The following is a 57671-nucleotide window of genomic DNA, read 5'->3' as shown; positions in this document are numbered from 1 at the left end:
CCAAGGCTGAGCCCAATTTTTTGAGCCGTCTAGCGCTTTTGGTATGCTAGAAACACCACCAAGATTGATGCTAGGACGAGTCTCTTTAAGTTTATTATCTTGCCAGCCCAAATCTGCTGATAATCGGTATTGCTCGCCTTTATAATCTAGCCCAAGCGCTGCCAATCCTAACGTTGAAGATTCATCATCGATGGCACTATCGCCATCTTGATAAGCGGCGTTAAAGCGCACGCCAAATGCATCCTCAGTGCCAAAACGGTCACTAACATCTACCGCCACTTTACCTTGGTCACCTTGACCATAACCAAGCGTTAGTTGACGTAGCGGATCATTACTAGCGCGTTTGGGTAATAAGTTAATTGTGCCGCCTGCATTACCACCACTGGGTGCAGCACCATTTAGCATAGCAGAAGCACCGCGTTGAACTTCCACACGCTCGAATAGTTCGGTGGCGATATACTGTCTAGGCAGTATACCGTATAGACCGTTAAACATCGTATCATCTGATGTGGTGATGAAACCACGCATGAAATAAGCTTCTTGAAAGTTACCAAAACCTCTGGCCACGCGTACCGTTGGGTCTTTTTTGAGGAGGTCGCCCACACTCTGTGCTTGTTGATTGGCGATATATTCGTTGGTGTATGACGTGGTGGAGAATGGCATATCCATGATATCTTGATTGCCTAAAATTCCCACACGGCTTCCCGTCGCGACTTGGCCACCTTCGTAAGCATCTGGCAATCCATCCGCTGACGCATCAGCACTACTGGTCACCAAAATAGTATCAAGCACCACGCTCGGAGTATCAGATTGAGCGTTGACACTTAAATCCGTTTGTGCCAATGCTGCTTGGTTTGCACCCAGTATGATGGCTGAGGTAGACAAACAAGAGTAACATACGGATTTTAATGACAGAGGATGATGAGACAAATTTGATGGGTTAAGGCGAAATAAAGCGGAGTATAAGCGAGACAGTTGCATCAATATTTCCAGCGCATAAGTTAAATGCTTATTATAATGATAATCATTTTCATTGCAATATATTGCTGCATTAATACTAAATATAGTTGTAAGATTAAATGGGGTTGTCCATCAATCTTAAATAGTTATCAATAGCACTGATGAATCTCAGTCCTATAATATTGTTTGAGAGTTAGCTAGTATTCTTAAAAATCTAGGCGCATTAAGCCTTAATACGCCGCATCAAATATAGGAAATATGCCCCCCCAATAATGGCAGCGATGGTGCCAGCAGGTATCTCATAGGGAAATATAAGATAGCGTCCAATCCAATCTGCTATGACCATTAAGCCCGCGCCTAAGATAGCAGACAATTGAATTTGACGTTTGAGCTTCACCGCGCCTAATGTGCTGGCAAGATGAGGAATCATCAGACCCACAAAACTGAGCGGACCCACTGCCAACGTTGATATCGTACTAAGTAATGCTACAAGAATGAGTACCAAGCTTTGATACAATCTCAAAGATACCCCAAGCTCACGGGCAATCCCACTACCTAGGCTCAATATCTCTAATGGTTTTATGACTATAAAGCTTAATAGGAAAAGTATAAAAGCCAACCCTACTAAAATCCATGCCGTTTCTGGACTGGCTAGATACGTAGAACCTGATAGCCAACTTAGCACCGCTTGTAGCCGTTGATCGCCAGATATTTTTACCAGACTTAATAAACCGCCCATCAATGCGGCAATGGCTACACCAACTAATAATAAATAAGCCGGATTGATACGACGGGCAAGCCATAAGATCAAACTGAGCACGATAAAAGCGCCCAACAATCCTGATAATATAATGCCTGTGTAGCCAAAACTGGGTAGGAAAACAAAGGCCAGCACCACGCCTATCGCTGAGCCTGAGCTAATACCAAGCACTTCAGGACTGGCCATCGGGTTGCGCGTCAAGGTTTGTAGCAGCACGCCGGCAGTTGCTAGCATTATGCCAGTGGCGGCTGCGCTTAAAGTACGAGGCAATCTAAAATCAACAATTAAATGTCTTAGCGTACTAAGCTGCCAGCCATTTGAAGTAGCCGTAAAGATAAGTACGCCTACTATCAACAGTATTAAGGCGATTCCCCAACCCATTAAGTGAATGTCACGGCGTTCTGAAACCAAGGTTGGAATAACCTCATCGGTATGTTGACGACTTTGGCTCACGATTAACCATATTACCAATGGCGCACCAAGTATGGCTGTCATTGCATCAGCAGGAATATTTAGGTTCAGAGAATGTTGTAATAGCGTCGTGGCATTACTGGTAATCCATAATAAAAGCGCTCCAAATCCATAACCCAATAGCAAACGGTAACCAATACGCCGTACCGAAAACACATTAACCAGTGTAGCAGCCCCTAAGCCAATAAAACCAATAGGGCCTACGCGACTGACGACAAGGGCGGTCAGTAGTGCCACCAATCCCACTACCAAACCACGAATGAGGTTGATAGGAACGCCCAAGCTTTTGGCTTGCCTATCATCTAAGCTCATTATTTCTAATGGTTTTAATAAAGGCATTAAGCTAATAAAAGCGACCACACTAGCGATGATTAATACGGCAGATACTTGCCAGTTATTCTGCGTGAGACTACCCGCCGCCCACACCATGACGTTTAAGGATTCTTCAGCATAATAGATCAATAATAAAGCGGTAATAGCACCCAATAAAATATTAGTGACAAGTCCACCAAGTACTAATACCAAAGGATTCATGCGGCTAGGCGCAGCTAGAAGAAAAACAATCGTCATACTACCAAGCGCGCCAACAAAGGCGACCCAAAAACTGCCCCCTAACGCTAAACTAGGCAGGAATAACGTGACAATGAGCAGTGCCATGTTTGCACCGCTACCGACTGCCAATGTCGTGTCTGAGGCCAGTGTATTCTTCACCAGCTGTTGTAATAAAACACTGACCAATCCTAAAAGACCACCAGAAGTCAATGCTACCAACATGGTCGGTAGGATTTGTAGCTGGATACTCATGTCTGAAAGCGATAGGTCAAAGGAGGGTGTGAACAATTCTAAAAAAGCGAGAGGCCATAGCTGATGTACGACTGCATAACTGCCTACTACTGCTATCAGTATTAAAAAAACGACCATCATATAAATGCGGTTAGCAGACAGAAAATTATTTTTATTCATCATAAATCGGTATTGCCTACAAAAATGACATTCGTTAAGCGATCGGCCAAGACATTCATAGAAGCCACGCCACTATTGTTCCATGTCGCAGGCAGTAAGGTAATGCAGCGACCTTTTTTGCTAGATGCATGTTCGTGATCAAAGGAATAACCCAAGCGCTGCCAGACTAAGCTGTCTTCTAGTTCAAGTTTGAGAAGATCACTAAGAGGTTCAACGACCACAAGGCAAGTATCGTCATCAAGCTGTGCTAAGTCTCCTAGCATAATGGGCATAAACCCCCATTCATTGCCATCTGCCAACGCCACTAGCTGTAGTCCCATCGTCTCTAAAGCAGGTTGAAACAAACTATTATACGAAAACATACGTAAATTATTGGTGTCGGCAAATTGCACGACAGCCAATTTTTTGATATGAGGATAACGCGCATGAAAAGTCTGTCCCGCTTTCATGATTTGTTTCTTACTGATGTCTAAATAATCTTGTGCGGCTTGCGGTTTATTGATAGATCGGCCCAATTCTAACGTGGGTTCTATAAAGTCCTCCCACTTTGCAATTTTGTTAGGACTGGTCAACTCAATAGAGTGGATAGGCAAATCGCCGTACATAGGACGCAGATGCGCATAAAAAGCGTTGTCTATTACCAAATCCAAGTCTAGCTGAGAGAACATTTCAGGGTTGGGTTGATAGCGTGTTCCTACGTCGAGAGTCGTATCGGGTATAAGAGGCTTACCGACCCATCCTCTATAGAAAGGTTTATCGCCCATAGCAACCGGTGGGTATCCCATGGCAGTCAGCGTCGCCGCAATGCCCCAATCGGGTGTCATGACTTTAGGCGTTTTTTGATTTTCTTGAGGCGACACTGCTTGTGGTGCTTGTGAGGTGGCGTCAGACGACTGGCAACTGCTTAATAATAAACTTGAGCATAATGCCACACATAGCCCGAACAAAAGGGTGAGCGCTTTCATATAACTGCGACTTTATGAGTAGTGGTAGGATGGGTTAGTAGGGTAAAATCGACACCAAATATCGAGCGCAGTACATCCTTTTCCATGGTGTGTTTGACATCACTCATATGGCACAGCTTGCCTTGTTTTAAGGCGATAAATTCATCACAAAATCTTGCCGCTAGATTTAGGTCGTGTAGGATAATGACAACACCTAGGCCTTGCTCATCGACCAATTTACGAATCAATTTTAACACTTCTATTTGATAGACCACATCGAGCGCCGCTAGTGGCTCATCTAATAGCAGATACTTCGTCTGCTGGGCAAGGCACATCGCCAACCATACGCGCGCACGCTCACCACCTGACAACGTAGATACTTGACGATCTCTAAAGGCGTCAACTTGAGTAAGTGCAATGGCTTTTTCTACGTGTTGACGGTCATCAGCAGTCGGTTTTTGCAGCCATTTTTGATGAGGGTATCTGCCTAACATCACAAGCTCATAGACTGTAAAAGCGCCCGCATCAGGTAGGTTTTGCGGTAAATAGGCAAGATGCGTGGCCAGTCTTTTAGCAGAAAAACTTCGCAAATCTTTACTTTCTATTTCAATGCCACCTTGCGTAGGTTTCATTTCTCCTGCCATGGCTTTTATAAGGCTGGATTTACCTGAACCATTATGCCCAATGAGCGCATAAAGTTTATTTGGTTCGATAATAAAAGAAGTAGGATGAAGCAAAACTTTTTTTTGACGTATTAAGCTTAAATTATTGATGTGCATCATAGTGAGCAGTCGAAAGTAAATGGGGGATTTTAAAGAAAAGCAGATGGTTAATGCAAATGATTTTCATTTTATTTATGAATATGCAGCAATTATTAAGCACGCCAATAGACTTTTATGACCATATCTTGACGGGATAGCTCAAGGGTTGCTTTTAATTGTTGTCTTAATGATTTGATGTTCGCCGCTTCAAGAGCACCCCATACCTTGCCAATCTTAAGAGGCAAGGTTGTTAATCTTGCATGTAATAAGCTTATGATTTGTTCAGGAATTTCGGTTGTCGGCGTCTTAATGATGTGAAGTAGATTGTCTTGTAGAAAATGCTCATCATGACCTAAGTGCTGACAAAGATTTAGAGTATGTAAATAACTGATGTCTTTTGGATCTTCAGTAATAGCAATGACAAGGGGCGGCAACGGATTCTGCCAGTTTTCTAATAGGTTAGCGATTGTAGGCAGAGAGGTTTCATCGCAAATTAATAAGCATTGACCCTCAAAGAGGTGTTCTATTTTCTCTGGATAGTCGCGCACTGTTTTTATTGGCATACCGCAGCTCAGAGAACGGGCCCAATTGCTACCTGGCGTGTCGCCATGGATATAAACATCTATCCAAGCTTGAACAGACGAGCTGATTGGATCTCGCCATGCTTTTCGCAGGGTATAGTAGCGCTGTAAAGGCTTATCCTTATTGAGGGTAGATAAAATATCAGAATTTAACTCAAATAAATAAGCGTAGCCGGGATGATTGAGTGGGATGTTATCGGGTGCTGTGACCACCAGTCGATACATATTAGGACTGACATAATAACCGTCAATCACGCTAAAGTGCTGTTCATGAAGTTTGATCGTACGTTTACCAAGCTTAGTAGCGGATGACTGCAATAACGCTATATATTGTTCATGTAGTGTCTCAGCGTCGCTAATAGGCACAAAAAAGTTGATAAAGTATTGATGATTAATGCTAGAAATGTTTTCAGCGAGGCTGTCATCTGTAGAACTGCTATCTTTTAACGCATTAGAGTTATTTTGATAGCGATTCATCGTCATAACATCTAACAGAAGACCGTCAGGATACAGTTCTGTTATTGATACTATATCGTACTCGCCGACTGAGGCAGAGGTAAAGGTATTGATAAACATCGCAAGTTCATCTTGATGCTCTTCATTAAGATGATGAATGAAGATAGCTTTATCAGCAATGGCTAATGGGGTTTTGTCGGTATGATAACGAGTAAGCGTTTCAGCCATAAAGGGTCATCCAAGCCAAAAAATCATATAACAGTTACTTCATATAACCGTCAAATAGATGGCATCTGAAAATATAAACAAAAATAGCAAAGGTTTAATTGATGAGTATCAGTAGTTGAGTAAGATGATAGAAATATATAAATCAGTATACAAATTGAAAATATAAGGATGTTACTGATAATCATTAACATCTAGATTATTATTACGTTAATTTGATTGTATGTCAATGTATTTATAATCATAAGCGGACTATTGTCATAGGATTCTTGGTATTTTCCTTTCGATGATATAGTCAATCTTAGATAAAATCGATACAATATTTATAACTAATTCATTTAGTGAAATAAACGATGACCTATTCAATCGACTTTCGCAAACAAGTACTGCGTAGCATTAAAGACGGTATGACCATTCGAGAAGCTGCTAAATTTTATCAGCTTAGCACAAGCTCGATTCACAGCTGGCAGCAGAGCTTAACTCCTAAAAAAACTAGAAATAAAGCACCGACTAAAATATCAAATGAAGCCTTACTGAAAGATGTTGAGCAGCATCCAGACGATTATATGTACGAGCGAGCACAGCGTTTAGGGTGCAGCAAGTCAGGCATAGAAGCCGCATTAAAACGCCTTAGCATCAGTCAAAAAAAAGATCTTAGAGCATCCAAAAGCCTGTCCGATCAAAATAGCGATATATCAGAATAGACTTGATGATTTTAAGCAACAGGGCTATACCATTGTGTATATGGATGAAAGTGGCTTTGAGGCTGAGACTATGCGCCCTTATGGCTATGCGCCGATAGGTAAACCTTGTATCGATCGCTACAACTGGCAAGCAAAAAAGCGAACCAATGTTATTGGCGCTTTGTATAAAAAGATGCTTTTTGCGCTTGATTACTTTGATAAAAACATTAATGGCGATATATTCTACGACTGGTGTAAATACACCCTAATCCCAAGTCTTAAAACCAAATGCGTGATTGTCATGGATAATGCCAGCTTTCACAAATGCGTTCAAAGATTGCTTAATAGGCATGGTCACCGTTTGTTATTTCTACCACCCTATAGCCCTGATCTGAACCCTATCGAAAAGAAGTGGGCACAAGCAAAGTTTCTACGCCAAGGATGGATGGAGAATAATCTATCTAAACTGTTTCATGATATAGGCTGTTCCAGTTTTATTGTGGATTGACTATATTTGATTTGAGAGAAATGCGCAAAATAGCAAAGCTACTAATTGATCGAGGTGCAAATCCTAGCGCTAGATATGATTGGAGTGGCATCGACGGATACACTCCATTCTTACTAGCCTGCGAGCTTAATGAGGATAAACTGGTCACTTATATGTTAAATAACGCTACTGAAGACTCAAAAGATGACATTATTAATACGGTATATAGGAATCGTAGAAATGGTCAAGCTGTGAGCTATGAAAAAATCTGTCAGCACTTTAAAACTGATGATGTAATGGGTATTGTAGACAGGAGTTTAACTTTAGTGAGTAGCGAGTAGTGATAGTATAAGTTAAACAGCTTTTTAGCCTCAGGTTTTCGATTTACTTGAGGCTTCTTACGTATATAGTCTAACTACATTAATAAGAAATATCACTGATTCACAATAACAGTCAGGTCTATGTTGCCAGTTTCTTTCAAATATTTTTCAGTGACTGCTAATAATCTTAGAGTGTCCTCAGGTGGATTAACAACAGACAGACTAGGTTGTACAATAAAAATCTCAAACCTTATGGGCTTTCTATTAGCCATACTCATTAAACTTTCAAGCTTTTCAATACTGCCTTTTTCAATCCTACTTCTCGATTGACCTAGACGTACTTTTGTCTGCCTGCGTAATAAATGATTAAAAAAGTCGCTACCCTTTTTTTGTTTCCAAATAACTGACTTCTGTACTTGCCCGCAAACCTCATAAAAATTATCAATACGTGCGCTAATACGACCATCTTTAGCATATTTCAAATGATGTAGCTGAATATAAATTCTTGACTCCTCATCTCTAATAGCAACAACATCCGCAATTTCACCTGACCCGTCATCGTCGTAAATAATATCAAAATCCTGAGCCTTCAAATCATTGATCACTTTATATTGAATAGAATCAATTATTAGTGGCTCAACGTGTTGCGACTCTTTGCCTATATCTACACCTGCCCAGTCTCGCGCTATTAACTTTTCGACTGGATATGGTGTCATAATTTGTTCTATGGTCGTGTACTCATTACCAGTTAGACGTGATCCGTCAGCGTACCAAACTGAAGGTGGACTATCATTGAAATAAAACTCTAAATCTACTTTTTTTGTTTTGAGCTTAAAATGTGCTTGATTAGTAGATATCTTAGTAATCAGATATCTTGATTGCGCTTGTCCGTCTACTTCCTCAACTATAATAGCTTGTTTGAACTCAACTTTATGGCTAGGTGTCTCAATTTCAAAAAGTATCTCGTTATTGCTACAATTGCCTAAATTAATTGAGCATTCAGATAAGTTAATACTTTGATTATCAATCTCTAAGTAAACATGCGACTCAGAGTAATCCGTATAAATTTCTTCATCCCAATCAATCATGATTGGTACATTATCAGGTAAGCTATTAATCTCTTTGGGTTGTAACGTGGCTTTTAGAACCTGATTCGGATCAATGCTTTCGTCGTTTAAGCTGTTACTCATTTTTTCACACCATGTGACGAAATTTTTTATATTACCTCGGCGTTTACTCCATATTCTGCCTTTAAATGAACAACCGATAGTTACCTTATCACCTTCCTTATAACCAGTACCTGATACGAATGACTTTTCAGTGCTTCTTAGTGTTGAATCAGCTATCGCTTCTTCAATGTCTGAGCCGGAACGCATTGTAAACCTGATGCTTTTGCTTAAAAATTCTTTTAACCCTACGTTTTGTAATTGTAATCTATTGATACCATCTAACACTCTAAAGACATCTATCTTCTTTATATGAAGTGGTGCGACTAAGATTGCTTCAGCCAATTTATCAAAGTTGTCGTCTCTATTTGAATCATGTATAAACAAAAGCTTTTCTTCTACGTTGTAGTGCAATACCATTAAACGCCAATTTAAACCATAGATTTCTTTGTAGTTCACCCAGTCAATATTAACTTTATCAGCAGTGATGATTACTAAAGTTTGATTTGCTTCATTGTAGTCGCTAAAGTGATATTCACATTCTTCGAAACTTTGTAAACCTTGTTCAAACCTATCAAAATAAGCTATGCTATTTTCACTTATATTTCGATATACCATAGCGCTCATAGCAAAGCGGATATTTTGGAATGGTATTTGACTGTTGGCTAAATCTCTAAACTCATGTATAAATTCGTAAAACTCCATCTCCTCTGATGTGGCATCTGTACTATAAGCAGCAAGCAGACTGTTCCAATTTGCATCTCTAGCATACAAATCGCTTAATTCCTCTTCAACAGTCACATCAGCGATATTCGCTACAAAGCTAGCGGTTCCTAGCTGATTGTCTAAAGAACTTCTTGTAAACCTGCCCGCAAACTGTAATGTAATAGGTAAACTTTTTCTAATATCATGAAATGCTGCTATTTTAAGATGAGGTAAGTCAAACCCTTCTCCTAGCATATTGACAGCAACTATTACCTTATGTTTAAGATTGATGATAGCGTTTAAAATAGCTTTTTTATCTCGTATTGATGAATGAACTAAAATGGGGTTTAAATCAGTGAATTCAGCATAGATTCTAAACACCTCTTCAGCTTTGCTTTTAGTCGCACACCTTGCCATTAAAATATGATTATGACCATTGGCTATATCTTGACGTAATCTTGCCATAGCCGTGTGTGCAATAACTTTATCAGCTTTTTTAAGGTCGTATTCTCGAATAGGTAAAAAGTCGATAGGCTTAAAATAACCTTGGTCTTGAGCCATTTTTAGGCTGAAATTAAAGATGACTTTGCCATTAAGCGCTTTGCCATCCTGTCGAAAAGGGGTCGCCGTAAATTGTACAACTTTGGCTTTATTAAATTTACTTAATACTCGCTCCCACGAGGTTGCTTTGGCATGATGTGCTTCATCCACGAATACATGTGTAAAACGCTCAGCAATTTGTAATAAATCATCTGAATTATAGCCATCCATGATACTCATGGTAGTGACAATCACATTAGAGTTATCAATAATATCGAATAAGTCATTAAGCACTGATACGCCCTGATTGATAATGCCTACTATAGGATTTAATACATCCTTATCAAGAATGCCAAATGCTTTCAGCAAACCGAACGTTATAAACTTCTCTGTTAATTGATTGCGCAGTGCGTCCGATGGCACGATAACCAGTAACTTTTCACATCTTTCGACAGCCAATACAGACAGCATGGTTTCTGTTTTGCCTGTACCCGTTGGCATAACAACGGTAGCCATCTGACTTGATACTTTTATATGACTTAAAATGGCATATAAGGCTGATATTTGCGGTATTCTTAGGCCCAAAACTTCATTTGACGTATCTTCTTCTTTAAAGTGGAATTTATTTCGCCAAGACTCTCTTACTTCCGCTGGCGTGTGATAGATTTTATTGGGGTGCTTTAGCCACTCTTTTAATTTAACACTATCGAAAGAGTTAACCGTTAACTGTTTATCGCAATGGATAACGTATTCAAAGCCTTCAGGAACTCTGTTGTTATCTCTAACGAAACAATATTGAACTTCACCATCATGTATAAGGCTATAACCTTTGTTCTCAATAATCTCGTCAAAATTTATAATTTTTCTCGGCTCAATGGACAAGTGGTAACTATTCTTACTTCCGACTTGTTTTGTGGATAGACTTAATTCTGGTAAGGTTAGTTCCATCAGTATAATTCCGCTTGGATAGAGTTGACGTTGATCTATCTTCTTAAGTGATCTATGTTTTTTGATATATACATTCCAACTCAAATATACCAACACCCAACAAAAATTGATATATACAAAGCATCTATATACGACAATTAATGTCGCAACGACTCAATTCAACCCTGAAAAAAATCCAACAATAGATTAAAGTAGCTCTGCTAAAGCAAATGCCCAAGATATTGTATTACAGGTCAATATGTGGTGAGAGCAAGCGGGTTATATGATAAATTACCACTCAGAATATTAAGCATTAAACATGCCAGCCATTTATGGCTGAAAATAAAGAAGGAAGTGAGGCGATATGCCTATATTGAATTGGTTGAATAAAGAGCAAGCGTTGACCACAGCGCGTGACTGTCCTTATCGTCTATTAGAGTCGGTTCCCGAATTATCGTATGGCGAGTCAAATACTGACAATATGCTCATCCAAGGCGATAACCTCGATGCATTGAAAGCACTCATTCCTACGCATTCAGGAAAGGTAAAGTGCATCTTTATTGACCCACCTTACAATACCAAAAGTGCCTTTGAACACTATGACGATAATTTAGAACACAGCAAATGGCTATCGATGATGTATCCACGCTTAGAGCTATTGCATCATCTACTATCTGAAGATGGCTGCATTTGGATTACACTCGATGATTCAGAAGCTCATTATTTTAAAATAATAGCAGATGAAATTTTCGGAAGAAGAAATTTTGTCACAACTTTTATATGGAGAAAAGTTGATAGTCCTAACGATAATAAGGTTGCTATTACACCCGACCACGATTATGTCATTTGTTATGCTAAAAATATCCAACAATTAGAGTTTAAGAAAAAATCTGATAGTTCGATATTGGTTGCATATAACGAACCAGATGAAAATTCAGATCGTCCTTATAGGGATAGACTTCTCAAAAAAAATGGTAAAAGCAGTCTAAGAACGGATAGACCTTCAATGTATTTTCCAATTAAAGATCCTGATGGTAATGATGTTTATCCTATTCACGACGATGGACGAGAAGCACGTTGGGCAAAAGGTTTAATAACTGTAGGGAACCTCATAAAAAAAGAAGAACTGGTTTGGAAAAAAAGAAAAGATAAGTGGATTCCTTATACAAGAGAATACGCTCCAGAAGACCCGACTAGACCTTGGCCTACAATCTGGAATGACCTTGATACAACAAGACAGACTAAATCTCATTTAAATAAATTACTGGGTTATGAATCAATTTTTGATACACCTAAACCTGAAGACTTAGTTGCAAGAACGATCAGTATGACAACAAAACCTGATGATCTTATTTTAGATTCATTCTTAGGCTCTGGAACAACTGCAGCTGTGGCTATGAAGATGAACCGTAAATTTATCGGTATCGAGCTTGGCGATCATGCGGTCACTCATTGCCAGCCAAGGCTAACAGAAGTAGTCGATGGCGAGCAAGGTGGTATTTCAGAAGACGTCAACTGGACAGGTGGTAGTGGCTTTAAGTTTTATCGCTTAGGTGAAGTCATCTTCAATGAAAACGGCTCTTTAAGAGAAGGTATCAGCTTTGATTCGCTTGCGGCGCACATTTGGTATGGCGATACTCGGCAAGCGCTACAGCAGTCTACCAAGTCACCGTTACTTGGTGTGCATAATGGTATTGCTTACTACCTACTTTATAACGGTATTTTAGGTGATAAACGTTCTAACGGTGGCAACGTACTCACATCGAAAGTGCTGTCAATACTACCACCACACCCTGAGGACCCCGAAAAAGGTAAAAAAGTCATCTATGGTGAGACGAGCCGAATGGGAGAAGCCCGTCTCAAGAGTGAAAATATTATATTTAAGCAAATACCATATGATGTGAAAGGAAGATAAGCGATGTTTGAATTAAAGAGCTATCAGCAAGGCGCACTTGACACACTTACGAGTTTTTTTCAGCGTTGCCGTATGGATGGCGATATTGACACAGCATTTCAGCAGACACTACAGGATAATAATTTTGTAGAAACCCCTTATCGCGCTTACTCTTTTGATGATACGCCTTATGTCTGTATTCGTATTCCGACAGGTGGCGGCAAGACTGTACTAGGTGCTTATACGGTCTCTATAGCGGCGACCCATTATTTATCGCAAGATTTCCCCATTGTATTATGGCTAGTACCTACTACTACCATTCAGCAGCAGACCGTTTCGGCGCTCAAGAGCAACCCAGACTATACCGAACATTTAAACCGAGCTTTTGCCAATCAAGTCAGTGTCTACGATATTGCTGATGTCAATCAAATCCGTGCGCAGGATATTGGCAACAGAACAATTATAGTTGTTTCTACTATTGCCAATTTGCGAGTAGCTAAGACGTCTGATCGCAAGGTCTATCAGTATCATGAAGACTTTGAACCGCATTTTGCCAAACTAAGTCGTCAACATCCCTTTTATGACAAGCTTGAGACAGTCAGTGAAGATGATGTCTCTGAAAATGGTTTGACCGTCAATGATATAGGCAAGATAAAGTATTCTTTTGCCAACTTATTAGCGCTATATAACCCCTTAATAATCGTCGATGAAGCCCATAATGCTAGGACGTCATTAACCTTTGACACTCTGAAACGTGTGCATCCTGCGGCTATTATTGAGTTTACTGCTACTCCTAATACATCAACGACCAATGGTAGTAACATCTTATATCATGTCTCAGCGGCGCAACTAAAAGCTGAAGAGATGATCAAGCTACCTATCATTTTGACCGAGCATATTAATGGCTGGGAAGAAGCGGTACGTGATGCGGTATTAACACGCGATAGATTAGCGATTAGAGCACAAAAAGATATCGACTATATACGTCCCATCGTCCTACTACAGGCAGAGAATAAGAACGGCAAGGTAACGGTTGAAGTACTCAAAAAGTGTCTAATTGAAGATCATGGCATTACTGAGGATAAAATTGCGGTAGCTACAGGGACACAGCGAGAGCTAGATGGCATTGATCTTTTTGATCCTAACTGTCCTATCGAGTACATCATTACTATAGAAGCTTTAAAAGAAGGCTGGGATTGCTCATTTGCCTACGTATTCTGTTCAGTCAAACAGGTGTCTTCTAGCAAAGATGCTGAGCAGTTATTAGGGCGAGTATTGCGGATGCCTTATGCAAAGCGCCGCGTGATAGAAGACTTAAATAGAGCTTATGCCCATTTGGCCACCACAAGTCTGGCACAGGCAGCAAAGGAGCTGACAGATAAACTTATCTCAATGGGTTTCGAGGAGTTGGAGGTAGCAACGTTCCTTCGACAGCAAGATGCCAATCAAGGTGATTTATTTGGTCAGATAGATAAAGATGAAGCGGTAAATTCGAAACCTAAATTTACGCCACCTTCTCTGATGGTTGAGGTGCAGGAGACGATAGATACTACCGAGTTATCAGAAGAAGAACGCAGTAGCATTAAGATCTCTGAGGTAGATGGTCGCCAAGTGGTCACGGTTACGGGTAAAGTCTCAGAGCCGTTGAAAAAAGCCATTACCAAAGTGGCCGTTGAAGATAAAAAAGAGATTGAGACTTCAATTGATAGGCATAACCTCAGTGTACATGCCGCTTTGTCACCAGCAGAGAATGGAGTGAAATTTGCTCCGCTACCAAGATTGTGTGTCATGGTTCAGGGTGAGCTTGAACTGGTTGAGAAAGAAGTATTCTTGGATATATCAGGTTGGAATCTATTAGATTATCCAGCTAAGCTCGACTATCAGCCTCACGAGGAAACGAAAAGCTTCCTAGTCGATGTAGAAGGCAAAAAAGTTAAATACAATCTTGCTCATGAGTCACAAACTTTAAATCTAAACCTGGCTAATACCGAAGTGACCCAAGATGAACTTATAGGCTGGCTAGACCATGAATGTCGTCAAAGTGATGTCACTCAGCGTGAAATGACGAGTTTCTTAACTAAGGTAATCAACCAATTATTGCAAATACCGTCACTAACACTCACTACTCTCATACGTAATAAGTATCCACTTTCTCGTTCTATACAGGAGCTAGTATCTGCATATAGACAGCAAGCAATGACTAAAGGATATCAGCAAACCTTATTCGCAAATGATGCTGACGTGCTTACGACTTATGATTTTAGTTACGAATTCAAAGCAGATAATTACCCAACACGACCACCTTACTATTCAGGTAGTTATGCATTTGACAAACATTATTATCCGCAAATCGAAGACATGAAATCTTCAGGTGAAGAGTTTGATTGTGCTCAGACTATTGATCTACTACCTCAAGTGAAGCATTGGGTGAGAAATCTAGTCAGACGTGGGGAAGCTTCGTTTAGCTTGCCACTGGCACATACCCACTTTTATCCTGATTTTATAGTTGAATTGCAGGACGGTCGTATCTTGGTGGTGGAATATAAAGGCAAGCCTTACGAAACCAATGACGATTCAGCAGAAAAACGTATGGTAGGCGAACTTTGGGCGAGTCATAGCCAGGGTCAATGCTTGTTTTTAATGGCGGTTAAAAAAGATGATAAAGGTCAAGACGTGCGGCATCAGATACTTAATGTTATTGGGCAAAGTAGCTAACCTATGTATAGTATGCTAACGGACCTAGATAACCTACCTAATCCTGAAGATCTAGCCATTAATATTATCGATAATATTGAGGCTGGACTAGCAAGCTTTAGTGCTGTGTTAGATGAAATTGAGGGTTAGTTCCTTACTCCTCATTAATGAAATTGATGTAAAAAAGACGCCTATATATTTTATAGACGTCTTTTTATTCGCTTGAATATATTTGGGTTACATACAGAATTTTCGTGCGAGATTATTTACTACCTGTTGAGGTATTATGTAATCAGCTACTGCTTCGTCTAAACTTTTAGAGTCTTTGTCACCCTCTATTCTCGAATATCGAGGATTGTCACAATTCACGTTAATAATTCCTCTGAATTCGCTCATTTTACCGTTAGCTGTCAATGCTACTAGCATAGTTGAAGGTATGTTTTGTTTAGCGCCAATATAACTCTCAACAGCCATGGGATAGGCTGTCCAAAGCGTTGAATACACACCTTCGTGTTGGTCATCTAGTATGGTAATACCTTTAGGAAAACTAGGCGCTGCTATAGCAACAGTAGAAATAAGTGATGAAAGTGTTAAAACAGTTATAGACAGTAAAAAAGGTGATTTCATAGTCACTCCAATAGTAAAATTAATGTTACGCAATTATTGCTTAGTAAATATAGCACAACAATTGTGTTTTTTTATAATGAACTATAAATAAGCGACAGTACATGTCGCGAGCCAGCTAGCTAACTATTGTAAAGATCTCCGAACGTAGTAGATTAAGTGTATTGAAACCAATATTACTAATAAGGAGATCCAGATGACATTATCTATAAAAAGGCAACGTGCCCATCCATTTGAGAATTTCAATAGTGCTCAGCTATTACAAGAGCCAAAGTATTTCGACAATCCGATATCTCAGTTATTGGCTCAGCACCTCATATTCGAAGATAGAAACGATGGGAAATTTCTGCCGATTCCTTTTCCGACAGGCATAGGTAAAACTCATAATTTAATTGCCGTAGTTCACGAAGCCATATTGCATAGAGTCGTAAGACAATTGTCATTGAAAAATGAACAGAGTATAGATGAAGAACCTAACAAATTACCTCTGTTCGTCTTTATAACCAACTCTGTGAACAACGTCAAGGAGGCCTATGACAAGTTATGCGGATTCATAGATAAAGATAATCGTCTAGACTCGGAACAGAAAAAATGGCTGAAATCCCACCTTGTATACTCTCCAAAAGCAGCTACTTCTCTTCAGTCTTGTATCGAAGATGACTCCATCAGTGAAATATTAGAGATTTTTGATATTAGCAATCCTATTATTCATGACAACTTAGCTAAACTCCGCATTCAGTTAGAAACTCTCGAGCAAACTAAAACCGAAAATTATTTAATAAAACAAGCATTTGAAGATAATGTCGAACAGGTGCTAGTTGAAACCTTTGGAGTGATATTTAGCAGTATTGTTAAGAAGCAAGGAGACGCAACGTCTGCCAAATTGACTGCATATGAAATAGAGAAAGTCTCTACATTAATTCCCGCTATAAAGATGGAGTATAACCAAGCGCAAGCCGTGTTTTTAACAACCAGTAAGTTTCTATTTGGCGTACATCAAACCAAAGGCAAGTATCATTTTGTCAATGATATGGGTAAGCACACCTTGGTTATTGATGAAATAGACCGTCAGAATGATGAGATTTTAGGACATTTAGTAAAATCAGTGCAGAATGATTTACTTTCAAAAGCCAAGACTATCCATAGTAATCTACAATTTAGTGATTTATGTCGTAAACCTCAATACCACGGAATTACGGATCTCATTGCTGACTATACTGAAGGGTTAACAGGCTTTATCACCAAGCATCGATTGCACCTTAGTTTTAATATGGCTGATGACTTAAGCAATACAAAGCCTAATCCTCTACTTTTCTCGGATAAACTGGCAACCCACTTTACTAATATTAATAAGCCCTTATATTTCTCAGAAGACAGTCCTAACTATCAAAACCTCATATTTACTAAAGATGGAGTGACTGAGCAAACTGATGAGAACGATGATAGTAATTTGCTATTATTTAGTCCTTTCTTAAACGAACTCGATCAATGGGCGAATAAGCGCTTTAACTATCTAATAATGAATGCTGTAGAGCATTTTAAAAAAAATACTCGCGGTCTTAATGAGGAAGCTGACGATGCAAGTAGCCAAGTAGCTATTGCTAGCATTTTGCATCAGCTTAACCTGTATGAGCTACAAGGTGATATTCTTCAGCAACTGCGCGTACTTTCTGGTCGCAAACATGCATATCAGGGTCATGACGGAACCTATCACACGCGCGGTATCAGCTTAATTGAAATAGATCGTCCACCTAATACTAAAGATAGTGTTGTTTTTTATCATCATGGATTTGAAGTTTCTCCCACTGGAATGATAGCAAACTATGTAGAGCAAGGAGCAACTGTAATTGGTGTTAGCGCTACTGCAACCTGTAAAAGCGTCATTCATAATTTCGATATAGATTATCTTTCATATAGATTGGGAGAGCACTTTATCGCTCTAAGCGAAAGTGAAAATCAGTCTATTGCTGATTACTATCATATGAAGCGTAATTATAAAGATAATAGCGTTATATTACATACGCCAATAATTGAAAACAACGTAACGTTCTTGCTCGAAGCCTATTGTTCAGTCAAATACGCTAATCAAATATCTAATATTGATGAACCTAACACCTTCGAGAGAACTAAAAAAAACCTCTTACTTGATTTGAACTTAATTGATGACAGCAATAAAGACAGTAGTAAGTCTGGGTACAAATTAATTTGGTTGAATAAACTGTGTCAAGCTATAGAGCAGTTTTACCATAGTATAGAGCATGGTAATCGCTACATGATGGCAATGCTAAATCGTTTCCTAAATAAAGAAACTAGAGAGTTTTTAGATAAATATATCAAAACTTTAGATAAGCAATACTCTATAGGTAATGGCAACATACAAACTAAACTCTTTTCTAGAGTAAATGCTCACTACCTTAAGACTAATAAGTTTGAGAATGAAGTACGAGCGACACTAAGCGAGAGCCATAATCGAGTCATTGTATTAACGACTTATCAAACACTAGCATCAGGCGCTAATCCTGATTATGAATTTGCAGAATGGGAATCAGATAACTTAAAACTAGTAGCACCCACGTCATACGGTAATCGAACTGATATTGACACCATGTACTTAGAAAAGTGTACTCACATTATCTCAGCAGATGATAAGCCACAAAGAGCACTAGAGTCTAGATTAACGTTACTGGCTCAAGGGATGGCACTGAAAGAGGCTGGTCAATTATCAGAAAAGGCGCTTTATAATTGGACTCATAGCCTAATTGAATCTGGCAGTGTTACGAATGCCTGTAAAGATCTCAAGAATAAGATATACAACCTCAAAAACTCTGACTACATATCTGCTTGTTGTCGTGATATTGAGCAGGCTATTGGACGTAGTAATCGTACAGCCCATAAACGCCCACACATATACTTAATGTACGATGAAGATCTGATACCTATCTTAGCGCAAGATAATCGTCCTAATGCAATTGTATCGCACGAATATCGTGCTCTCGTTGATGATGCAAAAGAACAATACAAGTTAAACGGAGACAACATATCATCAGACGATAGGGTTACGAAAGACAAACGTTTGCAGAGTATGGCAACAAAGGTTTCTGCACGTACCAATAAACATATCAATACGCTACTAAAAAATATCAATGAGCTCTCATTAGCCAATAATAAAAAGCGTCAAACTACTATTGAGAATTGGAAACAGATGCGAGATATCATCGCCGTTAACCCAAATCATAATAATAAGCCTATGCATCCGAATGGACGTTACTATCTAGAGCTGCCAGAGCCTAAAAGCGGTTATCAATATAGTTATGAGAATGAGACTAATTTTGGTAGTTATCGATTCTTTGATCAAAGGTGCAACCGTGAGGTATCAGAGCGAGATTGCCGACTTGATGTAATAAGAAAAAACCCAGTTATCGCAAACTATTTCAAACAGAAGGGATATGCCACTCATTGGTCCGTCAATGCTAACTACGTTATGACACCGCCTATGTTCACCAATATTTATAAAGGGTTTTTAGGAGAAGCTTGTGGTACTGCTATCTTAGAACACTACGATTTTAGGCTGTCTGAATTGTCAGTAGAAAATTATGAGGTTTTTGATAATATCATTAGCTATGGAAATCAATCCGCTTGGATCGATTTTAAGCATTGGGATAAAACAGCTTGGGGCCAAGTACCAGAGGATGTAAAACGAGCCGCAATGAATAAGTTTGTAAAAAAGATAGATCAGTTAAGTCAGTGCCGTACAGTTAATCAGCCCATTGAATCTGAGAAGGGCCAGTATACTGATATAGAAAACCAACCTATTAATAAACTCGTTATATGCAACCTTATGGATGATCTGCAAGAGACTGATCAAGAGGAAAGTATCAGATACTACGATGCCGACTTTTTAGAAGCTAGTCCTAGAAATGCAAAAATTATGACGATTTCAGGAATAATAGATTCGAAAGATGCTGGAACAAATCTATTTGCAGTTAATGCTTTGAAACAATGGTTAAGCGAATAATAAAAGGAATAAAAACATGAGCATCCCTACTAATAAAGTCGATTTTGAGCTTAACTACGAACAAATAAATAAAGACTTCTTCATTTATCAAATCAACGCAGACAGTCTAAAGGGCGAAAACTATAAATTAGTAGTAACAGGAGTATATGAGCTAATCAGGCCACTGTCATTAATTAGATCTGACTTAGGTCGCTATTTAGTGTTGTGTCTTCATAAGATAGATGATAGAGCAAGTTATCCCAGTTTTACCATAGACCAGGTTCATGACCTTTACGATATCAAAGATCGTGATATTGCTAGAATGTTGATTCAAGCAATACCTGTTCTCAAGCAGCTAAAATTAGTTTCAGCTGATGACACAAAGAACGATGAGTCATCTAGCCAAACTGATAATAGTATAGTTAATGATATTCCAGCCTCTGAAGGTGTTGGATTATACTATTTTCAGGATATAGAAAATATACTTAATAATAAGGTAGTTCGCGCTTTTGAGATAGATATCAAGCCTTATAAGTTTGATTATAATGAGTCAGTTATCACTATAAAAGGGGCAACTTTTACCCCTAGAGATATGCATAAAAGTAAAAGTGATGATTACCCTGCCAAGATTTTAAAGCACCCAAGCTTTAATGTGACACCGTTTTTGGAGCATATAAAGAAAGGAAAATCTAAGTCATTATCTAATAATGATATTGATTACATCAAGCGAGGGGTTCAGCTAGGTGCCAAACAAGTACGTATGTCTAGTGATATGATCATCGTTGATAGCAAAAGACCAGATAAATTCTTCAAATCCAAAGCTGGCGTGTTAGCACAATTTCAACGTGATATTAACCATCTGCTAAACCCCTACATTAAGCTTAACTGGAAGGCCTTACCTACTTCGTATCGTCGCTTTTCTACAGATACTAATACCGACCAAAACTACAATCGCATTTATAAACTACTTGCTGCTCAACAGTTTTATATATGTGATGTAGATTCAGGTAATCCTGACTATGCAAATCAAGTAAAACAGTATTTAGAGTCAAAGGGCATTACAGCTACAATCGAAAATGATAACTTGCCAGAGTTTCAAGTCGAGAATGCAGAGTATAATCAGCCTATCCACTTCATCATTCATCATGACAAAAACTATTACGACAGTAGAGAGATAACAGATCCTTATCAACAGTTTGCTCAGGCAATCAAAAATAAGCGTTTGATAAAACAAAGTTTGACGATAGAGAGTCTCTTCGGTGATAAAGGTAAGCTTAATAAGCATATGCTTGATAATAGCTTAACTGAAATATTAGTAAAGCTAGAAGTTATGCTCGAAAAAATGATTCTAAGTAAGCCATTATTAGCAGACTGGCAGTGCATTACTGGCGTCTATGAAGAAGATGACAAAGGTCGTGGACCTAAGACACCTACTGGATATGATGTACTCAACTATTATGTCGATCACAATAGCCTTAAATACTGCAGGTACGAAGATATCGAATCAGAAGCTTTTAATATAGAGGATATGGTCAGCTCTATATTAGGCGAAGACTACGTATTGCATAAAGATGACCATCTTATAATCTGTAATCCTCATGGCGATCGCATTGCTTATCTTATCCGTGAGAGTAACTGCTTACCATTACCACAATTTATGAAAGTCGATACCATTATGAAAAGGCTTCACAAAGCACATAGTCATGGTTTTGAAGTTAAATGGGCAAAAGAATACTTAGCACTGATTGGCGATGAAAAGGTTTTTATTAATAGTGATAAAAATCCAAATATTGTTAGTAAACTCAATGAGCTGATAGAAAGCCATGTAGGTGAAGCGAAGCTAACTTACAAAACGTTTAATCAGTACAAAATTGGTTATCGCAGTCGAGAGGATAAGGATTTTATCGATTGGCTTGATCGTACCCATGGGTATTTATTCAATACTAGTCTGCGGGGTAAGGAACAAGGCTACCTTGAAGCCGTCAAAGGATTTTTCTATAGCAAAGAGACTCAATCTTACTTTTCTGGTTCAACCTCTAATCTAAAAGCTGACATTACTAACTTCAATATAATGAGAAGGATTCATTCAGAAAAGCCTTTGAGTGAGTCACCTGAACAATTATTTGAATTAATGAATGCTTACCATATTAGACATCGTCAGAGTACGGTGTTGCCATTTTTATTTAAACATTTGAGAGAGTTTGTGAGGATTCAGGAAAGTTTATAGTATGTATTTCGTAGGTTGAATGCTATCTGAACCGCCCCGAGTATATCGGAGAGTGATTTACTTGAGTCAGGCAGCGATGCCTGACAGGGTTAAATTATCATAATACCGCATATAAAAATAGGACACTCTATTTTAACCGCTAATTACGGCAATCTTGGATGGAATTTTTTCTCAGCATCTTCTTTTCTAGCTAGATCAAAATCAAACCTTTGATGCTGTTTTTTATAATCAACTACATCAAAGCCTGATTTATGATTATATATAAAGTTATCAATATCATTTCGAGTAGCGTTCAGTGCATATTTTTCATTAATAATCTGAGCGATAGTTGAGGAACTATTCATAAGAATTAGTTTTTTTATTTCCTCGAAGTGAGGATCTAACTGTTTGTTAATGCTAATTTTATTTTCGGCATTATGCATAGCGCACCATCCTTTTTTTAGTTAAAAAATAAAGATGGTGTATTATCTAGAGAGTTAATGATTTCCACTAAAACTCTACCAGTGTTTTAAAGCCATTCATTTGGGAAAGAGAATGTATTATCTCGTTCTACTGACTGACTTCTGACATAACACCATCTTCTTTAAAATTATTATTACTAACAGATGTATTTTTATCCTGCATATTAATAGCAGTGTTTATACATCTTCAGCATGCAAGCCAACCTTAACAGCGATAAAGCCAGTACGAAAGGCCGTATCAGGATGGACAGTTTCACCAGGCTTCTCTTTATTTTCAAAGCCTCTTTTTAAGAAATGAATAATTGAGGCTTGGCTTTCTTTAAAGCTAGGATCACTTTTTGCCTTTAGGCGAAAGCTCTTTTGCTCTTCAAGCATTTCTGCATAAATTATATCACGGCCTATTTGCGTGTTGTGGTACGGTTGAAAGCCTAAACTCCCCATACCCATAATCACTTTATGCTAACGATCATCATCAGGTCCGTATTGCTTTATCACATTATCCCAATGCGCCGCCATGTCATAAATATTTGACTCCATACCATCCTTACTAACGGTATGAATAGCATCGACGGTTGGGAATTCAAACGCCATCACCATCGCTCCTTTTTTTCCCGGAGTTTGATTGGCTAAATGCTCGGCCATGGTGTGACGTTTACTGTCAATTTTTCTTTGGTCAGCTAGATGGCTATTCATAGCTACCTGAGCGACCATTGCCGCCTTTAACAGACGATCTTTCTCCTGCCGTTCTTTCGGCAGTTTTAAAATAAATACGGACATAATTGGGGTTGTTATTGCCATTCTTTTCTCTAGGGTCAAGCAATTGCCTCGTCACGTATTGAACGGGTTTGCCGTCCTAGTCAATTTTATAACCAAAATCTTTAACCACCAAAAAACGCTTATGTTTGGCTCAGCGGTTGCCTTAGTCTTTGATCGATAGTCTTCGCTTTCACTTAACTCATCTTTTAGCTTATTAAACGTTATGAGAGAGTCCTTTTTTATCGAGTTTTGCTAGTAATATTATTGAGAGCAAGGCTTTACGTCCATACACTCAACTATGCGATACTGAATACAACATCTATACTATCCAAAAACACAGTGACGATAACAATGATATGTACAACGCCACCCGCTATAGAGCTAATAAAGATGGCTGGCATCGGTGAGAATTAGAATAAGAACAATCCTAAGCATTAGTTACTAACTATTCATACATTTAGATGTCGGGACAAAGAAAAAAACTTCTAAAAAAATAGTGCATAGAAGAACTTTTATTGTCAAATAAGGTTTAAGCTACCACTTATTTTTCGCGATAGGGTGAAGTGTTAGGCATTAATCGAGGACAAAAATAAGTGATATTTGCGCCAGTACAGCTTACATGAACACTTTAATTCACACACAATACATCAACTACTGGTGACAAAGTAGATCTCTTGCAAAAGTGTCTACAAGACTCAAAGAATATAACTGAACCCTAAATATTTAATAAACATGCCAAACATAACCAAACTACTTAAACAAGAATGCTGCAGGCTTTAAATGCTACACAGGCATACACAAAGCCACTTTTGAGCAAACCCTAGAAGCCATGCAAGAGCATAAAGTATCTAAGACCAAATCAGGTCGTCCAAGTGAGCTTAGCTTAGAAGCTCAGATATTAATAGCACTGACCTATTGCCGAGAATACCGAACGCTTTATCACATTGGTATGGACTTTGGTATTCATGAATCCTCTGCCAGTCGAATTGTGAGAAAGGTAGATTTGACTTACCACGAAAACTGCCACACGGTAAGCCTGAGGATATCAATTGGTCAGCGGTTATCATAGATGCCACTGAAACACCCATTGAACGTCCAAAAAAAATCAAAAACAGTGCTACAGTGGAAAAGAGAAACAACATACCTTAAAAGTGCAAGTTATCGTACATTGGAAAACAAGCCTTATACTTGATGTGCAAACCTGTAGCGGCTCAGTACATGACTTTAATCTTTATAAACAAACCCTGTCCTGATTGGCTACCTAAGAATACCAGTTATCTAGCAGACAGTGCCTACCTAGGCATAGCCCAGCTATAGTTGATTTTAAATAAAAATACTACAGCTATTACAGCATGCTACTGCGATAAATCTTCCTTGCGTGCTGCGCAAAATTCATCACAGTAGCACTGTATTTATTTTATAGTGGATTGACTATATAGCTCTTTGATGCAAACCGTAGTAAATTTAGGAGGTAATTTTGAGAATAGAATATATAGAGATAAATAAATTTAGATCAATTGAGAAGTGTCAAATAACACTGGATACGGTTAATGCAATAGTAGGACAAAATAATAGCGGAAAGTCTGCTCTAATTAGAGCATTGAATGCTTTTTTCAATCCAGAAGATGAAAAACAGAGTTTTTTTGAGGGTAAACATAACTATACAATAAACTCACAAGCAAAAATAACAATTAAATTCACTAACATACCAACAAATGCAGATATACAACAATTCGCAACTGATGGTATTATTGAAGCTCAACTAAATTATAAACATTCAAATAGGAATATTTCTTTCAAATATAAATCAAATGGCAGGTTTGTAAGTACTCCTCAAGAACTAATAAAAATCATAAATAAATACGTATCATTTGTTTATATCCCTCCAAACAGAAGCCCTGATCAGCTAAAGTGGCAAGAAAAATCACTAATAAAGGAGTTGATTGAAGAGTATCTTAATCAAGAAACGAGTCGAAGAGATACGCTGACACCTAAATTTAGGAAGGCAGCTCAATTCTTAGAGGATAGTGCTCTAACGAGAATATCAAAAGACATTGAAAGCTGTTATTCGTTAAGGCATAAATTTAATTTTTCTCTTAGTTTTGATAAGCAAGCAAATTTCTTATCATTTTTAAGTGAAATTCAAATGCATATTAACGAGGAAGGGATTGAGCACAATCTTAATGATTGTGGAACTGGCTTACAGAGCTTGACAATAATAGCTTTTCATAGAGTTTTAGCAAAAATTAGAAATCAAAATATAGTGCTAGGTCTTGAAGAACCTGAAATTAATCTACATCCTCAAGCACAGAGAGAGTTAATAAAATCTATAAAATCATCATCTGAAAACAACGATATTTCTCAAGTTATAGTCACAACTCATTCTACCGTCATTATTGATAATATAGAGCATAAAAATATATCTTTAGTTAGGAAAGAGCCTGATAGAAATCGAGGCTTTAAATCTATTATTACTAAAACCAAGGATTCTTTTTTCGCTGATCATAATTTAGAGGAATTTGGATATTACCAGTTTCACGATTATCGTAATAGTGACTTTTTTTTCGCAAACTATGTGATATTTGTAGAAAGTAAAAATGATGCTGAGGTTGTTAAGCATCTAGCTAAAAGACAGGATTTAGATTTAGACTTATATGGGATTAGTGTTGTAGATATAGGCGGAGTTGGAAATTTACCTTATCCTTATCATATTGTTAAGGATTTAGGCATACCTTACTTAATAATATTAGATAAAGATTATTTCCTTCCATATCTAAATGATGAGTTAAATTCAAGTAGAAATGGAGATGGGCTTCCCAAATATAGGTATCAATATAAAACAGATACTCTCTTAACTACTTTCATTAAAGATGAGGCGCGTAGAGTGTCGATTTTAAATCATCTTAAAACTAATCATAGTAAGGCTATGGACTTACTACTTGATCATAATATAATTTGTATGAAGTATTGTTTAGAAATGGATCTGCTGAGTTCGAATAGAGCTGTTCAAGAAATGTCGAGTAAGTTGAGTCTTAGACCAGAAGATAGTAATAGAAACTTTCTTCTAACGCAAAGAAAAACAGCTGTTAAGAAGATTGGTAATATTATGCATGTGTTGAATATTATGGATAATCGAAACCTTCCACATTCTTTTCAGAGAATAAAAAAAGAAATTCTGGAAATATCAAAACGCTGCTAGCAGTTGTTGGATTCAAACTGAGTCTAGCAATTGTTAAAATGTTAGTGAACTGCCCCGAGATTTTTACATTCTTTCAGGATGTTAAGCTTCCAATAATCGCGGTGCGGTTCAGCTCTACAAAATTTAGTCCTCACATCACACTAAGTACTTGATTGCAATGTTCAGAGCATCACATATCTCATAAGCCTTCTTTAGCGTAATATTCTTCTCACCACGCTCTATATTTCCTATATAACTGCGATCAATACCAGCCATCTCTGCCAGCCTCTCCTGAGATATTCCCTTACCTTTTCGTACCTCACGGACACGCTTTCCAAAGGAAATCATACGCTCACCTGTCTTCATCTTACTAACCACTGCTAAAAATAGCAATATTCACAGTGGTAGGATATAATATCCATGGGATATAGTCGGTATATCAGAACCTAAGAGACTAAAATACAAATGTAAGTTAATTGTTGACGATTACAGCGAGCTTGTACGTGATGAATGCTTAGTATTATCAGATATAGCGTAAAAAATTATTAATAGTATTAAGGTGTGTCTAAATGGCCAAGCCCAAACTTACTAAAGAAGCGATTAGATTCATAGTAGAAACTTATGATTCTCAGAGTGAAAACTATACTTATTCTGAGATAGCTGATTTAGTACAAGAGAAATATCAGATTGATATTTCTATACAAGCAGTTCAGCAGAATTATCATAAATATAAAAGGAAAACTAAAGATAATAATAACAATAAGTTAATGAATCAAGAAACAGAGCTACATCGAAATTACTGTTCAAACGAAGAGGAAGAAGATTTAGATATGAAACACCGATCGATTAGAATAGAAATTCAGATAAATTAAAACTGTAGTGGTCAACTAATTTAGGACACCTGATAAGAGGTTTTAGTTAAAGTAGCATTTCTCTTTCTGTGCTGTTGGCAAATAATCATTAAAACGATGCGGTCTCACGGTTTGATAATAGCCCCAGATATAATAAATAATGGCGCTTTTAGCCTCAGCGATATTCTTGTAGCCGCCCTTGGGCATTCATTCAGTTTTAAAGCTTCTAAAGAAGCGCTCTATTGGGGGAGAGTTGTCCCAACAGTTGCCACGATGGCTCATGCGTTGTATGATGTTATCACAATCAGCCACTGATTTAGCGAACCTCGCACTGGTGTAATGCGTCCCCTCCAGCTCTGTTTTAAATAATGAATCACCTCAGACTTATAAAGCCCGTTAACTTTTCCAGCTAATGCATTGTCATATGAATCGCCAATGGTACCCACCCATAGAAACGATAACACCAGCCTCAGCCATTCTATGTCATCACTATCCGTATAGCGTATGGATAAATACTGAACGCTTCTATGTCATCTTACGTATACGCCAGCGCGGGCAGGGTTGTAGTGTCTCTTAGATAACAAAAATATAGGAATATAGCAGAGCAGGGTAATAGCTAAAAGTTACTAAATAGCTCTATTTTTCGATTAGAGCGTCATTAAACAAACTTAATAGCATAGTCTTACATATTAATATTAGCTTAAATATAGAAGCAGGGCGCATTGGTTCAAAATAGGCAGTTTTTATTATTCAAAAATTAGATTTTACTAGGGCACTACCAATAAGTTATTTTAATAGTATTCACCTATATGTTTTATTGTATCAATTAAATGATAGTCCCTTAGTGCGCCATTTGCAGTTTTTGTGGTTGCCTAGACACACAAAACTCACCTAATCCATTGGAGCTAGATGGGTTTCTTTCCAAGATAGCTGTTTACTTGATCAGACTTGCTTACAACCTCATGAGTGAGCGGTAGCATCAACAGACTGGCTATCACAGCCACTATACCCCTAAGAATAGAAGGTTTGCGTGACGCCTATGCCAACCCCTATAATCAATATGTACATCATACTGGTAAGCCACTTTAACTTATAAGGCGATCACGCTCTTTTAAGATCATCAGGCGAGATTTTCTGTATATTCTCTTGGATTTTATGCTTAGATGCATCATACCCCGCTTTCTTAGCAATTTCTGTTAGCTTAGACTGAGTTGCCTCATCCAGCTCACGTACTTGCTTGTTAGTAGCATCGAATACCTTCACAATCTCTACTTCAGTAGCTTGTCTAACCTTTGAGAGCTCGCTGTTTGGCGAGTTTTTTGGTGCCAATACGTTTAGCTCAGCCGTAGCCTCTTTCATAATCGAATTAGCTTCTTTCGCAGCACAATCTCTAATCGCCACGGCTTTCTTTTCACTACTAACCCTCACGTGCTTCATTTCTTTAGAGCAAGCCCTAAATACCTTATATGCAGCTTTTTTTGATTTTTTAAGCGGCGTGTCACAATGGCTAAAGCATTTATCTTGTGTGGGTAGCTCTATATCGCCCTCACAACTAATACACTTAATAATAATAGTACCTTCCATAAAAATTTTCTACATTTAACCTTAAATACGCCTAACAGACTTACTTTATTACGTTTAGACTTCCAATTGCATCAAAAATCTTATAAACCATCGATTTAACAGTCATTTAAATATCATTTTTTTGCGGCAAGTTATTGATTTCTATGTATTTATAGCCATTTTTTATTAAAAAATAAGGGCTGTAATTTGCATAGCGAGGATAATCCCCCTAAAAAATATATTCTGTGCAAATATAGAGCCATGCTTTCAGCTGTTTTTGAGCCGGTGACCATGAGATAAAAATATGATGTGAAGTTATCTTGTGGCGATTATCTGAGTATGCATCGTTGGCCAACCATTAAATTGTACGCAACATATTTTATTAGAAGTATTATACCAACATTGATAAAAAGCGTATAATATAATTACTCTCAAGCTTACCTTGGGGAGCATTAGCCTTTAAAGCTATACTTTATAAGGCTCTCGCTATTTTTATGTGCTAAATGGTGTCCAAATTAGTGTCCAATGCTTGAGATTGGTATGTGCTAGGATGCTTGATGTGATTGAGTCTTGCGGATTTTCGGAGATACTATAAGAGGTTTTTCTTTTACCTGATTATAGCATAAAAAGACGTATTACAGCCAAGCTGTTTTATTTGAATTCTTCACTTTACTAAGCTGTCGACCAAACAGAATGTTCGAGCGCCATAGGAAAACAAAATGCAACTTCACTCAAAAATCAAACAGCTATGGAAAAAGATTTTTACCAAGAAGAATAATTTGTCCTTAGCAAGAATGTCACTAAGGGCTGTTCAGATATTTATTGCGCTTGGAATATTTGCCAGCATCGCATCAATGATCGTGCCAAATTTTAAAAATGATTATGAGCAAAGAATTCAGTCAGGAATGTTCAAGCTTGGAATGCACGTATAAGAAAATGTTTTGGAAAAGACAGATACGACTCATGTATGTATGACAAGTGATTTTTCTATCGGTGAACAGGAAGCATTGCGTCAATATGAAAAGAATACCGGTATGGCGGTTTCTAAAGACGCCAAAATATCTTTTACCGATGGCTGTAACGACAATATTGAATATATATACCTAGCAATTAAATAGCACTATTAAATCAGTCGTAAAAACTACTAATCATGGCAATAAAGTAAACAATATAGGTTATTCCAATAAATAAAAAGCAATAAATATTAAATAATATAGGTATTAAAATGACTAAATTGAAGTATAACGAATTAGAAAAACCAAGAAACAAAAACGACATTTCAGCCTATAAATCTTCAGAAAGCTTTAATATTAAGTTCGATATACTTAGGTATGCAGCACTACAACATCCTAATAGCTTTAATCGCGATGAAGTTTTTGAAACAATCCCTTTTGATATTAATTGCAGGACTCAGCAGCGTTTATTAGAAAGCCTTTCAGCAGATGGATATTTGCATAAAATTAGCAATAAGTACATCGCAGAGTTTAAGATAAATACTAGAGCATTTATTCCTTTTTTATCACTACTTCACCCCATTAAATAATGTGTTTTTACGACAAATAAGGTTGTGAAATGAGTATTAGCAGCAAAAGAGAATTAAGTAGGCTTGTTAGCAAGGATAAGGAATACTTAGTTGCAGTGGCTGGTGTGCCAGGACTAAGCGTTAAGGTGCATCCTAATGGCAAAAAAGAATATTACTTACGCTACAACCACCCTACTTTACCGAATAAAAGACCAAGAATTGCCTTAGGCAGCATCGACGAAATATCACTGGATGAAGCCAAAAATAAGGCTGAAAACGTCCTAGATTTGGTGGCAAGTGGCGTTGACCCCAAAGCAATCAGACGGCAAGACAAGCTTAATAAATACGAGCATCTGAAAAACGCTACTTTTGCTGAAATGGCTGATGCTTGGAAGAAGAACCAAGTATATAACCTTAGCCAAAGAAAATTTGGCAAACGTTCATTCAGTGACTCAACATTAAAATATTGGGATTTATGCCTTGGCTATGTGTGTCAAGAGATTGGTGATTTACGCATGAATGATATTACTAGCCAAACGGTGCTAAGTGTCTGTGAAGGCATTCAAAACAACGATAATGAGGCAGTTTTTGTTGGTGCCAGTGCGCGCCTTTATACAGAAAAAGTGTTTTCGTTTGCTGTGGCCCGTGGATTATGTGACAACAACGTTGTGATACATACTAGAGGTGAGCTTGCCCCCGCTTCTAGCGGCACTCACCTTCCAGCGATCACCAAACCGGAGCAATTCGCCACCCTACTTCATGACATGGCTAATTTCGAGGGCGCCAGTGAGATTACGTTGGCTGCTATCAACATCCTACCCTACGTGTTTGTGCGTAGTATCGATTTACGCTCATGGCGATGGGACGAGATTAATTGGGAAGAAAAGTTATGGATATTCTCTCCTACAAAAGGTGAAGGCCGGGAGGATATGGTAGACAGCTTGGTTGTACCGTTAGCAGATCAGGTTTTGTCTAGATTACGAGCTTTGCAGTCACTTACTGGCCATAGTGACTATGTATTCGCGTCCCTACGCAGTTCAAGCAATAGTTATATAACAAAGGGCACATTGGTTAAAGCTTTTCATAGGCTTGGCTATAAAGGCGTTCAGTGCGCACATGGGTTTCGAGCTTCAGCAAAAACAATGCTTATGGAGCAGCCTGAGCTTAGATACTCAGATATTGCTACGGAACTACAGCTTGGCCATAAGATAAAGGATACGCATGGCGGTGCTTATAATCGAATTGACGAAATAGAAACTAGAATACAAATGATGCAAGATTGGGCTGACTATATAGATAAATTAAGGGCCAGCGCATCGTTATAGCTTATAGGTTGGCAATGAACTACCCCTAATAACTTAATTATTAGGGGTTTTTTAATTTGGCTACAACTGCTTTTCAATGTCTTTATTCGGCTTACAGATGGCTGATCAAGCCTATTATGAAGTGCCAAGTAACAGGTACGATGTACCAAACAAAGGCAAATAATGCGGGCAAAATAAATATTAGCCATGCAAAAGCGCGAGATGGCCTATCAGTGGCAGAAAACCGCAGCACCTTCGCTACTGTATTAATCCACATGCCATATAGAACGACTAATATATAAGTGTAGATAGCGATACCAACACAAGCAATGACAAAGCTTGTATTCTCAGCGGATGTCAACTCTAAACCTACTAACCAGGGCCACTCTAAACTTGCCAACCAATACCATACTTTATCAACTGATTGGTATGGAACAGCAATGGTGTAATGATAAAACATTGCAATAGGTTTGTATGGATATGAATAGTTGGCACTGTTTGAAAGATATGGCGTGATCATCTTTAAAGCCTCATAGAGCAAGCCAAAGCCCACTATGTATAAGACTATTCTTGCTAAAAGTGGCACTTCACTAGACGAGCCTACATAACTGTCTTGTGACTGATAATAACCATTATGAGGGCTAGGATTATGGAATTGACCGGAACGTATGACACTGCGGTTGTGCGCTGTATCAGGTATATATTTCCCGTCATTGGGATTTTTAATTGACATTTTTTAACCCTCAATAGCTAAGCTACTGACTATAGTATTTCAATATTGGTCTTAATTCTAATGATATGTAATATTGGATTGATTATATAGATAAATTAAGAGCCAATGCATCAATACTGCCATCAAACAAAATATATAAAAATTCCCGATTGCGCCCTTACTATTATGCCCTCGCCCAATGCCATTAGAGTATTGGGCTTTATTTCACAGCTTGCGTAATTTGGAGGCAAACAACACGGGTGCCAACTGTAAAACAAGTATTCTTATCAAATGATGTGAAAGAATAAACATAATATTTAGTCCTGAAGCCACCGAGATTACCGTGACTGTCTCAACTCCACCGGGAGCGTATGAAAGAAAAAGTTGTGAGAAATCTATACCTAAAGTTTTTGATAATACAATAGAGAAGCTCACGGTACAGATCATACCTACACAAAAAACAACGACACTGTCTTTGACGCTACTTTTAAACTCTTGAAATGAGATACCAGCGAATAAAGACCCTATCAGGATACCTAATACGATAGTGGCACTATCAATCATTAAAGAAGGAACCGTCAAACTATCCAATACCCCAAACTTGACTAGAACTATCGTCATTAACATCGAAACCAATAAGTACGGAGCGGGTATTCGGTAACTTACTAATAATCTACCCAAGAACGCAAATGAGATTAATAACATCGTCAATACTATTAACGTTTCTATAGTAAAAGTCGGGCTCACTGTGCCTACAGCAGCGTACTGCACTGGTCCAAAAAGAGTCAGGATCATGGTCAATAAGAACAATCTCACTATATGAGTAATCATTACCTTTGGACTAACTTTAGTGATATTGAACATATCAATAACCACTGCTAGAGAGCCAGGATATACTGCAAGAATTGAATCCAATTTGGACCATTTTGCTTTTTTGTGAAGCCAAATAAAAGACAGTAAGGATTGAAAGATAAGACAGAATGTCATGGTAACAATGCTTCCCGCGGTTATATACAGCACCTCCATAGACCAGTCTTTAAAATATAACCCTGTTGAGATACCAAGAACTATTTGAATATACGGCAAATAAAATGCATGTGTGACTTCCCTTTTAGTATAAGTCACAAAAAAAAGTGAAACTAACATTCCCGATAATAGAAAACCGTATTTCATGCCAATGAGATTAAGAAAAAATCCGAGTAGAGTGGTTGCCACTATACAAACAAACAAGTACATTCAATAAGTCCTTACAGTTCAAAAAAGCACTATGGCCAATCAAACTCTCGGCCTAACCACTTACTAAATCCTAAAAACCATTCATCCCAGCCCTATTACATTTTTACCTTCCACTAAAGTACATACTATTATTCCTTATTTTTAGAATCTAGGAAGCCGAACCAATATTCCGGCCAAGCAGCTAACGAACTAAAATTATTCACAAACCAAGCAACGATAGTTAGAGCAACTGCGCCTGATATAACCGGGAAAAGTAAGAAGTCCCAGTTATAATTAATTTGATCTGCAGTTAATAGTATGACCAAGGGGTTCGCTCCAGCTGGAGGATGGACACACCTTGTTATTTGCATGAGGCATATTGCAACTCCAACCGCTATAGCTGTTCCTATGATAGAAACTCCAAACGCTTTAAGAACGACGAGCCCTACTAGAGCAGAGATAAAATGTCCAAATATCACATTTCTTGGTTGAGCGAGTGGTGATTTAGAAGCTGCAAAAAGTAGTACACAAGTAGCGCCAAATGGTGCCATCATAAATACATGACCTGAATGCAACGTCAATATCTCTAAAATAAAAATAGCTAAAGTTCCACCTAGTAACGACCGTAAAAGACTTTTAGAGTCCGTTTTAGGTGGTAACTTATACGCCCTATCGACAAACCTTCTCACATCAAACCCCCTGTTAAAATTAAAATATCAAAGACACATGATTAGGTTGTGCCGCCATGTGAATATGTTAGAAGTCACTTATAATTTCTCAGCATAAGCTATAATTATAAAAGTGTACAGGTCTGTACGTTTTTATAGTATCATAACAATGAGTGCTTGGACATAAAAAGTGTTTCCAGCTAAGGAGTATCTATATGACTAAGACCACAAAAAGAATTATCGAGACAGCCGAAAGGCTTTTTTACAACGATGGTTTCAATATTACAGGCGTTGACCTAATTAGGGATGAAGCCAAATGTTCTAAAACAACTATGTATAAAAATATTGGCAACAAGGACGACTTGACTCTAAGTGTCCTAAAAAACAGAGATGAGAAACTCCGTCGCTCTTTAAGTAGCTTTGTTGGAGACAAAGCAAGAGACTTTGAAGCAGTATCAAAAATATTTGAATGGCACAAAAATTGGTTTCAAGATATTGGTTTTAATGGATGTTTATTTGTCAGAGCTTCTTATGAATTGCAGAATAAAAATGCAGATATATATCAAGCTATTATGGATCACAAGGATTGGGTAAGAGGATTTATAGAAGAAAGGATATCTAATGAATATATTCAAAATGGAGTATCAGAGAGTATCGTTACCCTTTTAGAAGGACTTATTAGTTTGCACTCTGTCTATGAGGATAAAGATATCCGAGACTCGTACTCAAAATCTTCTTTGAAAATGGTAAAAATCATGATGGATAGCTTTAAAGATTAGTGAGTGTTTCTATGGTAATGGCATAAGAAAATAAAAAGCTATTTTTTCAAGAACAATAATTAATGCTTAGGATTACTCTTTTTTAATTGATTGATTGAACTCTAAAAAATTAATATCAAAAAAGCCCCTAACAATCGATGTTATTAGGGGCTTTTTTTGATATTCAGACAATCACACTTTGTGTCCAGTACCATATAAGAGCAATGATTGCTGGCATGAGAAACAATATCCACACGCCGACGCGAGAAGGTCTACCTTTATTCAAAGGCTTGAACATTATGGCTACCATTTCAATGATCATATTATAAATAAAAAACAGTATTAAGGCATAAATAATAGCACCAGCGGAACCGATAATAATATTTAAGGTAGGATAAGAAGTTATACTCGCCATCGAATTTAACATCCATATCCAAAGATTAAAAACCGATTGGAACGGAACAACAATGGCGTAGTTATAAAACATTGCAATATGTTTGTATGGGACTGGATACTCGCTATAACTTACCAAAATAGGCGCAAGTTCTGTTATACCAACCCAAATCGCGCCGATGAAAATAAGAATATAAACAACAAGAATCTGGTGTGGTGCTGCTGGTGCGTAAGGCACTTGAGTATCATGTCGTTGAATATCAAGTTGCTGAGGTGACCACTTGCCACTCCGTATAATATGACGGTTTTTTGGGGTATCATCCAACCACTTCCCGTCTTTAGGATTTTGTATTTTCATTTCCAATCCATTTTAGCTTAATTGTTAGTAAGATTTTTCAATATTATTTTTAAACACAAGAAGTATTGTTGAGTATTTGATCATAAGTAAGCATTTTATAGAATTAAATCTTTTTAAAACCATTAAATAATGCTTAGGATTGTTCTTATGTGCTTCATTATCATACGCCGCTCATTTATCTAAAGGTAATATCTATTTAATTTTCATTTTTGCGGGCTTTAGCTTATTCTTATTGGCTTTGAGCTGCTTGCCAGCACTCTTCCTATAATCCAGGTAGTTTATGGTCTGTTCACGCATTAATTCAGCATCATTGGCCGCATAACATTTATTCATGACATTACCTATTGCTACACCAAAGACGTATAGATAAAAGAAGCGTGTGAGCCACACGGATACACTAGAAGTTGTGTAGTCTTGACGTAGTGCCGCGTGAGTCTTACCAAAACTCAGCCAAAATATTTTCCTATCATCTACGCCTTCACACCCTACCCGATCTTTCATTTCCATTTTAGTAGTACCCATATCAATGCTGCCGCCGGTTCTACTAATCATATCGGCTTTTACGGCGATCAAAACGGCAGTTTGCGGGCTAACATCACTTACCGATGATATGCACCAAGGCTTAGACTTACGATCCGCTTCCTGAAACTTATACCATGACACCTCTTGCGCGAGTGCAGATTTAATAGTTTCGTGGTGTGCTGTATATACAGCCTCGTCTTGCCACTACAAGAGCGGCTGAAAGGCGCAAATAATATAGGCAAATCTAAGCGCACCTATATTGGGTACAAGGGCAAAGAAGGTTTTTAATATCTCTCGCATAGAAACAGCCTTTATTAATACTGCCTGAAGTTAGTGGCATCAAGATACGTTTTTCTATCCTCATTCTACTTGTATTCATCCGCTTTGTTTTTTAACGGCACACCATGAATAAAGAATGCTGAATGGATTCTCGATTTAGGTGCCATATCCGACCAGGTAGTAACGTCGATAAATAATACATGCTGACCTAAGCGAGTTTCCATTCCAGTTTGCGGTAGCATTTTCTTACTATAAAATAGTGACATGATATCGTTTTTAAAATCACTAACCGTTACCTTCTTATCGCGGCTAATAAGTGTATATTTACGTGTCTCATAGGCGTGGGCTTGCTTTTTAACCAAGTTGCTAGACTCACCTACACTACCTGGCCCGGCTTCAATCTCATATTTTTTGCTTAGCTCTGACATGACGGCATTAATCTTACTAGGCTTTGCTTTTCTTAGCTGATGAATACTGAACCACCCCGACTTTATAGGAATCACCAGTCGTGCCTACAGAAGTGATAATGCCAAAGTCCGTCGAATAGATAAATACTGAACGCCTCTATCACTGTGATGAATCACGTTTTTAGGCTTTTTCCTATCTACTATCGCTTGATTTATCGCTGCCATCACCATATCGGTATTCATACGATAGGATACTTCCCAACCGCCAATAGCGCGAGCAAATACATCAATAATAAAAGCCGTATATACCCAGCCATTCCGTGTCTTGATATAAGTGAAGTCCGCAACCCACAGCTGGTTAGGGCGATGGGCACTAAAGTTACGGTTAACTAGATCAGCCACCCGTAGTTAGTAGTCACGGCTGTTGGTGATAATCTTGCCTTTGCCACGCCAAACGCCTTATAAGCCATACTGATACTGCTTCATTAACTGACCTACCATACAAAAGCCACGGGAATGCCATTCGCTTTCATCTGCTGCCAAACCTTACGAGCACCATAACGGCATTTGCTATCCAGCCAAATGTAAAAAGTCGTTACGTTGACTGCGCAGTGATCGCTTTTCAAGGCAGTACTCTAGTTCTTTAGCAAGGTAGTAGGTTGATGGGGCAATCGGTAGTACTCGACAGATAGATAGGGTCCCATAATTATTCTTATGATCATCAATAAAGTCGACCATTACCTGGGTGGACGGCCCATCTCCGCCTACGCTTCAATACCGGCAGCCTTGCGTATAATTTCGTTGGCTTGTCTGAGCTCTCTGCATTCACGTTCAAGCTCTTTAATGCGTTGATCTTAGATTTTAGCTTGTACTAAGGCAGGAATGGTTTGTTCTATGTGCTTTTTATGCCATGATCGTAGGGTCTCAGGCTAAGGATAGTCTCTTGCAGCTTCAATCAGCATGCGTACGGCGCGTTCTTTAATCTCAGGAGTGTATTGTCTGTTCATTGTCGTATTCTCTCAGAATATTGAGTTTCTGACAATCTAAGGGCGGTTCACTGGTATTTAAATCGCCAGTGATGCTATTTTTAGCATTGCTTGAATTGGGAGATAAAGGAGTAAGCCACAGCACCATGATCATGCCTATTAGAACGAAAGTGACACCTACTAAACGCCCAGCATTTATCTCTTTCACTGGTAAATTCATAAGACCGTATTGGTCTAATATTAATGAAATGAGCATTTGACCCGCTATCACGCAAACAATAAAGCGAGTTGCGCCTAAACGAGGGACTAGAATTAATGCGGATGTAATATAGATGACGCCAGCTATGCCACCAAACCAGACCCACATTGGTAATTGTCCGATTTCACTCAATATGGGCGTAGGGACACGCATAGAAAGAATGACAGGTATCGCTATAAGTACACTCACCAATAACGACACTACCGTTGCCCAAAGAGGATGTCCAAGAGCACGGCCTAGCTCAGCGTTACTTGCAGCTTGGAGAGGGACTAAAGCGCCAGCAACTAAGGCGATAATGGCAAAAGAGATGCCAGTAAGTGATAGATTCATACGTTTGCTCCAGATTTATTTAATTTTCTGGAATAATTATTTCATATTAAAAATTTGAATTGAAATTATTGTTTTTTTACTTCACTATTCGTCATATGAATAACTTAAGACGTATTGACCTTAATTTGCTCGTGACATTGCACGCATTATTAATGGAAAAGCACGTATCACGAGCCGCTCTCCGGTTACATAAAAGTCAGCCGGCGGTTAGCCATGCACTGGCTCATTTACGTACCCTATTTGATGACCCTCTATTGGTTCGACGTTCAGGAAAATTGGAATTGACTTCGCGAGCGAGCGAATTAATTCTGCCGTTGACTGATGTTCTAGAGCAGCTCGGTGCGTTGATTGAGACCCCAGAATTCAACCCTCTCAGTGCGAAGCGAGTATTTCGTCTGGCTATGTCTGACTATGGCGCGCGTGTATTTATGCCCAGTTTAGTGCGCTCATTAAGAGTGCTTGCGCCTGGCATTGAGCTTGAGTTGAGTCAGGGAAGTCGCGAAGCGATGATGGCGGATGTGTTCGATGGTGAAACGGACATGGCTTTCGGTGTCTTCCCAGATAAAGTGCCAGAAGCGCTCCGTATGCACACCCTGTTTGTTGAGTCTTTTGCTTGTTTAGCAGACAAAAACACTTTGCCAGAGAGTGGCAATCTCGACAAGAGTAGTTGGTTGGCTCGACCGCATATCCTCGTTGCCATGCAATCAGGTGCCAATAATGAGATTGAACGCGCACTTAGTGGCGCAGGATTAAGTCGCCATGTTGTAATGACTTTGCCACATTGGGGAATTGCCAATCAATTAGTGGCTGGTACTGACCTGATTTTGACAGCGGCGCGGCGTAGCTTTGATATGACTGATAGCAACTCACAGGTTAAAATATTCGAACCGCCTTTTTCAATTGAATCATTCGATTTTAAACTACTCTGGCATCAACGCCGTGAGGGCGATGCGGCGCATAACTGGCTGAGGCAATTAATTATTAGTCTGCTCAATTCAGAACTTAACGAAAGAAGTTAGCAGAGCCACCTAGAACAATGACTCAACCTAATAACGTATACTTATTAGCAATAATAGCCTGCTGAACATAAATGTGTTCATAGCGCTTTTTGATTTATGCTGTCGATTTCATAATTATTAACGTTATATCTAACACTAGCAGTTCGATACCAGTATAGGGATTTAACTCAATTAAAGCCCTCCAATAAGTCTTACCTTATTCAGTAATTTAGGTTAACTAGTGAGGACTTAGACATTAGGTTTTAAACTAATGGTATCAATGTTTTAACTCGCTAAAATAGCCACAGTGTACTTCGTGATGTACCTACCATACATATTCTAGTCGTTTTCGATGCGCTATACAGGCAACAATACTCATGCTGATTATTATTGTTGTTTATACATTTGATAGCGTAGCTCAGTATCACAATTTAAGCTTATATCACTATAAAATAGATACTTCTAGCCAATACGCAGGTGTTTTTCCTCTAGAAGCTTGAGAACGTGGCTGAAGAATACGTAATTCATATTTACCTGAATATGGGAGCGTGTAATAACCTTGATCATCCACTTCAGGCGCAGACTCTCCTACGTTAACAGAGTCTGCTAAATTCTTATGGAATAAATAAGGATCTACATTCCCTCCCGTTGTTTTGACAGAAAGCTTTTGATTCTTTTTAGCATAAAATGTATAGGAATCATACTTGTTGCCCTTTAATTTCCCATAATAGTTAGCTGAGCTGGCGCCTTTTTTAAATTGAACATCAACAGTTTTAGCCACTGCATCTGAAGATGCGGCCATGACTGTAGGGCTTACCACTAGAAGAGGAAGCGCAATTAGGATAGCAGCAGTTAAGTTTTTCATATTTTAAACACCCGAGCAATAAAAAACACCGATTTTAACTTACTTTACACTGTTAAATTTTATAGATATGTTACATTAGCACTACTAACATAAAGGGTATGTTTGTAAGGTACTAATTAGAGCTACCCGTACTGAATAGTATGAATCAATGCACTAGCTAATAGCCTACTGCAAACCAAACTATGGTAGTAGAAACCTGAATTTCATCACGTAAAAAAGAGAACACTGCTATATAGCAGTGTTCTCTTATTATATTTAAAGGGAAAATTATGCGTTCTTTGCTTCTAACGACAATGTGCTTAACGGGCAGTTTAGCTCTAATGGCTTGTAGTAACTATCGAGCCGACACCACCGATAATAATAAGCAACCGACAATAGAAGTACCGGTAGCGTCAGCGGCATTTACCGCTTTTGGCAATAAAGAAAAAAGTTGGCGGACAGTGGTTGAAGGAAATAAATTAAGTGTAGAAGCAGATTTCTTAAATCCAACAACCGTTATGGTCGTGGGCTCTGGTTCTACCGATACTCAAGGTGTTGAATACGCGAGTACAGTGAATGGGCAACCTATTATTTTGAATATACTAAAAAACATTTGTATCGATGATAATGGCTATCAAAATGAATTTACTGCGACACTAAGTTATGCAGGCAAAACATATCAGGGTTGTGCTGTTGCTGGTGCAATAGAAACTGCGCCTACATAGGAGGCAGCCAACGTATACCAATGAGAGTGATTATATTGCATAGTCTTGGGCATGAAAAATTTGTCAAAATAACCAATTAGACCCTTTCACTGGTTTGGTTACCTATATAGGGATCGAACGTATTCCAACAACAGTAAAAATTGTTAATTTATATTTTTATGTTAGGTGATAGGGGTTAATAGCTTTATGAGAGATGAATTAGAAAATACTAAGTCCACACAGAAAAACTCAATTCATAGAAAAATTGGTTTAGGCATTTATATTATATTTGCTTTGATCTATTATTTTTTTATGAAAGACATGTTTCTTGATGGAACTTTCTTCCTCATAGTAGGTATAGCGCTTCTTTTAATTATTATATTTAAATTCTTTAAAAACCATACTTACGATTTTCAGGTTATAGCGGTTTGTATGTATTTTCTTATATTTGGTTCAGTCCATATTCTGCAATTGAGTCCATTAATTTTAGTTGTAGCTAGCATTGTATTAATAATAGTTACGATATTTCCAAACTCAAAGGCAGTTAAAAAAGGTTAGTGTTACCTTGATTAACTAAAAGGACAAGCAGTTATGAAAAAGAAACTAGCAGTATTTTTGCTTACTAGCATTATGCTGACAGGGTGTAATAAAGCCACTAATACTCAGATGAATAGCATTCAAAATAATGTTCCAACCGTGAAATCCGATGTTGAGAAGGATTTTGAAGATCTCACAGTACAAGCTAATCTAGGAGACGCTTCAAGCCAAGGACAATTAGGGCTTATATATTACTATGGTAAAGGCGTTCCTCAAGATTATTCAAAAGCATTTTATTGGTTACAACAAGCAGCTAACCATGGAGACAAAGAAATGCAGGGGATGCTGGCATTGATGTATGAGAAGGGTCAAGGCGTGGATCAAAACGATGCTAAAGCGTTTGAGTTATATAAAGATTTAGCCAATGACGGTATTGACTTATACCAGTCAAAAATTGGAGATATGTACCTTAAAGGTAAAGGTACAACTCAAAGTGATGCGAAGGCTTTTGAGTGGACGCGCAAGGCAGCTTTGCAAGATCTTCCCATGGCTCAATCAGGGCTGGCAGTATTCTATGAGAAAGGTATCAATGTACAGCAGGATAAAAACAAAGCGCTAGAATGGTATCAAAAGTCTTGCAGCAATGGATATCAGTTTGCCTGTGCTGAGTATCGAAGACTTTATCAAAAATAGATATATAAAACTTAAATACTTTCTAAAAAATTAAGGTTATAGCCTACAGTTCGATGTCTGTATAGGGAATCAATGAAACCCAATATTTCTATCTAACGTTATTTTCCATAACGTCTGTTATGGGAAGAAGGGTTCGATAACAGTTACCTAAGATATATCTAATCCTAGCCATTTATTATCAAAATAAGTAATTTCTATATCAATAAAAAGAGGCTAAACAAGCATTATGATCCGTGATCATATCATTGAACTCAAACCAAACAACGTACAGGCGAATCACTTTGCTCGTGCTTGTGGTGTGGCGAGAAAAGCCTATAACTGGGCTTTATATGAGTGGCAACGGCAGTATGCGCTTGATAAGGCGTATCGTGATGCGTGTTTAGCGGCTGGCATATAGATTGATACTAAAAAGCTAAATAAGCCCTCACAGGCGAAGCTCAGACGCGAATTGAATGTCATTAAGCGCGAGTTATTCCCTTATATGTTAGAAGTGACCAAATGTGCTCCGCAACTGGCAATCATGCAACTGGGTGATGCTTATAATAATTTTTTTAAGGGCTTGGCGAAATATCCAACAGCTCACAAGAAAGGACGTGACGATAGGTTTAGCTTATCCAATGACCAACTTGCCATTAAAGGCAAGTCCATTCGCATACCCAATTTAGGCTGGGTTCGTATAAAAGAACTGCTACGTTTTGACGGTAAGATTATGTCGGCCACCATCTCTAAGCGTGGCGGCAAATGGTTTGTCAGCATGGCCGTTGAGATGCAAGAAGTCGCACTTCCTGCTAAAAAGACAGGTAAAAGCGTGGGTATTGACCTTGGTATTACTGATTTATTGGTTTTATCAGATGGTACTAAAATCAAAGCACCAAAACCATTGGGTAGGTATTTAAGAAAACTAAGAGCACTCAATAAAAACCTAAGTCGTACCAAGAAAGGTAGCAAAAACAGAGAAAAAGCAAAAACTAAGCTCTCTCGTTTGCACTACAAAATCAGGTGTATTAGGCAGGATTCTCTCCATCAGATCACAACAAAGCTGGTTAAAGAGTTTGATGTGATTGCAATTGAGGATTTAAACGTCAAAGGCATGGTTAAAAATCGCAGATTGTCACGGGCCATTAGTGATTTGGGTTTCTTCGAATTTGAGCGACAGCTTATTTACAAAACCGATGAGCAAGGTAAGACAGTTAAATCGGTTGGGCGCCTTTATCCCAGCTCAAAAACCTGTTCAAACTACAATCATATCCTTGGTAAAGATGAGCTAACGTTGAAAATGCGCGATTGGATCTGTCCTGTATGTCAGGTTTCTCATAACCGCGACCTCAACGCCAGCATCAATATTTTAAATAATGCGACTGTCATCTTAACAGCCGCATAACCTCCTTTTATTGGACGGTGAGTTCCATCGCCAATTAAAAAAGTCTGTGGAGTCGTGGTCAGTCTAAGTCTCAAACGAGAGGTAGCGCGTGACAATGAAGCAGAAAAAAACATCAAACCTAACCAATAGTTAATATTAATTAGGTTTGAGTAAGATTTTGGAACGGCTGCTATCTAGTTAGGACTTGAATGTGAATCTGTAGGCTAATAGTATCAGCGTTTTAACTCATTGAAATAGTCGCAGTGTACTTCAAGGTGTACATACATTCTATTCGTGATCTATGCGGAAAAGATTAGAATAAAAAATCACTAAATAACTCGGATTAATTCATGCCACTTAAAAAATTTATGATGATTTTTATGCCGTATCTGGTTATTTATATTGTATATTTAATTTATGAAATGACAATCGCTAATAATGTTGACGTTAAAGGTTGGTGGCCATTGGCACTAATCTTTACAGCGCTGTACCAAGCCTTGGTCTCCATAGTATATTGTGTCATTGATAAATTATCTCCGTCGTCTTATCAATATACAGCTGTCTATGGCTTACTATTTGCCTTACCCTTTGCGATAATTTTTCTGATTAGTGAGATTTTTTATCCGATTAATTGGTATGCGGTTAATATGGAAGAGGTCGAATTGACTGCGGCACAAGCGGTGGTACAAAGTTCTCTTTTTTTACCAGTTACGATAGGTATGATTCTATTGACTCATTTAATCATGAGGTGCCTGATATGCCTTAGAAGTATTCGATAGGTATACATATAAAAAACTCTCATCATAAATAGCTGAGTATGATAATAGGCTAAGCCACTCTAGAATTATTAGCATTTTTGAAACTGCCATTTCAATAATAATTCGGCAGAAATCAGGATTTTCTATGCCTATGGTTTATGCTTTCATTGCATCATAGGCATAGAAAGTATAGTTAATTCGCAATAAAAGAGATACAACCCATATCCTTAAAGAGTTTAGGCGGATTATTCTCCATATAGCCCTAGCGTAGAAATTTTACCTGTACCCATTTTTTCTCGATAGCGTTCAGATCAGGGCTATAGGGTGGCCGCCATAAAATACGATGACCGTACCTATTTAGTAATTCTTGAATACGCTTGCTGTTATGAAAGCGGGCATTATCCATAACAATCACACATTTTCTCTTAAGGCTTGGAATCAACGTGTACTTGCACCAATCATAGAATATGCTGCTGTTGATGTTCTGCTCAAAGTAATCAGGCGCAAACAGCATTTCTTTATAGAGCACACCAATAGACCTCTTGCAAAAGTAGCAGAGTATTTTACAATAACTCATACATTTACAACTGGCTAGGAACCATGCCAAATATACATAAGCTTCTCGAACAAGATAATGCTGGTTTTAAACGTTACACAGGCATTCATAAAGCGACCTCCCATGAAATGCTGGATGCTATGCAGCAGCATGAAGCACAAAAGACTAAATCAGGACGACCAAGCGCGCTTAGTCTTGAGGAACAGATATTACTGGCTCTTACTTATTGGCGTGAATACCGGACGCTGTACCACATCAGTATGGACTTTGGTATTCATGAGTCTTCTGCCAGCCGTATCATTCGTAAAGTAGAAGACATACTGATGGATTCAGGTAAGTTTGAATTGCCAAAAAAGCTCCCTAGCAGAGTTGATGACGATATTAATTGGTCAGTCGTCATCGTCGATGCCACCGAAACCCCAATTGAGCGTCCAAAAAAACCAAAGAGACTACTACAGCGGTAAGAAAAAACAGCACACCTTAAAAGCTCAGATTATTGTTCATTGGCAAACCGGTTTGATACTTGACGTTCAAACTTGCAAAAGGTATATCCACGATTTTAAGCTTTACAAGGAAACTTGTCCTGATTGGCTTCCCAATGACGCTAAGTTATTAGCAGATAGTGGCTATCAGGGCATTGCAAAGTTACATAAACAAACTTTCACTCCCTTTAAAAAACCTCGCGGGGGTCAGCTGTTAGACCTTTGCAAACAAGCCAATCACTATTTGGCTAAGTTTCGCATCATGGTTGAACATAAGATAGGCTTAATCAAATTGTTCAAAATAGTGGCTCATAAATATCGTAACCGTCGACAGCGCTATGATCTTAGAATGAAGCTATTCGCCGGAGTTGTTAATTTCGAGCTTACTCTATGACTTTTGCAAGAGGTCTATTTTATATATAAAAAATATAAGCGAGCCCTATTCACCACTCTGAAGTGGTAAATACAATAAGGGATACATTGAAGGATTTTTATGTTTTATAAAAAAACATAAAACATGGAAAATTTATGAGTGCATTTTTTTATAAGACTTTGGTGTTATAGAAAACCAATCCTTAAATGCCGTAAAAAACTGACTACTTGATTGATAGCCTAATAGAAAAGCTACATGTGTACCAGATAGATCATGGTCTACTAAGTACTTATGTGCTAATTCTTTTCGTGTATTTAATAGCATTTCCTGAAAGGTGGTATCTTCCTCCTTCAAACATCGTTGCAACCTACTCACACTCATATTTAAAATCTGTGCCACTTCTTTACGAGTAGGTCGAACCATTCCAATAATAGTTATTAATATGTGCTGACACTGTTCAGAATAGCTATAATTAGGAAACTGCTCATGAAATATATTATGTAGAGGACCAATAAAGAAACAACTACTTGAAAAACTCTTGAACTCGTCGTTTATTTCTAAAAAATAACTATATTCTGAACTTTTTTTAGACCAATAGCGTAGGTATATACTATCGGTCGTTAATTCAGCTGGAGCACTAAAATAGTGTCTATACATATATAAACCATAGTCAGTTACTCGGTGTGATAAAAATACCTTATCAGGATATTTTTGAGTGAAAAAATTTATAATTTTATGAACTGTAAAAATAATAGTATCTATATGATGCTTACAAATAGAGGTTAGCAATAGAGGTTTAAACTCTAGACCTAAACCCCCTTCTATTTTTGACACTTCAATTACTAAAGAATCAGTGAGTAATCTAGAATAACGACAAATCAAATGGCAAATGACACTAAGTGGTACTTCCATACCTTTTTCAAAGAAAGGAGTAAGAACAAGCTTCAAGCCTTTATATAAATTTAGATTTTTAATATCTATATGATTAATGACCTTAAGTCCTATATATTCATCTTGAAAAAAAGATGCAGCCAAATCAAACTCCCTATTAACAATATCTAAAGGCATGCGGTCGCCTGGATACTGATCCATATCATAAAATCCTGACATTATTTTATAAGTATCTTGCTGTCTATTAATAGAAAGCAGGTACGTTGCTAAAGCCTGCCTAAAAGACTCTACTGTAGTTTTATCTACAGTGTACGGATATTCCATATTAATTATCTTTAAACTTGTGTGTCATAAAGACAGTCACAATTAATTTTTAAATATAGACTTCATCTAAATTATATCTATTCCTCAATCTAAATTTTATACCTACTTGCCTTTAACTCTATTACAAATACAATAATATGTGATAATGAAGAACTTATAGTGTATTAGTTAGGGTGTAATACGGCTTACTTTGAACACACCATGATTCTACTAATTATTTAAAAATACACTTTCATCCTGAGAGCAATACGCAGTTATAAAATATCTGTTGTATTATATAATGAGTAATGTTACTTAAAACATCTTAAATGCGTCTCAACTCATATGCGAACAAAATTGAAGAATATTGACCCGAAATGCAACATATATTCAATTCTTTATAAATAAGTTACAATCGTTTTAAAACAAGCGAAATGACAGAAGAATAAATGACCTACTCAGCAGATTTACGAGCACAAGTGATTAAGAGTGTCAAAAACAAAGACATGAGTATCCGTCAGGCTTGTACTTTTTATAATGTTAGCAAAACGGCATTACAGCGCTGGCTCAAAGACTCAAGTATCGAAAAAACTCGGAGTGAACCTCCTCGGTATTGTCGGAAACTCAACATTCTGAGAGAATACGACAATGAAAAGATAAACCTACACCCCTGAGATTAAAGAACGTGCCGTTCGCATACTGATTGAAGCGTCGGGCGACTATCCCTCCACATGGTCAGCCATTCAAGCCATAGCGTCAAAGATTGGCTGTACACCTCAACCCTGCGATCATGGCATAAAAAGTACATAGACCAAACCATTCCCGCCTCAGTACAAGCTCAAAGTGACAAGGAACGCATCAAAGCGCTTGAACGCGAATGCAGAGAGCTTAAGCAAGCCAACGAAATTATACGCAAGGCTACTGGGATTGAAGCCCAGACGGAGACGGGCCGCGCACTCAAGTTAAGGTTCAGTTTATTCATGACCATAAGAATAATTACGAGATCTAGCCATCTGTGGAGTACTAACGATTACCTCATCAACTTACTATCGCTCTAAATACTTAAGCGACAACCCAGACAAGCGCTCACTGCACAAACAGTATGACGACTATCATATCAGTGAAATAAGAAGAATCTGGACCGATAGCAAATGCCGCTATGGTGCAATGCAAGCGGATGGCGTTCCTGTGGCTCGTTGTACGGTAAAGCGGTTAATGAGACAGTATGAGCTGCAAGGCATTTGGCGTGGTAAAGGCGAAATAACAACTCACAGCCGTGACGACCAACTATGGGCGGCTGATCTAGTTAACCGTAACTTTAGCGCCTATCAGCTGTGGGTGGCGGATTTTACCTATATCAAGACGACGTGCGGCTAGGTTTATACCGCTTTTATTATTGACGTGTTTGCCCGTGCTAACGTTGGTTAGAAAGTATCAAATCGCATGGATACCGATATTGTGATGGCAGCGCTCAACCAAGCAATAGCAGGTAGAGATAAGCCCAAAGATGTGACTCATCACAGTGATAGAGGCGTTCAGTACTTATCCATCCGCTACACTTCAAGATGGCTGACTCTGGCATTATTGCCTCTGTTGGCACGACCGGTGACTCCTATGACAATGCATTAGCCGAAACGGTTAGTGGGCTTTATAAGTCTGAGGTGATTCATTATTTAAAAGATAATTGGACTGGTTTAACAAAACACGGCTGCATAGCACAATTGGTTGTGTGTCACCTTTCGAGTTTGAAAAGCGCTATTATGATAGTTTAATCCTGTCAGGCATCGCTACCTAATTCAAGTAAATCACTCTCCGATATAGTCAGGGCGGTTCAGCCTATATCGATAGCTACAACTGGCAAGCAAAAAAGCGTACGAATGTCATTGGTGCTCTGTATGAAAAGATGCTATTTGCGCTGGATTACTTTTAGCTGAATATCAACAGCACCATATTCTACGACTGGTGTAAACATACCCTTATTCCAAGCCTTAAAACTAAATGCATGATCGTCATGGATAATGCAAGCTTTCATAAGAATAAACGTATCCAGAAGCTACTGAACAGACATGGCCATCGTATTCTATAGCTGCTACTTACAGTCCTGATTTAAATTCCATTGAGAAAAAATAGGCAGAGACAACATTTCTACGTCAAGGATGAATGGAGAATAATCTTCCTAAACTGTTCTATAATATGGAATGTATCGATTTTATAAAGACTTAACTATGATAAATAATAGATGTTTCTTCCAGTATTATCTTTTATATGTTTCATAAATCGCTTTGGTAAGCTTTCGGTGTTGTACCAAACCATGTTTTGAAAGCCTTAAAAAACTGGCTGTGAGACTTATAACCTAATAAATAAGCCACATCGGTGGCTGATAAATTTTTCTCAGCCAAATATTGTTTTGCCATTCGCCTTCTCGTATTTTGCAAAATTTCCTGAAACAATGAGCCCTCATCGTCAAGCCTTCTTTGTAATGTACTGACACTAATGTTCATTGCATGGGCGACTTGACTACGGGTCGGCGGAATTATACCCATCATGGTATCAATAATTATCTCACAACGCTGAGTGTAACTAAAATCAGAAAACTGCATGGACATCATGTTAGATAAGGGATTAACAAAAAATCTTCTACCAACCTCATCTTCTGATTTTACTAATGAGCTAGCGGCATGTTCATAGTGCTCTTTAAAGCGCAGATCATATACCAAACTTGTTTTTTCAGCAGAGTTAACGGGTACACTGAAAATATATTCATAATACTCTAACTCGTGAGAGGTATGACGATGTGCAACATATACTTTTTTCAACACACCAGGACAAAAAGCTTCTAATATTCTATAAATTAATACCATAGCTCCATCAATTTGATTGTTGTTCATACTTTCCGGTGCAGTAGAGACGAACTCGACTCGAAGCCCACCCTTCTCTTCCGTTAATTTAAGATCAATAGACTGTGTAACTAGGAAGAAAAAACGAAGCACGAGTCGCATAATTAACAAGAAAGGTAATTCATTATTTATACTCAAGAAAGGCTTTATACATTCGTTAATAGCTTTGTAGAAAGGTAATGATTTAATATTAACCAACATATTTAAGTCTAAGCCTAGATACGTATCTTGCAATATATTAGATAAGGCATGAACTTCCTTAATAACCTCTGACGCAGGTACTCTATCACCTTGGTAGTCGTCCACAGATAAAAAAATATCTACAATTTTAGGAATATCTTTTTCACGGTTTCTTTCAAATAGATATAAGGCTGCTGCTTCTCTTATAGCAAAGATTATGCTTTTATCGGTACTGTATTCAATTTCTATCATATTTAAACTCGATTAATATTAGCTATTACTTATCTTGGATAACTTTTAAATAAGTAGAATAAAACGAACTACAGTCAGTTTAATATAAAATCGATACAGCCCATATTATGAAACAGTTTAGGAAGATTATTCTCCATCCATCCTTGGCGTAGAAATTTTGCCTCTGCCCATTTGTTTTCCCACTCGAGCACAGCTCTCGTATTGCGCTCGGGCAAAGCAGTGCCTTGCTTTATCCTTGCTCAAATCCATGACGATCACGCATTTGGTTTTAAGGCTTGGAATGAGTGTGCATTTACACCAGTGGTAGAATATATTGCTGTTAATATTCTGCTCAAAGCAATCTAGGGCAAACAGCATCTTGCCATAAAGAGCACCGATGATATTAGTACGTTTTTTGGCTTGCCAGTTGTAGGTGTCGATACAATGTTTACCTATCGGTGCATAGCCGTAAGGGCGAATGGTTTCAGCCTCAAAGCCGCTTTCATCCATATAAAAAATAGGATAGCCTTGTTGTATAAAGCTATAAAGCTATAAAGCTTACTCTGATACTGAGCTCTTTTTATCAGACAAGCTTTTGGATGTTCCAAGGTCTTTTTTTGACTAATACCAAGGCGCTTTATAGCATTAAAGATTCCCGTCTTGCTACAGTTCAAGCGGCGGGCTCCTTCGTAGTTATAATCATCGGGATATCTTTTTACGTCTTCAATCAATGCGCCATCAGGTATTTTAGTCGGTGCTTTATTTCTCTTTTTTTTGGGGACTAAATTCTGCTACCAGCTGTGAATGGTACTGGTACTAAGTCCATAAAATAGCGCAGCTTCTCGGATGGTCATGCCATCAGTGATGCTAGAAAGTACTTGTTTGCGATAATCTATTGAATAAGTCATCGTTTATTTTACTAAATAGACCTCTTGCAAAAGTACCGTTTTATTGACCTGCGCCAACAAAGTATCAAGTGGTAGCAATGACTTATGCAAGAGATCTAATGAATTGGTTATAAACACTGTATCGGTTTTATCTAAGATTAATTATAGTAGATTATTAACTACTAACAGGCTTATGAGAACTCTAATTCAGTCTCAAAACTTTTTAGATTATGACGTGCTAAAGCAAGGTTAGATTTTTGACGATCAAGGACTAAGTATAAAAACAGATTGTCATTACGTACTAATGGACGTAGCAAATGATATTGCTTACCAAGCGTAATAAGAATGTCTTCGATACTTTCATTTAGACCTAGAGATGCTGCAACTTTACGTTTAGCGCGTAATACCTCAGTATTGCCAGCAGCGGCAAGCTCAAGGTCGATACCAGAACCTAGGGTTGCTAATGCCAAACCTGATTCGCTGTCTACGAGTGCTGCTGCGATAAAACCATCAATGTCGTTCAATGCATCAAGTGATAATTTAGCCATCTGACTGTACCTTAATTGTGAGGATATGAGAATTAGAATTTTTGAAAAATATACAAATACACCTAGTAACAAAAAAATGTAGTGAATATCGTAAATAAACACTTCATTATTTTATTTTGCTAAGTCAATATAAAATATCTGGGTATTGAAGCATAATTCCATAATAAAACAATACAAAATTAAGGCTGCATGCTAATCCAATAGAATATTGACTCGAAGGACAATAGCTGTGTGAGTATTTATTGTTATCACGAATTTTTTCCCTTTGAGGTAGTAATATTTATGCGTTGTTTATTCTTGTTTTTACCGTTTATGTAGGTAATGCGTGTCATCAACTAGGCCAAACTATATAATAAATTAGGTAGATATTTAGTGGTCAACTAAATTAGGACGGCTGATAAGAGGTTCTTGTTAAAGTGACGTCTCTCTTTTTCAGCAATGATGTTTTTAGCCTCAGCTATATTCTCATAACCACTCTTTGACACCCATTCTGTTTTAAAGCTTATGAAGAGTCTTTCAGTTGGGGCATTGTCCCATGAGCGAGGATAAGCAAAGCACTGCTTTGCCCGATCGTCAACATCTTCAAATAAGCAGAACAGCGTTATATATCTTTAGCACGGTGATAGATTGACGGGGCAATCGGTGGGATTATACGTATTGGCTCGACTCAATAACTACCTCTATGATCATCAATAAACTGAAACATTACTTGGGTGGACGGCCCGTCTCAGCCTGGGCTTCAATACCGGCAGCCTTGAGTATAATTTCGTTGGCTTGCTTGAGCTCTCTATTTTCGCGTTCAAGCTCTTTTATGCGTTGATCTTGGCTTTGGGCTTGTACTGTTGCAGGAATGGTTTGGTCTATGTGCTTCTTGTGCCATAATCGCAGGGTCTCAGGCGTGTAGCCAATCTTTGATGCTATAGCTTATATGGCTGTCAATGTGGAGGGATAATCGCCTGCTGCTTCTACTAGCATGCGAATATACTAGCCAGCCGTAAACGTGTAAATAAAAGCCCCACATAATAATGTAAGACTTTTTTCTTGCTATAAGGTACTTAAACACATTATTCAATATTGATTAGCGTGACGGCATAGGCTGGCCTGTTTCCAGTGACACTAACGCATCTCTTTGAGCACGAGTTAGCTCTCCGTTTGATCCTTTAATAGGCTCACTAATTCGGGCTTTTTCTCTCTCATACTCTAACCGCTCATTGTAACCACGTCTCACTGTTGGTGCTGGAGCTCGCTCTAACGCTAGTAATTGCTCTGTTTGTGATGCTGTCAGCCCTTTAGAGCCCCTAACAGGTTCACTGATTAAAGCTTTTATTCTCTCTCGTTCAAGCTTTTCATCATAGCTTAATTGGCGCGCAGCAGCTGCTCCTTGGGCTTGTGGTGACGTCTGAGTAGATAGTTGTTGCGAATGCTGATATTGATTTCGCTGATTCCTTTGATTATGAGCTTTGATAGCTTCTAGATCACGGCTTTGTTTTTCTTGATAATCCATCTGCGCGAGAGCTTGTGCATTGTTTTGTCTGGCTTGATATTCAGAAGCCCTATAACTCTCTAAATCTTTTTTGAAAGTGCTAAAAACATAGATTACCTCTGCTGATGTGCCTTCTTTTAAAATCCTCGCAATATCATCTTGCTCTCCTGCTGGCTTCCCTTGTAACCATGCATCAAACTCAGGACTCTCCATAACCTTGTCTGCATCAGGATGGGCTTGATAAATAGCCTCGTAATGTAGCTTCTCAGCTTTGTCATCGTTAGGGTCAGGTGCAGCCAGCGCTAGCACTTCTTCTTGATTCTCAGCACGTATGTCCCAGTCCCAAGGCTGGCTAGTATCAACCTCACTAGCCATCTCGCCAGCTTGTTCTTGCCCGATAATGGAAGGTATGACGATAGACACAATGACACCCAACAAACATAGAGCAGCAATAGATAAAAAATACTTCTTAAACAGACCTCTTTCATACTGATCAAACCCATCTTTAGGAATGAAATAAAAAACAATATGAACGAATGGACTGAAAAGTACCGCCGCAATCGCTAATAAAGAGCTATAACCCCAAATGATTCGAACGGTTTGGAATAAGTACCAAAATGATGCAACAATAACAACTAACGCCGTGACGCAAAGGCCAAAAATTATGATGCTATCCATGACTAGTTCTATTCCACTTCAGTTTTAATATAGATAGGGAGTATATCCGCCCTACTCATCTCTTGTCTAATATTTATAGACAATAGTTATATCTTGCCAGTCTTGCTTAAATCTAAGCCAATGAGATACACCGATAAAACACGCTATTATTAGTATCAACTAATAAATATTAAGATCATTTTCCCTATCATACTGCTGTATTTGTGCAGACTCTCTATAGTCTCCGTTTGAATTTGCTTACGCTGGCGTGCACGTCAATTTTGAGACTGATAACATATAATCTGTAGCAGTAAACATCTTCCGCATGACCCAATCCCTTATATGACATATATAACGTCAAAGTAGCTCGAAAATTATTAGGTTACCAGTAGTAACTCTACTCCATCTTATTTAACTAATCTTTTGTCAAGTCGTTAATAACGTTAGGAATGGAGTCTGGACGATATAGCTAATAGTAAGGGCAGTGCCTTTAGCATAGTAGAAGATGACCCTGCGTATGATGGTGTTATAGGTAAAGTCACAAGTAATACGATAGGCATTAAGGCTGATGTTTATTAATCAATAATGGTAAAACTGTCTACTTCGATCATCAGTGTATTCTGACCACGCAAAATGCGTACTGAGAATTCTTCAAACTAATCCCGTTTGACGCGTCTCATCAGCACTGGTATAAAGTTTTAGATATCACTCAATATTGCTCACACTATATTCAAAAGTAGATTGTTCTTCAGTCCAGTAGTGATACAATCGGTGAAAAATTACAGTCGCTTAGGATGCTGCATGCCTATCGTTAGAACTGAACCGCCCCGACTTTATCGGAGGCTGCTTTTCTTGAATCAGGCAGCGACATATAACAGGATTAAATGATCAGATGGTTTTTTAAAGACCCTACGCTTGTTTGTCAACATCCTTTCTATTAAGCTAGCAGATTTATTTTTAATTTGAGAGTATTAATGGCGACCATAAAAGAGAAGACATACTTAGCAGATATTTATAGCCGCCTTGGCGCTTTACTGGTTGATGCGATCATTTTGGGATGTGTTGGGCTACTACTAGGATTGATATTCGAAAGTGTATTTGTGAAATTAGGCAATTGGGGGCAACTTGTTGGTGTCATTATCGTGCTATTGTATTTTGGTATTGGCAATAGCCAACGTGCTGGTGGACAAACTCTTGGCAAAAAACTACTAAAGATAAGAGTGGTTGATAAGAGCGGCATTCCGTTAAGTATGGGTAAAGCCAGTCTGCGTGCTATTGTTTTGATCACACCATTTGCCCTCAACGGCCAGTCTGTATTTGGTGACAATCCATCTGATATATTACTCTATCTGCTAACCGCGATCGTATTTGGCGGTATATTAGCCATTGTTTACCTGTTCTTTTTTAACAAAAGTACCAGACAGTCCTTGCATGATCTGGCTGCAAACTCTATCGTCATTAATATAAGTGCTGACAAACAATCTATAGTGCCCATTTGGAAGGGTCACCTTGTTATTGTTGTGTTGCTATTTTTAACATCGGCAGCCGTTCCTGCTTTTACCAATGATGGCATGGCTATGGATAACGGCCTTTTTGAAGAACTGATAGCAGTACAAACAGCGCTATTGTCTGAGCCTAATATCAGCTCCGCGGGCGTACATCAAAACACGCATACTTTTACTGACAACGATGGCAGCCAAACAGTGACGGAAAGTCTTTCGATTGAGATACCTATGGATAAAAATAACATCAGTGATGAAGGTTTTGCCAAAAATGTGGCTAAAAAAGCGTACAGCAGTTATGCGTTAGCCAATGAAGTGGATGTGGTTTACGTTTCATTATCATATGGTTATAACATCGGTATCGCCTCAAAGTCGCAGTACTATCGCTATGAGTTTGAATCCAGTGAGCTAAAATAATAGTATTATTCTAATTTCTGGTAGTGTATCAGAAAGTATGTTGAAAAAATAAAGGAGAGGTGATAGCCGAAGTAAGCGGATATATTTGATGTTATGAAAACGCAAATAGAAATTAGCTGCCCCGACTGACACAGTTTATTTGCAATCATGCCTCAACCTGTAACGGCTGTCATTCTAAAATAGAAGACATCATACGGTTAGAGGTTGTGGTGTTAGAAATATTGCCATTATGGCTTAACTTAAATAAATCACTCTCCGATAAAGTCGAGGCGGTTCATTTCTCATTTTTCAAACTACCATCAAACAAATACCTAGGGTCTAATTTAGCAAATATCAAATACTGGATTACCATAAGAAAAATAGACCAACCAAAAAAATCGCCTATGATACCTGGTACGCTATCAAAATAGACATTCAAAATATTTACAACGATGGCAATAAGAGAAAAAGTAGCACTTAAAATCCAAATCACTTGTAGCAATCTAATTATAAAAGACTTCAAAATTAACTCCTAAGCCATATCCAGTCAAAAAAAGACTATACCCATATCGATCATTGCTGAAAAATATAGTGCAGCCAATGCTTTGCTCTTGTGAAAAAAACGAATATTTGTTTATAAGATAATTATTACTATATTTAAAAGGATACAAAATGAACCAGTCATATAGAGTGAGGTTTTTAAATATAATGATAGGATTGTTTGCTACATCAGGGTTAATAGCTTGTGCAAATGATATAACAGAGGGTATGGCTCATAGCCAAAATAAATCCCATTCAGCCGTTGGTGAAGACGTTAACTCAATTAGCAAAGCTGATGAAAGCGCTATAGCAAAAGGTCAATACCCTGTTGCATCAGTGCTGATTAAATTAATGGAAGACGTGGACCTTACCTTTGTCTCCGTAGATCCGGAGGATGCTCATGAGCTGCGACTTAAAACAGTGAAAACGGGAGATACTGAGCTCAACGGTAAAACGGCTAAATATGCTCAGGTTCAAAATATTTACAAATTAGGTGACGCACCGAATATTTATTTTCCAAAGCAGTATTATTATTCCTTAAATCCTCTACAGCTATACTTATACGTTATGAGCGAAGACCTTGACGTACAAACCATGGTAGGCCAATCTATTCCTGTGCCAAAATATGCAAAGGTTGGCACATCGCAAAATCACATCCCAAAAGCCACTTACAATAATATTTTTGATAATATCAAATCATCATGGTCATTAAGCAAAGCCACGTCCAATACGGCTTGGTTGTGCGATACCTTTGAATATTCGGACCAGTCATCAGGAGCAGATGCTTTTTTAAAGGCTTGTTATGAGATTAATCAAGCAGGTGACATCTTAGATGGCAAAATAAATATGCCCTCTATGTTAGAGGCTAAGGGTAATCCCCCCACTAAATAAGAACACTTAGAAATAGAGATTAACTGCTAAAATATATCAGCAGGAGAATCCTATGA

At 38.1% G+C, this 57671-nt stretch carries 57 protein-coding genes and 4 pseudogenes (1 of these 61 running past the window's edge); 31 read left to right on the top strand and 30 right to left on the bottom strand.

The annotated features are described in order from the left end of the window. The 5 genes from AC2FA3_RS11730 to AC2FA3_RS11710 form a co-directional block, all read right to left on the bottom strand. A protein-coding gene (locus tag AC2FA3_RS11730) for a TonB-dependent receptor (RefSeq protein ID WP_490509715.1) crosses the window boundary here: on the bottom strand, window positions 1-885 show its 5' end (the start). Its footprint begins 1308 nt before the window's first position; only the first 885 of its 2193 coding nucleotides appear in the window; the start codon lies at window positions 883-885; its stop codon lies off the left edge, out of view. A 298-nt stretch (window positions 886-1183) separates the two neighbouring features. Continuing rightward, a complete protein-coding gene (gene fhuB / locus AC2FA3_RS11725) occupies window positions 1184-3157 on the bottom strand; it encodes a Fe(3+)-hydroxamate ABC transporter permease FhuB (protein ID WP_490509714.1) in 1974 nt (657 codons plus the stop codon). After that, entirely contained in the window at window positions 3154-4119 is a 966-nt protein-coding gene (locus tag AC2FA3_RS11720; protein ID WP_490509713.1) for a TroA family protein, read from the bottom strand. Before AC2FA3_RS11720 ends, fhuB begins: the two co-directional genes overlap by 4 nt. Next, complete coding sequence (locus AC2FA3_RS11715) at window positions 4116-4880, bottom strand: ABC transporter ATP-binding protein (RefSeq protein WP_490509712.1); 765 nt, start codon at window positions 4878-4880, stop codon at window positions 4116-4118. The genes AC2FA3_RS11720 and AC2FA3_RS11715 overlap by 4 nt, the downstream gene beginning before the upstream one ends. 92 nt (window positions 4881-4972) lie before the next feature. After that, window positions 4973-6124 carry a siderophore-interacting protein gene (locus tag AC2FA3_RS11710; protein WP_490509711.1) on the bottom strand — a complete coding sequence of 384 codons (1152 nt, stop codon included), beginning with the start codon at window positions 6122-6124 and terminating at the stop codon, window positions 4973-4975. 350 nt (window positions 6125-6474) lie between these two features. Between AC2FA3_RS11710 and AC2FA3_RS11705 the strand changes: the two genes are divergently transcribed. From AC2FA3_RS11705 to AC2FA3_RS11695, 3 genes are read left to right on the top strand one after another with little or no spacing between them, the layout of a single operon-like run. After that, entirely contained in the window at window positions 6475-6825 is a 351-nt protein-coding gene (locus AC2FA3_RS11705) for an IS630 transposase-related protein (protein ID WP_490509710.1), read from the top strand. Continuing rightward, window positions 6773-7312: an IS630 family transposase gene (locus AC2FA3_RS11700; protein WP_490509727.1), complete on the top strand. Its 540-nt coding sequence runs from the start codon at window positions 6773-6775 to the stop codon at window positions 7310-7312. Before AC2FA3_RS11705 ends, AC2FA3_RS11700 begins: the two co-directional genes overlap by 53 nt. 20 nt (window positions 7313-7332) lie before the next feature. Further along, window positions 7333-7632 carry a hypothetical protein gene (locus AC2FA3_RS11695; protein WP_490509709.1) on the top strand — a complete coding sequence of 100 codons (300 nt, stop codon included), beginning with the start codon at window positions 7333-7335 and terminating at the stop codon, window positions 7630-7632. A 92-nt stretch (window positions 7633-7724) separates the two neighbouring features. Here the strand turns inward: AC2FA3_RS11695 and AC2FA3_RS11690 are convergent, their stop codons facing one another. Beyond that, window positions 7725-10970 carry a DEAD/DEAH box helicase gene (locus AC2FA3_RS11690; RefSeq protein ID WP_490509708.1) on the bottom strand — a complete coding sequence of 1082 codons (3246 nt, stop codon included), beginning with the start codon at window positions 10968-10970 and terminating at the stop codon, window positions 7725-7727. Between the two features lie 343 nt (window positions 10971-11313). Here AC2FA3_RS11690 and AC2FA3_RS11685 point away from each other — a divergent pair, with 343 nt between their 5' ends. From AC2FA3_RS11685 to AC2FA3_RS11675, 3 genes are read left to right on the top strand one after another with little or no spacing between them, the layout of a single operon-like run. Next, complete coding sequence (locus tag AC2FA3_RS11685) at window positions 11314-12864, top strand: site-specific DNA-methyltransferase (protein WP_490509707.1); 1551 nt, start codon at window positions 11314-11316, stop codon at window positions 12862-12864. A 3-nt stretch (window positions 12865-12867) separates the two neighbouring features. After that, window positions 12868-15558: a DEAD/DEAH box helicase gene (locus tag AC2FA3_RS11680; RefSeq protein ID WP_490509706.1), complete on the top strand. Its 2691-nt coding sequence runs from the start codon at window positions 12868-12870 to the stop codon at window positions 15556-15558. Window positions 15559-15561: 3 nt separating this feature from the next. Further along, window positions 15562-15687: a hypothetical protein gene (locus AC2FA3_RS11675; protein ID WP_490509705.1), complete on the top strand. Its 126-nt coding sequence runs from the start codon at window positions 15562-15564 to the stop codon at window positions 15685-15687. A gap of 87 nt (window positions 15688-15774) precedes the next feature. Here AC2FA3_RS11675 and AC2FA3_RS11670 read toward each other — a convergent pair whose 3' ends face one another. Continuing rightward, window positions 15775-16164 (bottom strand): hypothetical protein, encoded by a 390-nt coding sequence (locus AC2FA3_RS11670; RefSeq protein ID WP_490509704.1) that lies wholly within the window; start codon window positions 16162-16164, stop codon window positions 15775-15777. Window positions 16165-16357: 193 nt separating this feature from the next. Here AC2FA3_RS11670 and AC2FA3_RS11665 point away from each other — a divergent pair, with 193 nt between their 5' ends. Next, entirely contained in the window at window positions 16358-20176 is a 3819-nt protein-coding gene (locus AC2FA3_RS11665; RefSeq protein WP_490509702.1) for a hypothetical protein, read from the top strand. Between the two features lie 16 nt (window positions 20177-20192). After that, complete coding sequence (locus AC2FA3_RS11660) at window positions 20193-22382, top strand: hypothetical protein (RefSeq protein ID WP_490509701.1); 2190 nt, start codon at window positions 20193-20195, stop codon at window positions 22380-22382. Window positions 22383-22525: 143 nt separating this feature from the next. Here AC2FA3_RS11660 and AC2FA3_RS11655 read toward each other — a convergent pair whose 3' ends face one another. The 3 genes from AC2FA3_RS11655 to AC2FA3_RS11645 form a co-directional block, all read right to left on the bottom strand. After that, window positions 22526-22804, bottom strand: coding sequence for a hypothetical protein (locus AC2FA3_RS11655; RefSeq protein ID WP_490509700.1), 279 nt, complete (start codon window positions 22802-22804; stop codon window positions 22526-22528). Window positions 22805-23020: 216 nt separating this feature from the next. Further along, a complete protein-coding gene (locus tag AC2FA3_RS11650) occupies window positions 23021-23284 on the bottom strand; it encodes a hypothetical protein (protein ID WP_490509699.1) in 264 nt (87 codons plus the stop codon). An 18-nt stretch (window positions 23285-23302) separates the two neighbouring features. Next, window positions 23303-23641, bottom strand: a complete 339-nt coding sequence (locus AC2FA3_RS11645) for a hypothetical protein (RefSeq protein WP_490509698.1) — start codon at window positions 23639-23641, stop codon at window positions 23303-23305. Between the two features lie 787 nt (window positions 23642-24428). Between AC2FA3_RS11645 and AC2FA3_RS11640 the strand changes: the two genes are divergently transcribed. The 3 genes and pseudogenes from AC2FA3_RS11640 (at window position 24429) to AC2FA3_RS11630 (ending at window position 26798) form a co-directional block, all read left to right on the top strand. Beyond that, window positions 24429-24668, top strand: a complete 240-nt coding sequence (locus tag AC2FA3_RS11640; RefSeq protein ID WP_490509697.1) for a helix-turn-helix domain-containing protein — start codon at window positions 24429-24431, stop codon at window positions 24666-24668. Between the two features lie 40 nt (window positions 24669-24708). Then, window positions 24709-24852, top strand: a pseudogene (locus AC2FA3_RS11635) (transposase); the annotation flags it as partial. A 224-nt stretch (window positions 24853-25076) separates the two neighbouring features. Next, window positions 25077-26798, top strand: coding sequence for an ATP-dependent nuclease (locus AC2FA3_RS11630; RefSeq protein ID WP_490509696.1), 1722 nt, complete (start codon window positions 25077-25079; stop codon window positions 26796-26798). Window positions 26799-26933: 135 nt separating this feature from the next. Here the strand turns inward: AC2FA3_RS11630 and AC2FA3_RS11625 are convergent, their stop codons facing one another. Continuing rightward, window positions 26934-27143, bottom strand: coding sequence for a helix-turn-helix domain-containing protein (locus tag AC2FA3_RS11625; protein ID WP_490509694.1), 210 nt, complete (start codon window positions 27141-27143; stop codon window positions 26934-26936). 203 nt (window positions 27144-27346) lie between these two features. Here AC2FA3_RS11625 and AC2FA3_RS11620 point away from each other — a divergent pair, with 203 nt between their 5' ends. Further along, window positions 27347-27649, top strand: coding sequence for a hypothetical protein (locus AC2FA3_RS11620; protein WP_490509693.1), 303 nt, complete (start codon window positions 27347-27349; stop codon window positions 27647-27649). A gap of 293 nt (window positions 27650-27942) precedes the next feature. On the opposite strand, the pseudogene AC2FA3_RS11615 reads toward AC2FA3_RS11620, so the two are convergent. Together AC2FA3_RS11615 and AC2FA3_RS11610 are read right to left on the bottom strand one after the other, a co-directional pair. Further along, window positions 27943-28155 (bottom strand): annotated as a pseudogene (locus AC2FA3_RS11615) (IS3 family transposase); the annotation flags it as partial. 574 nt (window positions 28156-28729) lie between these two features. Further along, on the bottom strand, window positions 28730-29065 hold the full coding sequence (locus AC2FA3_RS11610) for a hypothetical protein (protein ID WP_490509692.1): 336 nt from the start codon (window positions 29063-29065) through the stop codon (window positions 28730-28732). An 845-nt stretch (window positions 29066-29910) separates the two neighbouring features. On the opposite strand from AC2FA3_RS11610, the gene AC2FA3_RS11605 reads away from it, so the two are divergent. The 4 genes from AC2FA3_RS11605 to AC2FA3_RS11590 all read left to right on the top strand — a co-directional run bounded on the left by AC2FA3_RS11605 (window position 29911) and on the right by AC2FA3_RS11590 (window position 32038). Beyond that, the gene (locus tag AC2FA3_RS11605) at window positions 29911-30123 is read left to right on the top strand and encodes a hypothetical protein (protein WP_490509691.1); all 213 of its coding nucleotides are present in this window, start codon (window positions 29911-29913) and stop codon (window positions 30121-30123) included. 39 nt (window positions 30124-30162) lie between these two features. Further along, window positions 30163-30309, top strand: coding sequence for a hypothetical protein (locus AC2FA3_RS11600; RefSeq protein WP_490509690.1), 147 nt, complete (start codon window positions 30163-30165; stop codon window positions 30307-30309). A 107-nt stretch (window positions 30310-30416) separates the two neighbouring features. Continuing rightward, complete coding sequence (locus tag AC2FA3_RS11595) at window positions 30417-30734, top strand: hypothetical protein (protein ID WP_490509688.1); 318 nt, start codon at window positions 30417-30419, stop codon at window positions 30732-30734. Between the two features lie 29 nt (window positions 30735-30763). Continuing rightward, a complete protein-coding gene (locus AC2FA3_RS11590; RefSeq protein WP_490509687.1) occupies window positions 30764-32038 on the top strand; it encodes a tyrosine-type recombinase/integrase in 1275 nt (424 codons plus the stop codon). 91 nt (window positions 32039-32129) lie between these two features. On the opposite strand, the gene AC2FA3_RS11585 is transcribed toward AC2FA3_RS11590, so the two are convergent. The 3 genes from AC2FA3_RS11585 to AC2FA3_RS11575 form a co-directional block, all read right to left on the bottom strand. Then, the gene (locus AC2FA3_RS11585; protein WP_490509686.1) at window positions 32130-32750 is read right to left on the bottom strand and encodes a hypothetical protein; all 621 of its coding nucleotides are present in this window, start codon (window positions 32748-32750) and stop codon (window positions 32130-32132) included. A 204-nt stretch (window positions 32751-32954) separates the two neighbouring features. Next, complete coding sequence (locus tag AC2FA3_RS11580) at window positions 32955-33965, bottom strand: AbrB family transcriptional regulator (RefSeq protein ID WP_490509685.1); 1011 nt, start codon at window positions 33963-33965, stop codon at window positions 32955-32957. A 128-nt stretch (window positions 33966-34093) separates the two neighbouring features. Then, window positions 34094-34633, bottom strand: a complete 540-nt coding sequence (locus AC2FA3_RS11575; protein ID WP_490509684.1) for an HPP family protein — start codon at window positions 34631-34633, stop codon at window positions 34094-34096. Between the two features lie 194 nt (window positions 34634-34827). Between AC2FA3_RS11575 and AC2FA3_RS11570 the strand changes: the two genes are divergently transcribed. Next, complete coding sequence (locus tag AC2FA3_RS11570) at window positions 34828-35391, top strand: TetR/AcrR family transcriptional regulator (RefSeq protein ID WP_490509683.1); 564 nt, start codon at window positions 34828-34830, stop codon at window positions 35389-35391. Between the two features lie 163 nt (window positions 35392-35554). On the opposite strand, the gene AC2FA3_RS11565 is transcribed toward AC2FA3_RS11570, so the two are convergent. From AC2FA3_RS11565 to AC2FA3_RS11545, 5 genes are all read right to left on the bottom strand, one after another. Continuing rightward, window positions 35555-36121 (bottom strand): hypothetical protein, encoded by a 567-nt coding sequence (locus tag AC2FA3_RS11565; protein WP_490509681.1) that lies wholly within the window; start codon window positions 36119-36121, stop codon window positions 35555-35557. 192 nt (window positions 36122-36313) lie between these two features. Beyond that, window positions 36314-36784, bottom strand: a complete 471-nt coding sequence (locus AC2FA3_RS11560; RefSeq protein WP_490509680.1) for a hypothetical protein — start codon at window positions 36782-36784, stop codon at window positions 36314-36316. 224 nt (window positions 36785-37008) lie between these two features. Further along, on the bottom strand, window positions 37009-37425 hold the full coding sequence (locus tag AC2FA3_RS11555; RefSeq protein WP_490509679.1) for a hypothetical protein: 417 nt from the start codon (window positions 37423-37425) through the stop codon (window positions 37009-37011). A gap of 9 nt (window positions 37426-37434) precedes the next feature. After that, complete coding sequence (locus tag AC2FA3_RS11550; protein WP_490509678.1) at window positions 37435-37731, bottom strand: DDE-type integrase/transposase/recombinase; 297 nt, start codon at window positions 37729-37731, stop codon at window positions 37435-37437. Window positions 37732-38313: 582 nt separating this feature from the next. Continuing rightward, window positions 38314-38904, bottom strand: coding sequence for a DMT family transporter (locus tag AC2FA3_RS11545; protein WP_490509677.1), 591 nt, complete (start codon window positions 38902-38904; stop codon window positions 38314-38316). Window positions 38905-38999: 95 nt separating this feature from the next. Between AC2FA3_RS11545 and AC2FA3_RS11540 the strand changes: the two genes are divergently transcribed. Continuing rightward, window positions 39000-39923 carry a LysR family transcriptional regulator gene (locus tag AC2FA3_RS11540; protein ID WP_490509676.1) on the top strand — a complete coding sequence of 308 codons (924 nt, stop codon included), beginning with the start codon at window positions 39000-39002 and terminating at the stop codon, window positions 39921-39923. A 424-nt stretch (window positions 39924-40347) separates the two neighbouring features. Here AC2FA3_RS11540 and AC2FA3_RS11535 read toward each other — a convergent pair whose 3' ends face one another. Beyond that, a complete protein-coding gene (locus AC2FA3_RS11535) occupies window positions 40348-40767 on the bottom strand; it encodes a PPC domain-containing protein (RefSeq protein WP_201622640.1) in 420 nt (139 codons plus the stop codon). Window positions 40768-41036: 269 nt separating this feature from the next. On the opposite strand from AC2FA3_RS11535, the gene AC2FA3_RS11530 reads away from it, so the two are divergent. The 6 genes from AC2FA3_RS11530 to AC2FA3_RS11505 all read left to right on the top strand — a co-directional run bounded on the left by AC2FA3_RS11530 (window position 41037) and on the right by AC2FA3_RS11505 (window position 44819). Next, window positions 41037-41471: a hypothetical protein gene (locus AC2FA3_RS11530; protein ID WP_201622641.1), complete on the top strand. Its 435-nt coding sequence runs from the start codon at window positions 41037-41039 to the stop codon at window positions 41469-41471. A gap of 186 nt (window positions 41472-41657) precedes the next feature. Next, window positions 41658-42008 carry a hypothetical protein gene (locus AC2FA3_RS11525; RefSeq protein ID WP_201622642.1) on the top strand — a complete coding sequence of 117 codons (351 nt, stop codon included), beginning with the start codon at window positions 41658-41660 and terminating at the stop codon, window positions 42006-42008. 33 nt (window positions 42009-42041) lie between these two features. Continuing rightward, a complete protein-coding gene (locus AC2FA3_RS11520) occupies window positions 42042-42680 on the top strand; it encodes a tetratricopeptide repeat protein (RefSeq protein ID WP_201622643.1) in 639 nt (212 codons plus the stop codon). Window positions 42681-42906: 226 nt separating this feature from the next. Further along, window positions 42907-43077 carry a helix-turn-helix domain-containing protein gene (locus AC2FA3_RS11515; protein WP_227677186.1) on the top strand — a complete coding sequence of 57 codons (171 nt, stop codon included), beginning with the start codon at window positions 42907-42909 and terminating at the stop codon, window positions 43075-43077. Continuing rightward, window positions 43078-44061 (top strand): RNA-guided endonuclease InsQ/TnpB family protein, encoded by a 984-nt coding sequence (locus AC2FA3_RS11510; protein WP_490509725.1) that lies wholly within the window; start codon window positions 43078-43080, stop codon window positions 44059-44061. It begins immediately after the preceding gene. 329 nt (window positions 44062-44390) lie between these two features. Next, window positions 44391-44819: a hypothetical protein gene (locus tag AC2FA3_RS11505; RefSeq protein ID WP_490509675.1), complete on the top strand. Its 429-nt coding sequence runs from the start codon at window positions 44391-44393 to the stop codon at window positions 44817-44819. A 241-nt stretch (window positions 44820-45060) separates the two neighbouring features. On the opposite strand, the gene AC2FA3_RS11500 is transcribed toward AC2FA3_RS11505, so the two are convergent. Further along, complete coding sequence (locus tag AC2FA3_RS11500) at window positions 45061-45327, bottom strand: transposase (protein ID WP_490509673.1); 267 nt, start codon at window positions 45325-45327, stop codon at window positions 45061-45063. A 71-nt stretch (window positions 45328-45398) separates the two neighbouring features. Between AC2FA3_RS11500 and AC2FA3_RS11495 the strand changes: the two genes are divergently transcribed. Continuing rightward, window positions 45399-45818 (top strand): transposase family protein, encoded by a 420-nt coding sequence (locus tag AC2FA3_RS11495; protein WP_490509672.1) that lies wholly within the window; start codon window positions 45399-45401, stop codon window positions 45816-45818. After that, window positions 45778-46230: a transposase family protein gene (locus AC2FA3_RS11490; protein ID WP_490509671.1), complete on the top strand. Its 453-nt coding sequence runs from the start codon at window positions 45778-45780 to the stop codon at window positions 46228-46230. The genes AC2FA3_RS11495 and AC2FA3_RS11490 overlap by 41 nt, the downstream gene beginning before the upstream one ends. Before the next feature lie 132 nt (window positions 46231-46362). On the opposite strand, the gene AC2FA3_RS11485 is transcribed toward AC2FA3_RS11490, so the two are convergent. Next, a complete protein-coding gene (locus tag AC2FA3_RS11485) occupies window positions 46363-47424 on the bottom strand; it encodes an AraC family transcriptional regulator (protein ID WP_490509670.1) in 1062 nt (353 codons plus the stop codon). A 428-nt stretch (window positions 47425-47852) separates the two neighbouring features. On the opposite strand from AC2FA3_RS11485, the gene AC2FA3_RS11480 reads away from it, so the two are divergent. The 3 genes and pseudogenes from AC2FA3_RS11480 (at window position 47853) to AC2FA3_RS11470 (ending at window position 49489) form a co-directional block, all read left to right on the top strand. Next, the gene (locus AC2FA3_RS11480; protein ID WP_490509668.1) at window positions 47853-48077 is read left to right on the top strand and encodes a helix-turn-helix domain-containing protein; all 225 of its coding nucleotides are present in this window, start codon (window positions 47853-47855) and stop codon (window positions 48075-48077) included. A 1-nt stretch (window position 48078) separates the two neighbouring features. Continuing rightward, window positions 48079-49198 (top strand): annotated as a pseudogene (locus AC2FA3_RS11475) (IS3 family transposase). 135 nt (window positions 49199-49333) lie between these two features. Then, window positions 49334-49489, top strand: coding sequence for a transposase (locus AC2FA3_RS11470; RefSeq protein ID WP_490509724.1), 156 nt, complete (start codon window positions 49334-49336; stop codon window positions 49487-49489). Between the two features lie 184 nt (window positions 49490-49673). Here the strand turns inward: AC2FA3_RS11470 and AC2FA3_RS11465 are convergent, their stop codons facing one another. From AC2FA3_RS11465 to AC2FA3_RS11445, 5 genes and pseudogenes are all read right to left on the bottom strand, one after another. Beyond that, window positions 49674-50732, bottom strand: a complete 1059-nt coding sequence (locus AC2FA3_RS11465; RefSeq protein WP_490509667.1) for a helix-turn-helix transcriptional regulator — start codon at window positions 50730-50732, stop codon at window positions 49674-49676. Between the two features lie 126 nt (window positions 50733-50858). Continuing rightward, on the bottom strand, window positions 50859-51221 hold the full coding sequence (locus AC2FA3_RS11460; RefSeq protein WP_201624253.1) for a transposase: 363 nt from the start codon (window positions 51219-51221) through the stop codon (window positions 50859-50861). Further along, a pseudogene (locus AC2FA3_RS11455) lies at window positions 51164-51472 on the bottom strand (IS630 transposase-related protein); the annotation flags it as partial. The pseudogene AC2FA3_RS11455 and the gene AC2FA3_RS11460, both read right to left, overlap by 58 nt. A 317-nt stretch (window positions 51473-51789) precedes the next feature. Beyond that, window positions 51790-52146, bottom strand: coding sequence for a roadblock/LC7 domain-containing protein (locus AC2FA3_RS11450; protein WP_201624255.1), 357 nt, complete (start codon window positions 52144-52146; stop codon window positions 51790-51792). Between the two features lie 1078 nt (window positions 52147-53224). Beyond that, a complete protein-coding gene (locus tag AC2FA3_RS11445; RefSeq protein WP_490509666.1) occupies window positions 53225-54307 on the bottom strand; it encodes a hypothetical protein in 1083 nt (360 codons plus the stop codon). A gap of 953 nt (window positions 54308-55260) precedes the next feature. Here AC2FA3_RS11445 and AC2FA3_RS11440 point away from each other — a divergent pair. Continuing rightward, window positions 55261-56205 (top strand): RDD family protein, encoded by a 945-nt coding sequence (locus AC2FA3_RS11440; protein WP_490509665.1) that lies wholly within the window; start codon window positions 55261-55263, stop codon window positions 56203-56205. 274 nt (window positions 56206-56479) lie between these two features. On the opposite strand, the gene AC2FA3_RS11435 is transcribed toward AC2FA3_RS11440, so the two are convergent. After that, window positions 56480-56707, bottom strand: coding sequence for a hypothetical protein (locus tag AC2FA3_RS11435; RefSeq protein WP_490509664.1), 228 nt, complete (start codon window positions 56705-56707; stop codon window positions 56480-56482). Window positions 56708-56856: 149 nt separating this feature from the next. On the opposite strand from AC2FA3_RS11435, the gene AC2FA3_RS11430 reads away from it, so the two are divergent. Continuing rightward, window positions 56857-57615, top strand: coding sequence for a hypothetical protein (locus tag AC2FA3_RS11430; RefSeq protein ID WP_490509663.1), 759 nt, complete (start codon window positions 56857-56859; stop codon window positions 57613-57615). Window positions 57616-57671 lie beyond the last annotated feature (56 nt).

The sequence above is a fragment of the Janibacter sp. CoH_79_TC_3 genome (assembly GCF_058197955.1).
The sequence above is the reverse complement of the archived record's forward strand: the minus strand, read 5'-3'. Positions and strand labels throughout refer to the sequence as shown.

Coding starts and splice junctions, on each gene's coding strand:
- fhuB (WP_490509714.1), bottom strand. CDS start 3,157: ATGATGAATAAAAATAATTTTCTGTCTGCTAACCGCATTTATATGATG.
- AC2FA3_RS11720 (WP_490509713.1), bottom strand. CDS start 4,119: ATGAAAGCGCTCACCCTTTTGTTCGGGCTATGTGTGGCATTATGCTCA.
- AC2FA3_RS11715 (WP_490509712.1), bottom strand. CDS start 4,880: ATGATGCACATCAATAATTTAAGCTTAATACGTCAAAAAAAAGTTTTG.
- AC2FA3_RS11710 (WP_490509711.1), bottom strand. CDS start 6,124: ATGGCTGAAACGCTTACTCGTTATCATACCGACAAAACCCCATTAGCC.
- AC2FA3_RS11705 (WP_490509710.1), top strand. CDS start 6,475: ATGACCTATTCAATCGACTTTCGCAAACAAGTACTGCGTAGCATTAAA.
- AC2FA3_RS11695 (WP_490509709.1), top strand. CDS start 7,333: ATGCGCAAAATAGCAAAGCTACTAATTGATCGAGGTGCAAATCCTAGC.
- AC2FA3_RS11690 (WP_490509708.1), bottom strand. CDS start 10,970: ATGGAACTAACCTTACCAGAATTAAGTCTATCCACAAAACAAGTCGGA.
- AC2FA3_RS11685 (WP_490509707.1), top strand. CDS start 11,314: ATGCCTATATTGAATTGGTTGAATAAAGAGCAAGCGTTGACCACAGCG.
- AC2FA3_RS11680 (WP_490509706.1), top strand. CDS start 12,868: ATGTTTGAATTAAAGAGCTATCAGCAAGGCGCACTTGACACACTTACG.
- AC2FA3_RS11675 (WP_490509705.1), top strand. CDS start 15,562: ATGTATAGTATGCTAACGGACCTAGATAACCTACCTAATCCTGAAGAT.
- AC2FA3_RS11670 (WP_490509704.1), bottom strand. CDS start 16,164: ATGAAATCACCTTTTTTACTGTCTATAACTGTTTTAACACTTTCATCA.
- AC2FA3_RS11665 (WP_490509702.1), top strand. CDS start 16,358: ATGACATTATCTATAAAAAGGCAACGTGCCCATCCATTTGAGAATTTC.
- AC2FA3_RS11660 (WP_490509701.1), top strand. CDS start 20,193: ATGAGCATCCCTACTAATAAAGTCGATTTTGAGCTTAACTACGAACAA.
- AC2FA3_RS11655 (WP_490509700.1), bottom strand. CDS start 22,804: ATGCATAATGCCGAAAATAAAATTAGCATTAACAAACAGTTAGATCCT.
- AC2FA3_RS11650 (WP_490509699.1), bottom strand. CDS start 23,284: ATGGGGAGTTTAGGCTTTCAACCGTACCACAACACGCAAATAGGCCGT.
- AC2FA3_RS11645 (WP_490509698.1), bottom strand. CDS start 23,641: ATGGCAATAACAACCCCAATTATGTCCGTATTTATTTTAAAACTGCCG.
- AC2FA3_RS11640 (WP_490509697.1), top strand. CDS start 24,429: ATGCAAGAGCATAAAGTATCTAAGACCAAATCAGGTCGTCCAAGTGAG.
- AC2FA3_RS11625 (WP_490509694.1), bottom strand. CDS start 27,143: ATGAAGACAGGTGAGCGTATGATTTCCTTTGGAAAGCGTGTCCGTGAG.
- AC2FA3_RS11620 (WP_490509693.1), top strand. CDS start 27,347: ATGGCCAAGCCCAAACTTACTAAAGAAGCGATTAGATTCATAGTAGAA.
- AC2FA3_RS11610 (WP_490509692.1), bottom strand. CDS start 29,065: ATGAAGCACGTGAGGGTTAGTAGTGAAAAGAAAGCCGTGGCGATTAGA.
- AC2FA3_RS11605 (WP_490509691.1), top strand. CDS start 29,911: ATGCAACTTCACTCAAAAATCAAACAGCTATGGAAAAAGATTTTTACC.
- AC2FA3_RS11600 (WP_490509690.1), top strand. CDS start 30,163: ATGACAAGTGATTTTTCTATCGGTGAACAGGAAGCATTGCGTCAATAT.
- AC2FA3_RS11595 (WP_490509688.1), top strand. CDS start 30,417: ATGACTAAATTGAAGTATAACGAATTAGAAAAACCAAGAAACAAAAAC.
- AC2FA3_RS11590 (WP_490509687.1), top strand. CDS start 30,764: ATGAGTATTAGCAGCAAAAGAGAATTAAGTAGGCTTGTTAGCAAGGAT.
- AC2FA3_RS11585 (WP_490509686.1), bottom strand. CDS start 32,750: ATGTCAATTAAAAATCCCAATGACGGGAAATATATACCTGATACAGCG.
- AC2FA3_RS11580 (WP_490509685.1), bottom strand. CDS start 33,965: ATGTACTTGTTTGTTTGTATAGTGGCAACCACTCTACTCGGATTTTTT.
- AC2FA3_RS11570 (WP_490509683.1), top strand. CDS start 34,828: ATGACTAAGACCACAAAAAGAATTATCGAGACAGCCGAAAGGCTTTTT.
- AC2FA3_RS11565 (WP_490509681.1), bottom strand. CDS start 36,121: ATGAAAATACAAAATCCTAAAGACGGGAAGTGGTTGGATGATACCCCA.
- AC2FA3_RS11545 (WP_490509677.1), bottom strand. CDS start 38,904: ATGAATCTATCACTTACTGGCATCTCTTTTGCCATTATCGCCTTAGTT.
- AC2FA3_RS11540 (WP_490509676.1), top strand. CDS start 39,000: ATGAATAACTTAAGACGTATTGACCTTAATTTGCTCGTGACATTGCAC.
- AC2FA3_RS11535 (WP_201622640.1), bottom strand. CDS start 40,767: ATGAAAAACTTAACTGCTGCTATCCTAATTGCGCTTCCTCTTCTAGTG.
- AC2FA3_RS11530 (WP_201622641.1), top strand. CDS start 41,037: ATGCGTTCTTTGCTTCTAACGACAATGTGCTTAACGGGCAGTTTAGCT.
- AC2FA3_RS11525 (WP_201622642.1), top strand. CDS start 41,658: ATGAGAGATGAATTAGAAAATACTAAGTCCACACAGAAAAACTCAATT.
- AC2FA3_RS11520 (WP_201622643.1), top strand. CDS start 42,042: ATGAAAAAGAAACTAGCAGTATTTTTGCTTACTAGCATTATGCTGACA.
- AC2FA3_RS11515 (WP_227677186.1), top strand. CDS start 42,907: ATGATCCGTGATCATATCATTGAACTCAAACCAAACAACGTACAGGCG.
- AC2FA3_RS11505 (WP_490509675.1), top strand. CDS start 44,391: ATGCCACTTAAAAAATTTATGATGATTTTTATGCCGTATCTGGTTATT.
- AC2FA3_RS11495 (WP_490509672.1), top strand. CDS start 45,399: ATGCCAAATATACATAAGCTTCTCGAACAAGATAATGCTGGTTTTAAA.
- AC2FA3_RS11485 (WP_490509670.1), bottom strand. CDS start 47,424: ATGGAATATCCGTACACTGTAGATAAAACTACAGTAGAGTCTTTTAGG.
- AC2FA3_RS11480 (WP_490509668.1), top strand. CDS start 47,853: ATGACCTACTCAGCAGATTTACGAGCACAAGTGATTAAGAGTGTCAAA.
- AC2FA3_RS11465 (WP_490509667.1), bottom strand. CDS start 50,732: ATGATAGAAATTGAATACAGTACCGATAAAAGCATAATCTTTGCTATA.
- AC2FA3_RS11460 (WP_201624253.1), bottom strand. CDS start 51,221: ATGGATGAAAGCGGCTTTGAGGCTGAAACCATTCGCCCTTACGGCTAT.
- AC2FA3_RS11450 (WP_201624255.1), bottom strand. CDS start 52,146: ATGGCTAAATTATCACTTGATGCATTGAACGACATTGATGGTTTTATC.
- AC2FA3_RS11445 (WP_490509666.1), bottom strand. CDS start 54,307: ATGGATAGCATCATAATTTTTGGCCTTTGCGTCACGGCGTTAGTTGTT.
- AC2FA3_RS11440 (WP_490509665.1), top strand. CDS start 55,261: ATGGCGACCATAAAAGAGAAGACATACTTAGCAGATATTTATAGCCGC.
- AC2FA3_RS11430 (WP_490509663.1), top strand. CDS start 56,857: ATGAACCAGTCATATAGAGTGAGGTTTTTAAATATAATGATAGGATTG.